Source organism: Neorhizobium alkalisoli (assembly GCF_002968635.1).
GTDB classification, from domain to species: Bacteria; Pseudomonadota; Alphaproteobacteria; order Rhizobiales; family Rhizobiaceae; genus Neorhizobium; species Neorhizobium alkalisoli.
The window spans coordinates 56,313-109,612 of the sequence record NZ_PVBN01000008.1; the positions used below are offsets into that span (position 1 = coordinate 56,313).

Here is a 53,300-nt window from a genome sequence, read left to right on the forward strand (position 1 = left end):
GATCTTCGCTTCGTCGCTGCTGCTTCTGCCGGCGACCGCGGCTGGCTTTGCCGGCAACAGCCAGCTCCCGAACTGGGCGACCATGATCATTTCGTCACTCGGTCACGGCCAGCCGCTGTTCATGCTGTTCTACGGCATGCTGATCGCCTTCTTCGCCTTCTTCTACACCGCGATCGTCTTCAATCCGAAGGATACGGCGGACAATCTGAAGAAGCATGGTGGCTTCATTCCGGGCATCCGTCCGGGCGAGCGTACCGCCGAATACATCGATTATGTGCTGACCCGTATCACGGTCGTCGGCGCGATCTACCTTGTCTTCGTCTGCATTCTGCCGGAATTCCTGGTGGCCCGCACGGGCGTGCCATTAGCCCTTGGTGGGACTTCGCTTTTGATCGTTGTCAGTGTAACCCTCGATACGGTTGCACAGATTCAGGGACATCTCATTGCGCAGCAGTATGAGGGTCTGATCAAGAAGTCGAAACTGCGCGGAGGAAAGAGGGGACGATGAGATTGATTCTTTTAGGGCCGCCGGGCGCGGGTAAGGGAACCCAGGCTCAGCGGATCGTGGAGAAGCACGGCATTCCGCAGCTTTCCACGGGGGACATGCTTCGTGCCGCGGTGGCCGCCGAGACGGAAGTCGGTAAGCGCGCCAAGGCGGTCATGGATGCAGGCAATCTTGTGTCCGACGACATCGTCAATGCGATCGTCTCCGAGCGAATCGACCAGGCGGATGCAGCCAATGGCTTCATCCTCGATGGTTTTCCCCGCACCCTGGTGCAGGCGGATGCGACCGAGGAAATGTTGCGGTCCAAGGGCCTCGATCTTTCGGTCGTCATCGAACTGCGTGTCGACGACAAGGAGCTCGTTCGCCGCGTGTCGGGCCGTTATTCCTGCGCCCAGTGCGGTACGGTCTATCACGACACGGACAAGAAGCCGGCGAGCGAGGGCGTCTGCGACAAGTGCGGCTCGACGCATTTCAAGCGTCGGCCGGACGACAACGCGGAGACGATGACCAAGCGCCTAGAGGTCTACTACAAGGAAACCTCGCCGCTGATCGGCTACTACCACGCCAAGGGCAAGCTGAAGGTGGTGGATGGCATGGCGGAGATCGACAAGGTCACGGCTGACATCGACGGTATCCTGGCGGCTCTCTAAGCATGTCTCCCAAAAGTGGAGACCGGTTTTGGGATAAAGACATGCTGCGAAAGCAGCGCCGTCATCTATCTGTTAAAGAATCTTGGGCGGAACGGTTGCATTTCAGCGCTGATTCCGCTAAACACCGCGCCAACTCGCGACAGCATTGAGCGATCGGCGCGGATTTCCCGCAAGGACATCCGGGACCGGTCGTTTTGACCTGTTGCGTATGGCGTTTGAACTGGCGGCCGCCAAGTGGCTGCTCTCATAGAAGAAGTACCACTTGCCGGATGGCAACTGGAACCAAGGAGAATAGGCGTGGCACGTATCGCTGGCGTCAACATCCCGACTGCGAAGCGCGTCGTTATCGCGCTGACCTACATTCACGGGATCGGCACGAAATTTGCGCAGGAAATCGTCGAAAAGGTCGGTATTCCGGCTGAAAAGCGCGTTCATCAGCTGACGGACTCGGAAGTCCTGCAGATCCGCGAAACCATCGACCGCGACTATCAGGTCGAGGGTGATCTTCGTCGCGAAACCTCGATGAACATCAAGCGCCTGATGGACCTCGGCTGCTACCGTGGCCTGCGTCATCGCCGTGGCCTTCCGGTTCGCGGTCAGCGCACGCACACCAACGCTCGTACCCGCAAGGGTCCGGCTAAGGCGATTGCTGGCAAGAAGAAATAATTTTGGGTGATCCGTCTTTGCGAGTGGGGCATTGCCGCCGCTTGCTGTGACGTCAATGGATCACTCCAAGGTGGAGCCGCTGGAATTACGGCGGTGCAGAGATCAACGAAAGGGATAATATGGCCAAGGAAGCCACCCGCGTTCGCCGCCGCGAGCGCAAGAATATCACGTCGGGCGTTGCCCACGTCAATTCAACCTTCAACAACACGATGATCACCATCACCGACGCGCAGGGCAATGCTATTGCCTGGTCGTCCGCCGGTGCCAAGGGCTTCAAGGGTTCGCGCAAGTCGACCCCGTTCGCGGCTCAGATCGCTGCCGAAGACTGCGCCAAGAAGGCTCAGGAGCATGGCATGAAGTCGCTGGAAGTCGAAGTTTGCGGTCCGGGTTCCGGCCGTGAATCGGCTCTGCGCGCTCTGCAGGCTGCCGGCTTCATGATCACCTCGATCCGCGACGTGACCCCGATCCCGCACAACGGCTGCCGTCCGCGCAAGAAGCGCCGCGTCTGATCGTCGGAATGGAAGGGGCTGCCGAAAGGCGGCCTCTCTTGTGAACTCGGGCATAGCCGCCTGATCCTCCCTCGGAGGTTCGGCGGCTTTACCCATGTAGCCGATGAACACAAAAGTTCTATTCGGTGTTCCTCATGCTCGGTTGCCACGATTGGATGGTGGCAACGAACGGAAGGTATTTAGTCATGATCCAGAAGAACTGGCAGGAACTGATCAAGCCGAACAAGGTGGAATTCACCTCTTCCGGCCGTACCAAGGCAACGCTTGTTGCCGAGCCCCTGGAGCGCGGCTTCGGTCTGACGCTCGGCAACGCGCTTCGCCGCGTGCTTCTGTCGTCTCTGCGCGGCGCGGCTGTTACCGCGGTGCAGATCGACGGCGTATTGCATGAGTTCTCCTCCATCCCGGGCGTCCGGGAGGATGTGACGGACATCGTGCTCAACATCAAGGAAATCGCCATCAAGATGGATGGCGACGATGCCAAGCGCATGGTCGTGCGCAAGCAGGGCCCGGGCTCTGTTACCGCCGGCGACATTCAGACGGTCGGCGATATCGAGATCCTGAACCCCGACCACGTGATCTGCACGCTCGACGAGGGCGCGGAAATCCGCATGGAATTCACGGTCAACAACGGCAAGGGTTACGTCCCGGCCGATCGCAACCGTGCGGAAGATGCTCCGATCGGCCTCATCCCGGTCGACAGCCTCTACTCCCCGGTCAAGAAGGTGTCCTACAAGGTGGAAAACACCCGCGAAGGACAGGTTCTCGACTATGACAAGCTGACCATGACGATCGAGACCGACGGCTCGGTCACCGGCGAGGACGCTGTAGCCTTCGCCGCCCGTATCCTTCAGGACCAGCTCGGCGTTTTCGTCAATTTCGACGAACCGCAGAAGGAAGCCGAAGAGGAATCCGTCACCGAGTTGGCGTTCAACCCGGCGCTCCTCAAGAAGGTGGACGAACTGGAACTGTCTGTCCGTTCGGCCAACTGCCTGAAGAACGACAACATCGTTTATATCGGCGACCTCATTCAGAAGACCGAGGCGGAAATGCTGCGCACTCCGAATTTCGGTCGCAAGTCGCTGAACGAGATCAAGGAAGTTCTGGCATCCATGGGGCTCCATCTTGGTATGGAAGTTCCCGCCTGGCCGCCGGAAAACATCGAAGATCTCGCCAAGCGCTACGAAGACCAGTACTGAAAATAGCAAAGGCAGGTTTTGACTGCCTTTCCCCGTCAAACAGCAGGCACCTTGTCCAAAGATCCGGATGTCTGTATGTGCCAGGAAACGGCAGGCCCCAAGAAGAGTGGGTACCTGCATTAAAGGAGAATAGCCATGCGCCACGGAGTAGCCGGCCGCAAGCTCAATCGTACCGCAAGCCACCGCAAGGCGATGTTCGCCAACATGGCGGCTTCGCTCATCACTCACGAGCAGATCGTGACGACCCTTCCGAAGGCGAAGGAAATCCGTCCGATCGTCGAAAAGCTCGTCACACTCGGCAAGCGCGGCGACCTGCACGCTCGTCGTCAGGCGATCTCGCAGATCCAGGACCAGGACGCCGTCAAGAAGCTGTTCGACGCCATTGCTTCGCGTTACGCAACCCGCAACGGCGGCTACCTGCGTATCATGAAGGCCGGCTTCCGCCAGGGCGACAACGCCGCCATGGCCGTCATCGAGTTCGTTGAACGCGATGTCGACGCCAAGGGCGCAGCCGACAAGGCTCGTGTTGCCGCCGAAGCAGAAGCTGCCGAAGCCGCATAATCCATTCCGCATCGTCGGAATTGAAGAAGCCGGGTGGAAACACCCGGCTTTTTTCGTGTCGCGAGGTTCCCTGGACCCTCGACAGGCCGGGTGTTTGATTTACGTCAACGACCGCCTTCGTCAAACGGACTCTTCTCGCCGTTGTTCCTGTCGCGGCTCGGCTGCGTCGACACTATCTGCGCTTCCTCCCCCAAGGGCGCAGGAGGACCGATTTCCCCCGGTCCGAAGAAAGGCCGGGTCTTTGCCCGGCCTTTGTTTTTCCAGATGCCGCTTAAGATCAACGTGCTGCTTGAGCGAACTTCGGCTTGCCGCGCTTCCAGTTGAGGAAGGGGCGGCGAAGCGGGCGATAGGCCAGCAGGAGGAAGATCAGCGCGATATGAATGAACGGCACCAGCGTAACCGATTTGACAGCCAGCAGGTAGTGGAATGCGCCACCGGCGGCGATCAGGTAGATGAGCTTGTGCAGCTTGTTCCACCCCTGCTGGAGCTTGCGGATCGACCAGTTGTTGGAGGTGATCGCGAGCGGAATAAGCAAAAGGAGGCAGGCAAATCCGATGGTGATGTAAGGCCGTTTTGCGATGTCGCCGCCAACCGCGCCGAGATCCAGCCTGAGATCGAGCAGTGCATAGACCGAGAAATGCATCAGCACGTAATAGAAGGCGAGTAGCCCGAGCGCTCGCCGGTAGCGGATCCAGTTGATCCCCGCGAGATCGCGCAGCGGCGTGATGGCGAGCGTCGCGATGATCAAGCGCAGCGCCCAGATGCCGAGGAGATGTTCGAATTCCTTGACCGGGTTGAAGCCCAGCCCGCCGGTGGCTGCCAGGTAGAAATACCAGGCGGCGGGACAGAGGCCGATCACATAGAGCGCCCAGATGCTGGCGGAGTGATATCGGCGGGGCAGGGTCGGGAGGGCCACCATTCTCAATAATTCGCCTTGAGGTCGAGGCCGGCATAGAGGCTCGCTACCTGCCCCGCATAACCGTTGAACGGCAGCGTCGGCCGGCGCCCCGCACCGAAGAAGCCGCCTTCGCCGATCCGCTGTTCGGTCGCCTGGCTCCACCGCGGGTGGTCGACGGCGGGATTGACGTTGGAATAGAAGCCGTATTCGCGGGCATTGGCATTCTTCCAGGTGGTCTGCGGCTGCTGTTCGACAAGTGAAATCTTGACGATCGATTTGATGCTCTTGAAGCCGTATTTCCACGGCACGACAAGGCGGATCGGCGCGCCGTTCTGGTTCGGCAGCGTTTCGCCATAGAGGCCGACCGCAAGAATGGTCAACGGGTGCCGGGCCTCGTCTAGCCGCAGGCCTTCGATATAAGGCCAGGGCAGCGGTTGAAAGAAGCCCTTCTGTCCGGGCATTTCCTCCGGCCGCACGACCGTTTCGAACGCGACGTATTTGGCGCTACCGAGCGGCTCCACCTGATCGAGCAGGGCCGAAAGCGGGAAGCCGATCCACGGAATGACCATCGACCAGCCTTCGACGCAGCGCAGCCGATAGGTGCGGTCCTCGAGCGGCATCTTCATGAGTTCTTCGAGACCGAATTGCTTCGGCTTGCCGACCATGCCCTCGACCTTGACGGTCCACGGTGTCGGCTTGAAGTCCCCGGCATTCTGCGACGGATCCTCCTTGTTGACGCCGAACTCGTAGAAATTGTTGTAGGTGGTCACGGCTTCCTTGGGTGTCAGTGGTTCGTCCACCTTGAAGGCGCTGGGCGAGGCTGTGAGGGGCGCCGCCAGCGCGCCGCCGGCGCCAGCGAAAACAAGGCCGGCAGCCGCTGTGGTCATGAAACCTCGACGGGACATATAGATCTCGCGCGGCGTGATCTCCGAAGCCGGAATATGCGGCGGATGATAGGTGGACATGGCGAAATCTCCTCTCAAGGCACGGGTGCCTTTTCTTTCTATACGTAACGCGGAACGGAAAGGTTTCACAGCATCGCGAAGATTGGGACGGACCACGTTTGCGTGAGGAAACGATCGCTTTTGGTATGGAAAAGGCACGGTGGGAACCCCATCTCGGGTTTACGGGTTCTCACCGTATGGTGACAACGCCGCAATAGGAGATGGTGGATGACGACACGCACCTGGGATGCCAGGACGGATGGCGAATTCATGGACCGCGCAGAACATCTGCGGCGCCTGCGCCGATTGGCGACGATCGCGCGGCTGATGGATACCGCGATCCGCATTCCCGGGACCGGAATTCGCTTCGGCGCGGATTCGGTTTTCGGCCTCGTTCCGCTCGTCGGCGATGCCGGCGGCGCCATGGTGGGTCTCTATATCGTCAACGAGGCCCGCAGGCTCGGCTTGCCGCCGGCAAAGCTCGCCCGGATGCTCGGCAATGTCGCAGCCGACTCCGTTCTCGGAAGCGTTCCATTGGCGGGCGATGTCTTCGACCTCTTCTTCAAGTCCCATCGCCGGAACCTGCAACTGATCCTCGATCACTTCGGCATGCATCCGGACGAGTTGAGAAAGGGGTAAAACTTTAGAACGCCTTGGGAAGGCCCGCTTGTTTCAATGTGGCATTGGCGGTGTGGCGGGATTTCACGCCGTGATCGACGATGAAATACCGGTTGGTAACGGGACTTACCAGATCTCGTGATCGCCCTTACCGGGTCGGTGATAGTGGCAGCCGGCCTTTTCCAGGAGCTCTTTGAGTTCGCGAAGATAGCTGGCATCAGTCAGGCGCGATGCGGATTGGGGATCCGTGAAAGCTGTTCGGACATGATGTAGATGGGAATTTCCGGCAATTGAGAGGATATGCCGTTCAACTCGATCAAATCAGCCAGCGCCGCCTTCACCTTCGGTTCCAGGGCCTCCATCGTTTCGGCCTCGACAGCCAGCCCATCGATGTCGTTGCTTGTCGCGACCCATACGGAGGCTTCCTCATCCCAGGTGGCATGAACGACGATGGACATGATCGAACTCATTGCTCGCTCCAAATTGGCCTTCCCAGAATATAGGGCCTGTAGCGCGCGAACACAATTTGGTGCTTTTGCATTTTGGTCCGTACCGCTTTGGCCTGTCGTGATAGTGACACCCATTGCCCTTTGCGGTAGGAAAGCCGCAAAACCAGGGGTTTTTGCGCGGTCGCCGAGAAAGCGGTAGACTGTCGCACACCCGAAAGACATCGAGGACAACGCCATGCCTGCTTATCGCTCCAGAACCACGACCCATGGCCGCAACATGGCCGGCGCGCGCGGCCTGTGGCGTGCCACGGGGATGAAAGACAGCGATTTCGGCAAGCCGATCATCGCCGTCGTCAACTCCTTCACCCAGTTCGTCCCGGGCCACGTGCACCTCAAGGATCTCGGCCAGCTTGTCGCCCGCGAGATCGAGGCGGCCGGCGGCGTGGCCAAGGAGTTCAATACGATCGCTGTCGATGACGGCATCGCCATGGGCCATGACGGCATGCTCTATTCGCTGCCGTCGCGCGAGATCATTGCGGATTCGGTGGAATACATGGTCAACGCCCACTGCGCCGACGCCATGGTCTGCATTTCCAACTGCGACAAGATCACCCCCGGCATGCTGAATGCCGCGATGCGCCTCAATATCCCGGCCGTCTTCGTCTCCGGCGGTCCGATGGAGGCCGGCAAAGTGGTCATGCATGGCAAGACTGTAGCGCTCGACCTGGTCGACGCGATGGTTGCTGCCGCCGACGACAAGATTTCCGATGAGGATGTGCAGGTCATCGAAAGGTCCGCCTGTCCGACCTGCGGCTCCTGCTCGGGCATGTTTACCGCCAACTCGATGAACTGCCTGACAGAAGCGCTCGGCCTGTCGCTGCCCGGCAACGGTTCGACGCTTGCCACCCATGCCGACCGTAAGCGCCTTTTTGTCGAGGCCGGCCATTTGATCGTCGATCTCGCGCGCCGCCATTACGAGCAGGAGGACTATTCGGTCCTGCCGCGTTCCATCGCTACCAAAGAGGCGTTCGAGAACGCCATGTCGCTCGATATCGCCATGGGCGGATCGACCAACACCGTGCTGCATATTCTCGCCGCTGCCTATGAAGGCGGCATCGACTTCGGCATGGAGGATATCGACAAGCTGTCGCGCAAGGTTCCGTGCCTCTCCAAGGTCGCTCCCGCCAAAAACGACGTCCATATGGAAGACGTCCATCGCGCCGGCGGCATCATGCGCATTCTGGGAGAACTGGACCGCGGCGGCCTGCTCAATCGCGACTGCGGCACGGTTCATGCCACGACCCTCGGAGATGCGATCGACCGCTGGGATATCACCCGCACCAACAGCGAAACCGTGCGTGAGTTTTTCAAGGCGGCCCCCGGCGGCGTTCCGACCCAGGTTGCTTTCAGCCAGTCTTCGCGCTGGGATGATCTCGATACCGACAGCGAGAAGGGCGTCATTCGCTCGGTCGAGCACCCGTTCTCCAAGGATGGCGGCTTGGCGGTGCTCTACGGCAACATCGCGCTCGACGGCTGCATCGTGAAGACCGCCGGTGTCGACGAGAGCATCTTGAAGTTCAGCGGCCCGGCCGTGGTTTTCGAGAGCCAGGACGCTGCGGTCAAAGGCATTCTCGGCAACGAGGTGAAGGCGGGCGACGTGGTCGTCATCCGCTACGAGGGGCCGAAGGGCGGGCCGGGCATGCAGGAAATGCTCTATCCGACCAGTTACCTGAAGTCGAAAGGCCTCGGCAAGGCTTGCGCGCTGATCACCGACGGCCGTTTTTCGGGCGGCACGTCAGGCCTTTCGATCGGTCATGCCTCGCCGGAAGCCGCCCAGGGCGGCGCGATCGGCCTGGTGCGCCAGGGCGACTTGATCGAGATCGACATCCCGAACCGCACGATCCATCTTGCGGTATCCGATGCCGAGCTCGTTGCACGCCGTCATGAGCAGGAAGCGCTTGGCTGGAAGCCGGCAGCACCCCGCAAGCGCAATGTCACGACGGCACTGAAAGCCTATGCCGCTTTCGCCGCCAGCGCCGACAAGGGTGCCGTGCGCATCCTGCCTGAATAGAACGCATGCGGCTCAGGTTGCAGTTCTTCGCTTGAGCCGCAAGCCGTCGCGAAAATTCAGTCCCATGAGCACGATGTTTATGGCGCCGGCGCAGAGTTCCAGTGCCTGAACGCCATAGAAGGCTGTGCCGAACTCGCCGGTCATGGCAAGCTGCCTCAGGATGAGAGCGCAAGGGACCAGCACCAGCAACCCGTTGAGGGCAATGAACGGCATGCGTTTTTTCTTGGCCGTGACGGCGGGATGCCGCCACTTGCCGCCCAGGCGAAAGCCGCTGAAGCCGGTGACGGCAAGCGCCGGCACGAGCACCAGGAAGCCCCAGGGGATGGCGAGTTTGACGGTGCGGATCGCCTCCGACGAGCCGGAGATCTCGGTCAATACGGTCGATAACCAGAAGGTGAGGATCGTCGCCAGCGCCAGCGTGCCGGCGACGGGGTGAAGCGTTTTCATCGATGTCGTCCTGGTAGAGGGCGGTCAGTCGGGTGGGCGTTTGGTGTCCAGCCCTGCGGAAAGCTGCTCGAGGCAGCCAATTGCGGTTTTCAGTCTTTCGGCGTCCATTGCCTCGGCGAGCTTGGCGGCGAGGGCATTCCATTGTTCCATGATCGCGGCATAGGCATCCTCGCCCTGGGCGGTGAGGCGGACGAGCTTGGCGCGCTTGTGATGCGGGTTGTCTTCGAAGCCGACGATACCCTGGCGTTCCAATTCATCGATCAACCGCTGCACGCCTTGGCGTGTGAGGCCCATGTTGCGGGCGATCTGTGCGACCGTCAGCGGCTGGCCGGCAAGTGCGACGGCGCCCATGACCTGCCAACGAGCGCTGGACAGGCTAAACGGAGCAGTCAGCGCGTCGCCGGCGGCGATCAGCGCGCCATTGGTGCGAAAGATCGTCAGTGTAAGAGACGTGAGAATATCGGCAGCATCGTTTGACATGACAGTATATTGTCATAATGACAGCATATTGTCAATTATCCATTTAGAGCGGCCGGCTGAGGTTCCTATAGGCCTCGTCGAGCTGCTTCATCCGTTCGGCATAGGCTGCTCGGATGCATTCGATGTCTTCGCCGCAGGCCTGACGTTTTTTCAGCCAGGCGCTCTGCTCCTCCTGGAGTTTGCCGCGGTTGCCCATGGGTAAGAGATTCACGAGAATGTCGAAGGTGGTCACCATCTTCACGTCCGCATCGTTGAGCGATCTCGTATCGCAGATCACCTTTTCATCCACCGCAAGATCGGCGCGGTCGCAGTCGAAGCTTGCCGCGGAAGCTATCGGCGCCGCCCCCCACAAGGCAAAGCCGATGAGAAGTCCGGCGGGCGCGGTTGCGATCGAAATATATCTCATGCATGCACTCCTGATGCTGACCTGGAGAAATTCAGGCACTTCCACAGGACCAAATGAGGCGGCAAAGCCAGATGACAAGGATGGAGGTCTCTCGCCGGACGCCATGGCCTCCGCTGCGGCAGGCCTTATATAGTACCGGTAACCTTACGGTTTCCGCGGATTTCTCCGTGATTCGGCCACCTTTCTTTTCCAGCCTTCCGCGCTACAAATCGAACGGGATTTTCATAAAGTGAGGAATCACATGCTGAGCGTTCTCAAACGCGTTTCGACCGGCCTTTTCGTCCTGGCGCTTCTGTGTCCCGTCTCTGCGATGGCGCAGGAACAGAAGACGGTTCCGCAAAGCCGTCAGGAGATGCAGCTTTCCTTCGCGCCTCTGGTCAAGCAGAGGGCCGGTGCCGTCGTGAACGTCTATGCCGAGCGCGTCGTGCAGCGCGTCAATCCCTTTGCGGGCGATCCCTTCTTCGAGCAGTTCTTCGGACAGCGCATGCCGAACCGCTCGGAGAAGCAGTCGTCTCTGGGTTCCGGCGTCATTCTTTCGGCAGATGGCCTGGTGGTGACCAACAACCATGTCATCGAAGGCGCCGACGACATCAAGATCGCGCTCGCCGACGGCCGCGAATTCGCCTGCGACGTGATGCTGAAGGACGAGAGGGTCGATCTGGCCGTGCTGCGCATCAAGGCGAAGGAGCAGTTTCCGGTTCTGCCGGTCGCCGATTCCGACCATGTGGAAGTCGGCGATCTGGTGCTGGCCATCGGCAATCCGTTCGGCGTCGGCCAGACCGTCACGAGCGGCATCGTGTCGGCGCTGGCGCGCAACCAAGTCACCACCGGCGATTTCGGCTTCTTCATCCAGACCGATGCGTCCATCAACCCCGGCAATTCCGGCGGTGCGCTGATGAACATGAACGGCGAGCTGATCGGCATCAATACGGCCATCTTCTCGCGCGGCGGCGGCTCGAACGGAGTCGGTTTTGCGATTCCCGCCAATCTCGTCAAGGTGTTCCTCGCTTCGGCCGCGGAAGGAAAGACGAGCTTCGACCGGCCCTATGTGGGTGCGACATTCGATGCCGTCACGTCAGACGTCGCTGAAGCCCTTGGGCTGAAGACGGCGCGCGGCGCCCTGGTGGTGCGCCTGGTGGAAGGCGGGCCGGCCGATCGGGCAGGTTTGAAACCGGGCGAGGTCGTGACCGCGGTCAACGGCATCGCAGTCGAACATCCCGATGCGCTTGGCTATCGTCTGACGACGGCAGGCCTCGGCAAGCAGGCGACGCTCGCCGTACAGACTGCGGAAGGCCAGCGTGAGGTGACGATCGCACTCAACACCGCTCCGGAGACCACGCCGCCCGATGATCGCCTGCTCGAAGGCCGCAATCCCTTCGCGGGCCTGCATGTGGCCAATCTCTCGCCGAAGCTCGCGACCGAACTGCGCATCCCGGCCGAGAAGGCGGGCGTCGTCGTCACGGATGTGGCGCGCGGATCGCCTGCCGCCCGGTACGGCTTCGAGCCCGGTGATATCGTGATCTCCCTGAATGGCACGACCGTCGCGTCGACCAAGGCCCTGGAAGGCATGCTGGATGACGATCCCGGCTTCTGGCGGGTCGAAATCGAGCGCAAGGGCCAGCGTATCCGGCAGTTTTTCAGATGAGTGGTGATCTTTTCGCGTCGCGGGTTCCCGAGGAGGTCGCCAACCGGCGACCTCTCGCAGACCGTCTGCGGCCGAAGACGCTCGATGAGGTGACGGGCCAGCCGCATCTGACGGGCGAGGATGGCGTTCTACGCCGGATGATCGCTTCGGGCTCGCTCGGGTCGATGATTTTCTGGGGGCCTCCGGGCACGGGCAAGACGACCGTGGCACGGCTGCTCTCGGGAGAAGCAGGGCTCGCCTTCGAGCAGATTTCCGCGATCTTTTCCGGCGTGGCGGATCTGAAGAAGGTCTTCGAGACGGCACGGATGCGCCGCATGGACGGTCGGCAGACGCTGCTCTTCGTCGACGAGATCCATCGCTTCAACCGCGCCCAGCAGGACAGCTTTCTGCCGGTCATGGAGGACGGCACGGTCATTCTTGTCGGCGCGACCACCGAAAACCCGAGCTTCGAGTTGAATGCCGCTCTCCTGTCGCGCGCCAGGGTTCTGACCTTCCGGCCGCATGACGAAGAGAGCCTGATCGAACTGCTGCAGCGCGCCGAGCAGGTGGAGGGACGGCCGCTGCCGCTCGATCCTGACGCGCGGGCAAGCCTGGTCCGCATGGCTGACGGAGACGGCCGAGCCGTGCTGACGCTCGCCGAAGAGGTCTGGCGCGCCGCGCGGGAAGGAGAGGTCTTCGATACCGAGAGCCTCATCCGGATCGTTCAGCGTCGTGCTCCCGTCTATGACAAGGCCCAGGACGGTCACTACAATCTCATCTCGGCACTGCATAAATCCGTGCGCGGTTCGGATCCCGATGCCGCGCTCTATTATCTGGCGCGCATGTTCGATGCCGGCGAGGACCCGCTTTATCTTGGACGCCGTCTGGTCAGGATGGCGGTGGAGGATATCGGCCTCGCCGATCCCCAGGCATTGGTCATCTGCAACGCTGCCAAGGATGCTTACGATTATCTGGGCTCGCCGGAAGGCGAGTTGGCGTTTGCCGAGGCCTGCGTCTATCTGGCGACCGCTCCGAAATCGAATGCGGTCTACACGGCCTTCAAGGCGGCAACCCGCGCCGCCAAGGAAAATGGCTCGCTTCTGCCGCCGAAACATATTCTCAATGCTCCGACCAAGCTCATGAAAGGTGAGGGATACGGAGACGGCTATCGTTACGATCACGACGAGCCGGACGCCTTTTCCGGCCAGGACTATTTTCCGGAAAAGATGGGACGGCAGACCTTCTACGATCCCCCGGAGCGCGGTTTCGAACGCGAGATCAGGAAGAGGCTCGATTGGTGGGCCAAACTTCGTAAAGAGCGGAACTCTGAGTGATCCTCGCCGAGGATGCGATCAGGACGCCTGCTTCTGACCGGGCGCGGCGACAAGTTTGACGGAGGAATCCGCCAGGCCGTGATGGCCTTCCATATCGACAATCAAATGCCAGTGCCCGTTTTCAGGAATGACCAGCCTGATCGGCGATTTCTTGGCGATGCCGCCCACATATTTGAAATCCAGCTTTTCCGTGAAGCGCTGGAAGTTGACCCCCGTCAGCAGACGCACGTTGTTGACCGCGTTCAGGGTCACTTCGATCACAGTGCCTGCGCGCTGCAGTTTCAGATCGTAGTGCGTAAAGCGGAAGCTCGGAGCGGTCATTACTGCCTCACGGATGCCAATATGAAAGTTTGATAATTCTAATGTACCGCCGTTAACGAATGATGGAACCTCGCGGTTACTTATGGGTTAGTCCCGTGAACTTCGAGCTCGCAGGCGATCCAGTAATATGCCGCCTGGAGTTCAACAAGGTGGCTTTCGTCCCCTGCAGCCGCCGTAAAACAATAATAATATTTGACCTCCAACTGGATATCCCGTCGTCTCCTCGCGACGGGATTTCTTTTTGCGCGAATTTTTTGCCGATGTCTGTCGGCTTTCTCCCCGGTTCCTCGTCCTTGGGGCATCATCAAGTAATCCTTAGAGGAGGAAGCCATGTCGAGCAGGATATTTGCCCTGGTTGTTGCTGCCATCGCCGCGTCGGTCACGCCCGCCGTTGTCAAAGCGGAACAACCCGCGCCCTCGGCGAACCAGCCGGTTGCGGTCGAGCCCTCGAAGAAGGGCCATATCGAAACGGGCGGCGTTCGCTACTATTATGAGATCCGGGGGCAGGGCGAGCCGCTTCTCCTTCTGCATGGCGGTCTCGGCTCGATCGATATGTTTGCGCCGGTCATGCCGATGTTGACCGAACACCGGCAGGTGATCGGCGTCGATCTTCAGGGCCATGGCCGCACGCCGCTCGGCAATCGGCCTATTTCGCTGGAGGCCATGGGCGCCGATATGGGTAAGCTCGTTTCAGAACTGGGTTACGACCAGGTCGACGTGCTGGGTTACTCTATGGGCGGCGGCATCGCGCTCCAGATGGCGGCCCAGTCACCGGACAAGGTGCGGCGGCTCGTTATTGCCTCGGCTCCTTTTGCGAGGAAAGGCTTCTTTCCAGAGATGATCCCGCAGCAGGAATCCGTCGGTGCCGGCATGGCCGAGATGATGAAGGACACGCCGATGTTCATCTCCTACAAGGCCGTTGCACCGGACGTTTCGGAGTTTCCGAGACTGCTCGACGCGATGGGCGAGCTGATGCGCCGCGACTACGATTACTCGGATGCGGTCGCCAGGCTGACGATGCCGGTCATGCTGGTTTTCGGCGACAGCGACATGGTTCGTCCGGAGCATATCGTCGAGTTTTATCAAAAGCTCGGCGGTGGCCTGAAGGATGCCGGCTGGATGCGGGAGAACATGTCGAAGAACCGACTGGCGATCCTGCCCGACCTCACCCACTACGAGGCCTTTGCATCTCCCGCCATGACTGCGACAGTGCTGCCTTTTCTCGACGGCAAGAGCAATGCGCCCAGCTGGGCTGCGCAGGTCAAGAATTGACGGTTTCTACTGAGAAGATGCCGGCGGGCGCCGGCATCTTCAATGGTTTCAGATGCTTCATGGCGTTTTCGGATTCCCGTCCTCAACAGGATGAATCAATCTCTGAGGTTCTCGCGGTCGAGCTGGGTGGTGAGTGCCAGGACCGTTTCACAGGTCGGCGTGGGGACGCCGGTGAGCTTGCCGAGGGCGACCACCATGCCGGTCAGCGGGCCGATTTCGAGAGGCTTGCCGGCGTTGAAATCCTGGAGCATCGAGGTTTTCACCGGGCCGAAACCGCCGGAACGGTTCAGCTGCTCGTCGACACTGCCGTTGAACACCGCGCCGAGCGCTTCGCCAACCGCTCTCGTTTCAGTCATGACCTTGCCGATCTGCTCGACCAGCGGCCCGTTCTCCATCATCCTGTCCATCCGGGCACGGGTCAGCGCGCTGATCGGGTTGTAGGCGGCGTTTCCCATCAGTTTCGTCCAGATCGCGTCGCGGATGCGCTGCGTCGGCACGATCGTGATGCTGGCACGGCCGAAAAGATCGGAAATGGACACGAGGTCTTGCGAGAGTTCTCCCGAGGGTTCGCCAAGGAAAAAGCGGCCGTCGCCATACAGTCGGACCATGCCGGGCTGCATCACTTCGCCGCCCTGGTAGGCGACGCAACCGATCACCCGCTCGGGCCCGACGAGCCGCCAGAGTTTGCCGTCGGGGTCGAGTTCGGGCAATTGGCGTTCCGGGTGGCCGCTTTCCTCGTCCCGGTGGAAGTACCACCAGGGAATACCGTTGACGACCGGCACGACGCGTGTCCCCTCCTTGAGGAGACCGGCAAGGCCTTCGGCCGCATCCGCAAGCTGATGGCCCTTGACGCCGGTGATGACGAGATCCTGTTTCGGCAATTCCCTTGGGTCGCTGGTGGCGAGAAGCCGTACGTTCAGCGAGCCTTCTTCACCGGTCTTGACGATGGTGAGACCCTTTTCGCGGATCGCCTCCAGATGCGCACCGCGGGCGATGACCGAAACATTGACCTCGTCGCCAAGCGTGCTGGCGATCTTCGCGGCAAATGCTCCGCCGAGAGCGCCCGCGCCATAGACACAGATATTCCTGATCGCCATGAGCTTTCGTCCCCGCTTGCGTGCAATGCGGTAGATTTAGGCCATCCTGGCGGAGCAGGCGAACGAGTTTTTGTGATGGGTCAATGCGTCCGGTTGCCGGGCAGCAGTTCTGTCCGCCTGAGTTCGTCGATCGCGGCGACCGCATCTTCGACCGACCATCCGGCCTTGACTGCGGCTGCGACCATCTTGACTTCGGCCTCTTCCTCGAGCGCCAGGAAGAGCGGCTCGAGCGCCTCCTGCACGGTCAGGATATGTTCATCGGGGGACGGGACGGACGCGCGTGCGGCAGACGTAGGCATGGTACGCGATGCTCCTCTCTCGCATTGTCTCATTTTTGTGATCAGACTCTTCACAATTATCGGATGCGCAAAATGTTCCGTGCGCATGTGGAAAATTCTCGGTTTTCCACCACTCTGCATCAGCGCTTGTTCTTTCGCCAAGCCTCTGCCTTGTTGCACAGCTAAAATACACGCTGATTCGGACGGCCGACGGGGCCGCTCGGGCGGCGGAGCCGATGCCAAGGAGATTGCGATGACGGACGGCAAGAAATATCAGATTACCGAGATGCGGCCGAAAATCACCGTGATCGGTGTCGGTGGCGGTGGCGGCAATGCCATCAACAACATGATTGCCGAAGAGCTCGAAGGGGTCGATTTCATCGCCGCAAATACCGATGCCCAGGTGCTCGCAACCTCCAAGGCCTCCCGCCGCATCCAGCTTGGCGCCCATGTGACGGAAGGGCTCGGGGCAGGGTCGCTGCCGGAGATCGGCCGCGCAGCCGCCGAAGAATCGATCGACGAGATCATGGATCATCTTTCCGGTTCGCATATGTGCTTCGTGACGGCCGGCATGGGCGGCGGAACGGGCACCGGCGCAGCCCCGGTGATTGCCCAGGCGGCACGTGCCGCCGGGATACTGACGGTCGGCGTCGTGACGAAGCCGTTCACCTTCGAAGGCAATCGTCGCATGAAGACGGCCGAAACCGGCATCGAGGAGTTGCGCCGGGCAGCCGATACGGTGATCGTCATCCCCAACCAGAACCTCTTCCGCATCGCTGACGCAAAGACGACCTTTGCGGACGCCTTCATGACCGCCGACCGGGTCCTGTTTGCAGGTGTCGGCTGCATCACCGACCTGATCGTCAAGGAAGGCCTGATCAACCTCGACTTCGCCGACGTGAAGTCGGTGATGAAGGGCATGGGCCGGGCGATGATGGGCACGGGCGAAGCTTCCGGCGACGGACGCGCGCTGCTTGCCGCGGAAGGCGCGATCGCCAACCCGTTGCTCGACGACATCTCCATGAAGGGCGCCAAGGGCGTGCTGATCTCGATCTCCGGCGGCTCCGACATGACGCTTTTCGAAGTGGACGAGGCTGCAAGCCGCATCCGCGACGAAGTCATGGATGACGCCGATATCGTCGTCGGCGCGATCTTCGACCGCAATCTGGACGGCAAGTTCCGCGTCTCGGTCGTGGCGACCGGCCTCGATGGCGATCAGGCGGGCGCAGCCGCAGGCGCTCCGGCCGACCTGCAGGCCATGCCCCGCACATTGCAGTAAATCTGTTCTCTTATTTCGAGAACAGCAGCTTGATATAGGAGCGGTAGGTGAGAATCTGCCGCTCCAGTTGGTTCGGGTCCTTGAGAGCCTTCGACATGATGATCGAGCCGTCGAAGATGCAGGACAGCATGTTGGCCACGTCTTCGAGGTTTATCGGGTCGCGCGGCGGATGAACGGCGGCGATCTCCTCGATATGGCCGAGGAACCGGGCGTTCCACGCTTTGACGGAATTGGCGTTGGTTTCGTGGATTTCGCGGTCGAAGAGCCGCTCCTGATAGCAGATGGAGGCGATCAGGCAGCCTGGATGCCCGCCCGGCAGGTCCCTTGCAAGTTCGCTCAGCAGTTTCAGCCCCAATAGGAAGGCCTGCAGCGGATCATCGTTAAGCTCGCGGGCACGGCCGAAAATCTCGTCGAAGATACGGTCGTTCTCTGCCACATAGCGGCGCAGCATCTCGCGCGCCAATTCGTTCTTGTCCCGGAAATGGTAGAAGAAGCCGCTTTTTGTGATGCCGGCTTCGGCGATCAGTTCGTCGATCGAGGTGGCCGCAAAACCCTTGGCAAGGACCGCAGCCTCCGCGATTTCCAGAAGGCGTTCGCGCGTGGCCGCTCCCTTGCGGGTGTCCCGTGGCTCTGAAAACTTGACCGCCGGTACAGTTTCGGCTCGTCCCGGAACGGGCTCCTGCAGCATCTCGTCTACCGGAGACATGCTAACCTCCCGATTTCGCTGGGCATTGCGGACGGGCCAGATGGCTGTACCACGCGCTCACTAGAGCGAATGCCCATTCTTCTGCGAAAAATCTGCCATTCCCCGAGCGGAACGGAGCGATATCCGACGTCCGCTCCCTATCTTTTACCACAGGAGAGAGACCATGGCCAAATATCGCAGCAACCTGCCGCAGCTCAAAGGCGCCGATTTTCTGACCGACGCGGGCCTTGAAACGACGCTCGTCTTCCATCGCGGTATCGATCTTCCCGCATTTGCCGCCTTTCCGCTTCTCGACGATGCAAAAGGCCGCGAGGAACTGACCGAATATTACGAGGCCTACCTTGCGATTGCCCGCGAGCGTCGTCTCGGTTTCATCCTCGATACGCCGACCTGGAGGGCGAATGCCGATTGGGGGCCGCAGCTCGGCTATGATCGCGAGGCGCTGAGGGCGCTTAACTTGCGTTCGGTCGAATATGTCGAGAGGTTGCGGCGGCTCTGGGAGAGGCCGGGCGCCCCGATCGTGCTGAACGGCGTCATCGGGCCGCGCGGCGACGGCTACAAGGACGGCAACATGGACCCCCTTGCGGCCGAGGACTATCACGCCTTCCAGACGGAAGCCTTTGCAGCAAGCGAAGCGGACATGGTCTCGGCCATCACCATGAACAATGTCGGCGAGGCGGTCGGCATCGTCCGGGCAGCCCGGCGCGCCGGCATGCCTTGTGTCGTCTCCTTCACCGTCGAGACGGACGGGAGGCTCGCCAACGGCAAGAGCTTGCAGGCGGCGATCGAGGAAACGGATGCGGAGACCGGGGCTTATTCCGCCTATTACATGGTCAACTGCGCCCATCCGAGCCATTTCGAGGATGCGCTTTCCCGAGGCGAGGCCTGGGTGCAGCGGATCTTAGGCATCCGTGCCAACGCCTCGACGAAGAGCCATCAGGAGCTCGACGATTCGACTGAACTCGATATCGGCGATCCGATCGATCTCGGCGCGCGCTACCGGTCGCTGCGCGGGAGCTATCCGTCGATGCGGGTGCTCGGCGGCTGCTGCGGCACGGATCATCGGCATATTCGGGCGATCTGCGACGCCTGCCTGCCGGCCGTCGCGGCGTAACGGGAGATCTGCCCAAATCGGTGACGACAACGCCCTCCGGATACCTTCCAGAGGGCGTTGTCGTCTTGCTTTCGCGGGATCAGAAGCGGGAGGTGACCAGCAGGTCTTCCTCCTCGTCGCGCTGCCGGCCGCCGAGTGCTGCTGCAGCCGAGGAGATGAAGGCGCCGACCAAGAGCGACAGCGATCCGACAAGCGCCGTCGTCGCGGCCGCCTTGCGGGCTTCGTCGGCTGCCCGCTGGGCGGCCACCTTGGCGTCCTCGATCCTTTTCAGGACCGCATCGACGCGGGCGCGGGCTTCCTCGGGAGAAAGGCCGGCGCGGGCGGAGACGATCGTGGCCAGATAGGCCTTGTCATCTTCCGGCACGCCGCCCTGCAGGGCCCCGTTCACCAGGATCCGCGAGACCTCGGCGGTGGCCGCCGCATTGTCGGTCTCCGCACGCTGCTGCGCCAGCTGCGGGCGCAGGAGCGCATCGGTGAAGTAGGAGGTCGCGGCATTGGTATCGGCATCATCCGAGGAGGACGCCGCCGCTGCCGAACCCGCAACACCTGCAGTCGCCGCCGCGGTTCCGACCGCCTGCGCACCGGCGCCCGCAAGCGAGGTCAGCGACGAGGCGAGGAAACCGGCCACGAAGATCGTTGCCAACGCCCAGGATACGAAGCCATGCGCGGTATCCCGGAAGAAGACTTCATCCGTATGGACCGCCGCCCATTTGGTTCTGAGCCTTCCGGTCAGATAGCCGCCGAGGGCCGCCGACAGCCATTGCACGACCACCAGCCAGATTGCGGCGGTGATGCCGACAGTTGCAGCCGAACTGCTTTCCCCCGACCAGGGCGAGACCATGGTCAGGCCGAGACCGGAGCCGAAAAGGATGAGGATGAGGCTGATGCCGGTAGCGGCAACCGCACCGCCGATGATCGGCCCCCAGGCAATCGCGGATTGTGACGACTCGACCGGAGTTAGCGCCGTGGAGCCTGTCGATGAGATTGGCATTTCCGTCTCCTCAGCGCATGAAGAGGACGAGAAGGATGACGATCGGCAGCGGAATGCCGAGTAGCCAGAGCAGAATACCGCGTCCCATGGTGAATCTCCTGTAAGATCATGGTTTGTCTATCGAAGTTCGCCCTTTCAACACGCCGGTGCCCCATTAGTTCCTAGGGGTAGGATATTTCCGGTTTCTGCTGCGTTCGTTTCTGTCCGGCCGGTCTATGCACCCAATTTTGGCCATGCCGACGAACCGGACCTGGCTTTGCCATTCCGGGGACGAAGAGTGGTCGGACGGGGCGCTGGGAGCTGCCTCGTAAGTTAGTTTTTAGGTGACACCTCTCAGCGCCCCGTTCGGCGGTTTTTATCCGCGACTGCGGTCCCTCTGCCTTGGCCTTTCGGGATGGTGTTCGTCTGGTTCCTGATACTCGTCCGGATCCTCGGGTTTAACCCGAGGACCAACCGGCAAGGGTGAACAGGAACCGCCGCCGGACTTTCCGCTTGAGGCGGACGGACTTCAAAGAGTCCGGCGAAACCATCCTTCGGGCCACCCTGTGTGCCGCACAGGCACATCCGGCGCGCGCTTTCGGGCATCAAGAGATGAGGGGCCGGTCCGCAACCCTTCATCTCTCCCCGTGTCGCCGGAGGGAGACCATTTTCCGCGGACCCCTGATGCAAGGACTTACGTCGTTTCCCTGCACCCGGCGCCGGTCCCGCCTCGCCAGAACGCCTTCCGGTGTATCCGATGCGGGACGGGGAGAGTGTAGGCATGGATGGGGAGGGCGGGGATGAACGGAGACGAAATTTTTTGCAATCAGGCAGCAACCGCCGCCAACCCGCCCGATCGTTCTCTGACAAGCTTGCACTTTTGATCAGTCTTGCTGACAAAGTCAAAAAGGATCAAAATTCATTTTTATACCTGTTCATCGGGATGTCGGATGACCAGAGCGGCGAAGCCGGCAACTTTCCACTTGGCGGAGAACACAAATTACCCGCTCCGTTGCCGGGCAAACATTGATGGTGAATGAACTGCGACAATTCTCAGGAGCTCACACAATGGCAGGCACCAAGCGGTCCTATGATGAGTCGCTTTTGCGGAAGGCCTTCGATGTGGCACGGCGTTCGCGCGAAGGCGGGGATCACCCATTTGGATCAATTCTCGCCGATCATGATGGCAATGTCTTGCTGGAACAGTGCAATGGCTACAGTTCGGAAGGCGGCGACCGCACGGCCCATGCCGAGAAGCTTCTCGCCACGCGCGCCGGCAAAGCCTATGACCTGAAGTTTCTTGCCGGATGCACGATGTACACATCCGCGGAACCATGCGCCATGTGTTCAGGCGCAATCTATTGGGCAGGCATAGGGCGCGTCGTGTTTGGCCTTTCCGAGAGAGAGATGAAACAGCAGATTGGCAATAGCCAGGAAAATCCGACGCTCGATCTCCCTTGCCACATCGTGTTCGCCGCGGGTCAGCGCCCAACGGAAGTCGTCGGCCCCATGCTTGCGGGCGAGGCGGCGAAACTCCACGAAGAATACTGGTCTCGCCGCTAATGGCCCTTCTACGACATGGCACCTAGCCGCTAATATCACTCCTCGCGACGATCCCGGGGAGTTCAAGGGATTGGAGTCGGGTGACAATTGCTGCCCAATTGCGGAAGTTTCCTGCAACCGATTGTTTTTGCCGATCTGGAAGGCGGCGTGTCCCCGAACTGCCGGCAGGACATGGAGTGGAGATGGAGAGGCGCGGTCGATCGAAGATCGGCCCTGACCGGCGGGTTTCCAGCCGCGTCTAGATCATCATGGCTACCACGAACTGATGAGCCTTTGGCGTTTCGATCATGCCGCCTGCCGTTTGTTTCGTCCGCAGGATGGGAGTAGGATTTCCGGTCCTCTGGCCTGCGCCGGAGTTTTGTGAGGAGGCAAAGATGGGACGCAAATTTATCGACTGCCGGGAGTTTCCGAGCGAGATGAAATGCACCGTAGCCATATCGGCAGACAACATGGACGAGCTCGTCAATGCCGCCGTCCAGCATGCGGTTGCCGTCCATGGTCACAGCGATACGCCGGAATTCCGCACTGAAATCCAGAAAGCTATCCACGACATGGAGCCCTCGCGCAGTGTTGCGTAACAGGGTTTGCTGTTTTTGACGAAATGCCGGGTTGAGGTCGAAACGCCGTCTTCTGCGAAAGAGGCGGCGTTCGATCTCATGCGGCGTCTTGTTATCCCGGAACGAGGCTGACCTTCCCGCGGCACTCGCTGATTTTCCTCATGCCGGAAACACGTGGGGACGACCGTTGCCGCTTCTTTTCGGAACCATCTGGGAGATGCCGCCAACGACCGCTTTCGGCCCGATGCGGGCATCAGACGATTGCAAAACTCGGTCGCTCGCACACGGGTTTTGCGACAGGAGTTCCTCATTTTTTGATGGCTGAGGTCAGTCGTTGAACCTAGGATTTCCGCAGCAAAAGAAAGCTGCCTCGAAATAGCTTGCGAATCGCATAAGTACGTGCTTATGTGTTCGCATGATCGAGAATGACTTCTTCCGAGCTTTGGCAGACCCGACCCGCCGTGCGATCTTTGAGAAGCTGGCGGCAGGGAGCATGAACGCCAGTGCCTTGCGCGAGGGCATGGAGATTAGCCAGCCGGCGATGTCGCAACACCTCGCAGTTCTGCGCAGTGCAAAGCTCGTGAGGGAAGAACGACAGGGGCGTTTCGTGAATTACGAAGTCGATCCCGATGGGCTGGCTCTCATCGCCCAGTGGCTCGCAAAATACCGCGCCTACTGGCCGGAGCGTATCGCAGCACTCAAAGTCTTGCTGAAGGACATGGATCAATGAACGAAGGGAAGACCAGGGAGCAGGATAGCGGCGTCGAGTTGGAATTTGACCTGGGCGATCCGCCGCAAAAGGTCTGGCGTGCTGTCACCATTCCCGAACTTCGGGAAAGGTGGTTGCCGAAGGAAGCATTGGCTGATCCCGAGGCGATCACCGTCACCCCCGGCCAGGAAGTTCGCTACAAGCTGCGTGATGATACCCCGCCTTTCCTTGAAAGCACCGTGACGTTCACGATCACCCCGAATGCCACTGGCGGCACCTGCCTTCGGATCGTCCACGAACTGACGGACGCAAGATTCGATGGAATGGCAAGAGCGCCGGCGAACAGCAACAGCCCGCCCCTCATGCTCGCCGCCTGATACGGCGAGCCTCCCCCCTTAAATTCTGAGAATCTGGAGGTCGCCGATGCGCGAAGCGATGCAACTCGTCCCCATGGTCGTAGAACAGTCCAGCCGGGGGGAGCGATCCTTTGATATTTATTCCCGGCTTCTGCGCGAGCGGATTATCTTCCTCAATGGCGAGGTGAACGATACCGTTTCGGCGCTCGTCTGCGCGCAACTGCTGTTTCTGGAAGCGGAAAACCCCAAAAAGCCAATCAACCTCTATATCAATTCGCCGGGCGGCGTCGTGACCAGCGGCCTAGCGATGTACGACACCATGCGCTTCATCCGTGCGCCGGTTCATACACTTTGCATGGGGACGGCCCGTTCAATGGGATCGTTCCTGCTGATGGCAGGCGAACCCGGCGAAAGAGCCGCATTGCCCAATGCCAGTATCCTCATTCACCAGCCCTCCGGCGGCTTTCAAGGGCAGGCTTCCGACATGCTGATTCATGCCGAGGAAATTTTAAAGACCAAGCAACGCATGACGCGGCTCTACGCCGAGCATTGCGGACGTTCCTACGAAGACTTTGAGCGCGGGATGGATCGCGACCGCTTCATGACGGCGGAGGAAGCGCTTGAATGGGGTCTTATCGACAGTATTCTGAAGGTTCGGGAAGATACGAGCAGCCTATAAGCCTTGCCGCAAAAATCCCGATTAAAGCGACACTTGTTTTCTCAATTTCTGCGATGCCACAGAAGGGGAGGCGGCCGTAGTGGCCGCGTCTGGCCCAAAACTGGCAACGCCGCATCGTTAACGGTAGCTGGCATTCGCTTCACAATTCCGTTTCTTTTTTCAATCCGCGTCCCTTGGGTCTCGAGGTTAAGGGAGTGTTTATAAATTCGTGAAAGTTAATGGAAACTTGCCGGTGGTGCGGCCCCGAGGGCCTGGTGGGATGGCTCGGACCGCCGTGCAGTTTGTAACCTGAGTAATTGCCTGCGTATCTTCCTATGCAGGCGCTGTACGGAGTAACCATGACCATGAAAGCAAAGCCTTTCGCCCTGGCGATCGTCGCCGCAGTCTCCACCACGTCTTTCTCTTCAACGGCTGTCCTCGCGGCCGACCTGACCAGCTATTCCGAACCGCCGACCTACAATGAGCCGGCTGCCGGCCCGAAGGCCGGCTGGGGTGGCGCCTATGTCGGTGCCGATCTCGGCTTGGCGTCCCGCAAGCTGAACCCCTTCGACGGCGACAAGGGCCTCGTTGTCGGCGGCCATGCCGGCTACAACATGGACCTGGATTCCGGCGTGGTCGGCGCAGAAATCGAAGCCTCGCATCTCGGCAACGTCAAGAGCCGCGTACCGGGCGGCAATATCAAGGAACAGGGCCGCGTGGCTGCCAAGGCCAAGGCCGGCGTCGGCTTTAACGATACGCTCGTTTACGGCACTGCCGGTGTTGCGCTCACCAGCTTCAAGGACAAGGGCGGCACCTCCGGCCCGGATGGCTGGAAACCCGGTTGGGTCGTAGGCGCAGGCGTCGAGCAGAAACTCTCCGACAATCTCTCCGCCCGTGTCGAATACAACTACACCATGACCAACGACGTGCGCAGCACCACGGCCGGCGTCACCTCACGCACCGACGTGCGCGACCAGGTGCTCAAGGCCGGCGTGAATTACCGCTTCTGATCCACACCCTTTGAATCCGTCGGATTCCAAGGGTGGTATTCGCAGATCGACAGTCGACAGCCCCGTATGCTCTGAAGGCATACGGGGCTGTCGCTTTTCGGGCGGGGGGTTATCCTTTGGTCCTGGCCTGTTACGGCAGAACGTCGCCATTTTCAGTGAGGGGAACAGGCTCCTTTCCCGCTGTCGAAGCGTTGACAATATCCATATATCGAGTAATATCGATATATGGATCAGGAAAACGCTATTCTCGCTCTTGCGGCACTGGCGCAGCCGACCCGGCTGCAGGCCTTCAATCTACTCGCAAAGCACGAGCCTGAGGGACTTCCCGCAGGCGACGTCGCGAAGTTGCTCGCCGTTCCCCAGAACACCATGTCGTCGCATCTGAGCGTGCTGGCGCGAGCCGGGCTGATCCGGGCGGAGCGACGGAGCCGTCTGATCGTATACAGGTCAGACATTGCTGTACTGCGGGACCTTACGCTCTATCTCGTCAAGGATTGCTGCGGCGGCAGGGCGGAGCTCTGCGAGCCGCTTGTCGCCGAACTTACCCCATGCTGCTGCCCACCACAGAAGGTGTCATCATGACAAAGACCACGTTTAACGTACTGTTTCTCTGCACGGGAAATTCCGCCCGTTCCATCATCGCCGAAAGCGTTCTGAAGAAAAGCGGCGCCGGCAAGTTCAACGCCTATTCTGCAGGGAGCTACCCGAAGGGCGAGGTCCATCCGCTGGCGGTCGAGGCGCTTCAGGGGCATGGCTACCCGGTGGAGGGCCTTCGGTCCAAGAGCTGGGACGAGTTCGCGGCGGAAGGAGCCCCCGAGCTCGACTTCGTGTTCACCGTCTGTGACAACGCTGCCGGCGAGGCCTGCCCGGTGTGGCCGGGACAGCCGATGACCGCCCATTGGGGGCTTGAGGATCCGGCTGCCGTGGAGGGCACGGATGCGGACCGGCGCGTCGCCTTCGGCCAGACGCTGCGTTACATGAAGCTCCGCCTCGCCGCGTTCGCCGCGCTGCCGGTGGAAAGTCTCGAGCGTTTGAGCCTCACCGCCAAACTGCATGAGATCGGACAGATGGAAGGTTCCTCCGTGCAGAGGTCCGACGTAGCATGAGCGAAGCAATCGATATCGTCATCTATCACAATCCCGACTGCGGCACGTCGCGGAACACCCTTTCGATGATCCGCAACGCCGGGATCGAACCGCATGTCATCGAGTACCTGAAGACCCCGCCATCGAGGACGCTGATCGTCCAGCTGGCGGGCCGCATGGGTATCGGCTTGCGCGAACTGCTCCGCGAGAAGGGCACTCCATACGCCGAACTCGGCCTTCAGGACGAAAGCCTGAGCGATGATCAGTTGCTGGATGCGATGATGGAGCATCCCATTCTGATCAACCGCCCGATCGTCGTATCGCCAATGGGCGTCAAGCTTTGCCGTCCTTCCGAGGCCGTTCTCGACATTCTTCCGGCTCCCCAAAAGGGTGCCTTCGCCAAGGAGGACGGGGAGATCGTCATCGACGCCGAGGGGCGGCGGATCGCCTGACGCCGCCGCCGGTCCGCCACGCTGCCGCACCGGCTCCGGGCGGAGCATCACATTTTAAAGGAACGCTTCAATGCAGCCCGCCAAGCCTGCCATCCGCCTCTCATTTCTGGATCGCTACCTCACGGTATGGATCTTCGCCGCCATGGCGCTGGGCCTGATCCTCGGCACGGTCTTTAAGGGCTTGCCGGATGTGCTCAACAGCATGTCGATCGGCACCACCAACATCCCGATCGCGATCGGCCTCATCCTGATGATGTATCCGCCGCTTGCCAAGGTTCGCTACGAGGAACTGCACCTGGTCTTTGCCGACAGGCGCGTGCTCTTGCTTTCGCTCGTCCAGAACTGGATCATCGGCCCGACGCTGATGTTTGCGCTGGCCGTGATCTTCCTGCGCGGCTACCCGGAATATATGACCGGCCTGATCCTCATCGGTCTTGCGCGCTGCATCGCAATGGTCCTCGTGTGGAACCAGCTCGCCCGCGGCGACAATCAGTATGTGGCCGGGCTGGTGGCGTTCAACTCGATCTTCCAGATCCTTTTCTTCAGCGTCTATGCCTGGATCTTCCTGACGCTTCTGCCGCCGCTGTTCGGCCTGGAGGGGAGCGTCGTCGACGTCTCGTTCTGGACGATTGCAGAAGCGGTCCTCATCTATCTCGGCATCCCTTTCCTCGCCGGCTACCTGTCCCGGACCATCCTGACAAGGACCAGGGGCAGGGACTGGTACGAGACGGTCTTCCTGCCGAAAATCAGCCCGATCACGCTGGCGGCGCTGCTTTTTACCATCGTCGCGATGTTCAGCCTCAAGGGTGGCGATGTCGTCAGGCTGCCGTTCGACGTGGTCCTGATCGCGATCCCGCTGACCATCTACTTCCTGATCATGTTCACGGTCAGCTTCGTCATGGCGAAGATGATCGACACCGACTATCCGCGCACGACCGCGGTGGCCTTCACGGCTGCAGGAAACAATTTCGAGCTCGCCATCGCCGTGGCGATCGCCGCGTTCGGCCTTGCTTCACCCGTCGCGTTTGCCGCGGTCATCGGTCCGCTCGTCGAGGTGCCGGTGCTCATCATCCTGGTGCAGTTCGCGCTCTGGATGGGGCGCCGCTACTACGGCGCCGAGATGGAGCGCGCGCCGGCCGAGTGATCGAGGGCCGGCGGATATCTCAGCTGCGGTCCTTGCCGATCAGCCGCGACCGCAGCGCGTTGGAAATCCCGTCGAAGATGAACACCACCAGGAGGATCAGCAGCACCATATAGGCTACGTTCTCCCAGTCGGAATTGGTGCGCATGGCTTCCCAGAGTTTCAGCCCGATGCCGCCGGCACCGACGGCGCCGATGATCGTGGCCGAGCGGGTGTTCGATTCCCAGAAGTAGAGCGCCTGCGACAGGAACACCGGCATCACCTGCGGTACGGTGCCGTAGCGTTGCACCGCGACCGGTGAGGCGCCGACGGATCGCACACCCTCGCGCTGCTTTTCGTCGATGTTTTCCAGCGCCTCCGAATAGAGCTTGCCGAGCGTTCCGGTATCCGTGAGGAAGATGGCGGAAATCCCGGCGAGAGGGCCAGGGCCGAAGGCGCGGGTGAAGAAGAGCGCCCAGATCAGCATGTCGACCGACCGGAGAAAGTCGAAGAGCCGCTTGGCGATCTGGTTTGCGGGGCGGTTTGCGAAAATGTTCCGCGCCGCGATGAACGACAGCGGGAAGGCGACGAGCATCGCAAACAGGGTTCCGATGAAGGCCATCACGACCGTCTGCAGGAGTTTCTCCCAGACGTCGAGATGCTGCCATTCCGAATTGTAGAGGATGTTGTTCCAGGCGAGCGAAAGGTTCGACCTGTCGGGCTGGATGCGGTCGCCCGAGACGATCAGCGTCGCGATCTCCGAGGCCGGTTTCCCGAAGAACGGCGAGCTCGTGTCGAAAAGGAAATTCGCCCAGCCGAGGAAGCGTTTGCGGATGCGGACCCGCTCCGCGCTGATTTCCGCCCAGCCTGAAGTTCCGAAATAGGCGACCGCGCGGCCGCCCGGCAGCCTTTGTTCGACCCACGAGGGCAGGGCCCCGTCCGGCCGGACCTCGCCGGATCTTCTGTTGAGGCGGAGGGTGACGCTTTCCGAGCCCCTGGTGAGCACCACCCGATCGGGATGAACCTCGATCGTCCTGGACCTGCCGATCGAGACCACGGCCTCGGTCACGATCTCCTCCGTGCGGGTTTCATGGCTCGGGCTCTGCGGAGCGGCCTGCTGCGCCTGGGGCGCCGGCGCCATGAAGCTGGAGGAGGGCTTGGCAGCCCCCGCATTCCCGGAGGCGGACGCGGGGATTTCGATCGTTCGCGTCACCGTCTCGCGCCGGGTTTCCAGCCACTCGGGGTTCGGGTTCGGGCCGATCGGATCGAAGCGAGGGTATTCGATCCTCATCGCGCCGTCGGATTCGATCTCGATCTGGGGCCGGATCTCGTAGGAGACCCAGTCTGCGAGGTAGTTTCCGGCGATGCTCCAGTTCGCTTCGCCCATGACCTTGCCGACGGCGAAATACCACCAGGCGAAAAGGAAGTAGAGGGTGCACGCGACGGCGATGATCGGCACCCTGAAGCGCTGCCAGAAGCTTGGCCGCAGGAGATGGGGATGGCGTGCCGCGATGGCTTCCATTTCGGACGTGTTGAGGATCGTCATGGTGCCTCCGGTCAGATCGCGTTGAATGCCTGGTCGCCCGAAAGCTTCTGGCGAAGCCATGCGGAAAACTGGTCGACGGCCACGATGGTCAGCAGCAGAAGGAGGACGATGGCGAGCGTCTTGGCTTCGTGACCCTGGCCGATCGAGAGGCGCAGGAGTTCGCCGATACCGCCGCCGCCGACGGCGCCGATGATCGTCGAGGCGCGGACATTGATTTCGAGGCGCAGCAGGAAGTAGCTCATGAAGTTCGGCATCACCTGGGGCACGATGCCGAACCAGATCCGTTCGAGCCAGTTGGCGCCGACGGCGCGCAGCCCTTCCTCCGCCTTCATGTCGGCGTTCTCGATGACCTCGTAGAACAGCTTTCCAAGCGCGCCCACGGTGTGGATCGACACGGCGACGACGGCCGGGATCGGGCCGAGCGAGAGGATCGCGAGGAAGAAGCCGGCGATGACCACTTCCGGAAAGGCGCGGAGAATTTCCATGATGCGGCGCACGAACCCCCGCACCCAGGGATTGGGCATGGTGTTCCGCGCCGCGAGGAATGCCAACACGAAGCCGAAAAGCAGGCCGATGCCGGTCGATACGAGCGCGATGTTCAGCGTCTCGACCATCTTGTGGAAATATTCGGGGATATAGAAGGTATCGCCGAGATAGGCCCGCCCTTCCGGATAGTTGTACTTGAAGCTGCCGTCGTCATAGGGGGACGGGAGGTCGAACAGCGCCCGCCAGATCTCCATTCCGTCTCGTGGAATGAGATCCTCGACGAAGTCGAAGAGATGGGGAAGCCGCTCGAAGAATTTGCCGGAATTCGTTTCGTTGGCGAACCAGAGCGAGCCGGACACCACGCAAAGCAGCAGCACGACGCTCAAAAGCGTATAGAAGCCCCGCTGGGCGGCCAGCTGCCGCGAGTGGCGCTCTATCATCCGGCCGCTCTCGCCGAGGACAGGCCTGACGGTAGAAATGGACATCGCTGGCCCCCGGGTTGCGACGGTCGAGAAAAAGGCCGCCGGAGAAGTCTCCAGGCGGCCGTCGTGTGTGAGGCTGCGATCAGCCGCCGATGGTTGCCTTGCGGGCATCGATGATCGGCTTGTAGAAATCGACGTTGACCTCGGCGAAGCCCTTGAAGTCGCCGCCCTGGATGGCGGAGAAGCAGGCGGGATCGGCCTTCGGGAGGTTCAGCATGAACTGCTTGAACTTCGCCTTCATGTCGGTGTTCATCGACGTGCGGACGACGACCGGGCCGTTCGGGATGAGCGGCGATTTCCACAGCTCGACGAGGTCGTCCATGTTGAGGATGCCCTTGTCGACCATCTTGCGCAGGTTGCCGGAGGTGTAGCCGTCCTTGAAGTTGCCAACGCCCGAACCGAAGGTGGTGCCGGCATCGAAATTGCCCTTCAGCACTTCGAGCACGAGGTTTTCGTGACCGCCGCCGAAGCCGGTGGAGCCGAAATAGCCCTTGACCGGAGCGCCGATCGCTTCAGGAAGCGTCACGAGCGGTACCAGATAGCCGGAGGTCGAATCCGGATCGGCGAAGCCGAGCTTCTTGCCCTTCAGGTCGGCGAGCTTGGCGATGCCGCTGTCCTTGCGGGCGACCATGATCGAATGATAGCCCATCGAGCCGTCGGTCTGAACGGTCGTCAGGATCGGTTCGACCGCATCCGGCTTGGTCAGATACACCTTGGCATAACCGGACGCGCCGAGCTCGGCATAGTCGAGCGTGCCGCCGAGCAGACCCTGGATGACGCCGTCATAGTCGGAAGCCGGGAAGAGCGAGACCTTTTCGACGCCGAGTACGGCGGGAAGCTTCTCGGTCATGCACTGGTAGTTGCGCAGACGATCGGCCTCGTTTTCTCCGCCCAGGATGCCGATGCGGAATACCTTGAGGTCCTCCGCGGCCGCCGAGGTGGCAAGTGCTGCGAGTGCGACTGCAGCAAGCAAAGCTTTCTTCAACATGAGATCATCTCCTGTCTGTCCGGTTTTCGGAACATGTGTTGAGGCTGGCCCTTCACGCGGGCGTACATACGATCTTGGTCCGGCTCACGCCCTTGCGGGGGCGAGGATCCTGGAACCCGCCGACCTGGAGGCTTCGTGCTCCAGGTCTGCGCTGCGGACGTTGATGCTGGTGGACGTCATGGATTCGTCGATGCCCGCGCCTTCCTTGTCGGACCCGTAGATTTCCCGGACTGCCGTCACCGTCAGTTCCGAAGGAGGTCCGTCGAAGACCACGCGCCCGCCCGCCATGCCGACGATGCGTTCGCAATAGGAGCGCGCGGTATCGAGGGTGTGCAGGTTGGTGACAACAGTGATGCCGTCGCGCTCGTTGATGTCGCGGAGCGCATCCATCACGATCTTGGCGTTCAGGGGGTCGAGCGACGCAATCGGCTCGTCGGCGAGCACGACCCTTGGCTTCTGCATCAGCGCACGGGCGATCGCCACGCGCTGCTGCTGGCCGCCCGAAAGCGTGCCCGCCCTCTGCAGCGCCGTCTGTTCGATGCCGAGCCGCTCGAGAGCCGCAATCGCCGCGATCCGTTCCTCGCGCGTGAAGATGCTGAGCAGGCTCATCGTCGTGGAGCGGTGGTTGAGCCGCCCGAGCAGGACGTTGGTGAGCACGTCGAGGCGCGGCACGAGATTGAATTGCTGGAAGATCATGGCGCAGTCGCGCTGCCAGCTGCGGAGTGCCGCTCCCCGCAGGGAGGAAATTTCCAGATCGCCGAAGTGGATGGTTCCCGAGGACGGCGTCGTCAGACGGTTGATCATCCGCAGAAGCGTGGACTTGCCCGCGCCCGACCGCCCGATGACGCCGACCATCTGTCCGTGGGGAATTTCCAAGCTTACGGAATCCACGGCAGCACGATTGCCGAAAGTCTTCGTCAGTTTTTCCAGACGCATGCCATGCCCCCTGTTTTTATGGGGGCCTCATTAGCGACGGCGCATGAAGGGGCGATGTCGGTTGGATGTAGGTTTTATGAAGATTGCGACAAACGCGGACAATTTGAGTGGAGCCGCTGCGCGCCTTCGTTGTTCTCGAAAACCTTTCGATGGGGATCCGGCAGGCGGAAGGCTTGTAAAACCGGCCGCCGGGTTCCCGATGTCGGACCAAATTCCGCTCGCTCGGGACCTCTGTCCGATATCGCTCAGGCCCAAGGTCGTATCAGCCATCCGACTGAAGTCTCTGGGACGGAACATCGCAGCATCTCGTCTGTTCAGTCCCCAGCTTCGACACTGCGATTGGGTTGGAAGCATAGAGGAAAATCAAGGAGATAGAGATGAAGATCGTCAAATGCGCGGCCCTTGCCGCGGCCCTTCTGGCTGGCACCACGTTGTCTGCCTATGCGCAGTCCAGCAGCACTGTCGGAACCGGTGGAACGAGTGCCGGAGGCGGCACCTCCAGCAGCACCGTTGGCACCGGCGGCTCGTCGGCGGGCACCAACTGTACCCCGGGCGCTACCAACTGCGACGGCGGCTCGGCCTCCACGCTCGGAACCGGTGGTTCCTCGGCGGGCGGCGGCACCTCCAGCAGTTCGGTCGGCACGGGTGGGTCGGCAGCCGGTTCCGGTAGCGGATCGGGTTCTGCGTCGACGCTTGGAACCGGCGGCACGAGCGCAGGTGGCGGCACGTCCAGCAGTTCGGTCGGCACGGGCGGATCGGCGGCCGGCTCCGGTAGCGGATCGGGCTCAGCCTCGACGCTCGGCACCGGCGGCACGAGTGCCGGTGGTGGCACCTCCAGCAGCTCGGTCGGCACAGGCGGCAGTGCGGCAGGCGCGGCTCAGGACGATGTCAGCAACAAGGAATGTCCTCCGGGCCAGACCAAGAAGAGCGGCGGCAAGTGCTAAAAACTAACATGGGCCGGTTGCCGATAGGCGACCGGCCTTCTTCAGGAGGACAGGATATGAACTCGGCATCTTTGATGACCAAAAGCGCGTTCGCCCTGCCGCTGATCATGGCCCTCTGCATCGCATGCGAGGCATTGTCGGCGGAGACGATCAAGCTCGACGACGGCACCACCTGCACCGTGATCGAAAGCACCAGTTCGGCGGGAGGCAGTACCTCCTCCTCGGTGACCGCCGGCGGAGGCAGTGTGACCTCATCGACCACGATCGATGGAAAGACAACCACGATGCATTCGGGAGGCGGTTCGGCTTCGTCGAGTGCCGGATCGTCCGTCTCGGGCACGGCAGGCGCCCAAGCATTCTCGACCGCGAGCGTCACCCGTCCCGACGGTTCGGTCGTGACGCGCCGATCGGACGGCACCTGCGACATCACCAAACCTAACAAATGAGGAGCAAGACCATGTCGAAACTGGTTCCCTTAGCCGCGGCCGTCGCAATCGTTGCGGCGATGGCCGGCACACAATCCCTGGCGCAGGACTGCAACGCGGCCGGGACAGTCGGTTCGGCAGGCAGCGCATCTGCCGGCGGCACTTCGGCGAGCACCCTCGGAACGGCGGGCACCTGCGCGACCGATGACGGCACGACCTCGTCCATCGGTTCGGGAGGAAGTGCGGCCACCGTCGACGGCAAGGCCCAGAGCCGCACCAAGGTCAACGAAAACGACAATCAGCTCAAGGCACAATCCAAGGCCCAGGCCATGGACCAGGGCACGTTCAGCAAATCGCAGACCAAGACCCGCGTGAAAGGCGACGAACTGGAGAGCAAGACGCGTTCGATGTCGCACGTGCCGGGGCAGAAACCGCTCAAGAGCACCACCGACAGCAACGTGGTCCTGCCGCCTCAGTGAGGTGGGGCAGAGTGGCTGTCATGGCCCCTCATGAACAGGATCTACGACTTACCTAACGCCAAGATCGTGATTTTGTACCTCTCCCACAAGGGGAGAGGTACGCGCCGAACGTGCGGCGCCGGCTTCTCTCCCCCCGCGGGAGAGGGCAATTTCGAGGATGCAAAGCTAAGTTTCGAAATTCCCAGTTAGTACCAGTACTATACCGGATTGCAGCTCATGCCGTTGCGTCTGGCGTTCGCAATGCAATCGTTTTTGTTGGTGTAAGATTCGGTCGAAGCGCCGACAGTCTTCCCGTTTGATGCTATGCGTCGCCACCGCCATTGAGTGCCGCTCTGATAGATTTCCCAAGTATCTCCATTGCTGTCCCTGCAGATGCCATCTCCTTCCTCCGTTGGTTCGACCGGACCAAGCTAGGAAGATTCGCTGTATCCTTCCACGAACTTAATGCACCCTTAGGTGGTGCAATATCACCAAGTTGCGTGTGGGTGCGATGCGGGCTTTCTAACGTTCAAGAGCCTGAACCGTCGACGTAGGGAGCGAAGGGCACTATTGGAATAGGTCGATCGTATTGGTCTTAGGCTGGGGATGCCTCAAGGATGGAGATTGGTCCTTGGGTCTGAATCACCTGTTCAAGACGGAGCCCCGCGGCGGCGAACAGGCTTGCATAATGTTCCTCCGTCCGCTCAAGGCCCCCGGTGATGGCGAGCATGACCACGTCGATACCTTTGATCTGGTTCGGTTCGTCACCCGGCGGCACGAGCGTCTCCGCTACAAGCACCTTCCCGTCCGGTTGCATGGCCCTACGGCAGTTTCGCAGGATCGCCGCGGCACGCTCATCGTCCCAATCGTGAACGACCTTCTTGATGACGTAGACGTCGCCGCGGGGGACGCTCTCAAAGAAGTCACCGGCGATGAATTCGGTACGCGGCAGATCGCCTCCGGCACCTTGCCGTGCTGCCGCCACCCCCGAGGGCAAATCGAAAAGCACGCCGCTCAGATGCGGGTTGCGGGAAAGGATCGCCGAGAGAAGCTGACCATGTCCGCCGCCAACGTCGACGACCCGGGTGAAGGGGCTGAAATCATAGGCTTCGGCCACTGCCTCGTTGCTGCCTTGGCTGAGCGCGACCATGGCACGCTGAAACAAGTCAGCCTGTTCCGGGTGCTTCGACAGCCAGTCAAACCGGGGGCTGCCGAACAGCTTGTCGAAAGCTGGCTTTCCCGTGCGAACGGAATACAGCAGTTGCTCGAAGGCAAGGTAAGCCTCGCTGTTGATCATGCGGACGAAGTCACCGGGACCCGGCCGATCGGAACGAAGCGCGGCACCAAGCTCCGTCAACTCAAAATGACGCGGCGACACTTCTCTAAAGACCCCTTCGGCCGCGAGAAGGCGCATCACGCGATAAAGCGCGTCGGCATTCGTCCGAGTGGCAGCCGCCAGGTCGTCCACCGCCCGTTCGCCGGCGGTCAGGAGATCGGGAACGCGCAGTTCGATGACCACCCGCATCGCCTGTGACACGGCGAACCCCAGTCCTAGCCTCATGATCTGCTGCGACGGCATGGGCATGGCTTTCCTCGACTGTCTGCAGAAATTTAGCAGAACGGGGCGAGCGCGGCACTTCCACCAATTGGAGGATCGCCGAGGTGTTCCATGAGGAGTTTTTCCAGGCGCCTCGCGTTCGATAAAAATCGTTGTTCGGACCGTCGCCGCTATCATGTCTCGTCGGGGGGAGAGGCGTAAGCCTTTCCGGCCACGAACCATTCATGCGGCGGCACCTCGGTGATCAGCACCGTGGTGGCCTCCGGCGGCACGCCGGCGACGCGTTGCAGGGTCTCGGTCAACTCGCGCGCCAACTGGGCTTTCACCTCCGCCCTGCGACCCGGGAAAAGCTCAACTCGGATGATCGGCATTTTCAACTCCTACTTAATCGCGGGCCAGGTGTCGGAAAGTTTGTAACCGCCCGGCCATGGGTCGGCGGGATCGAGCATTAGTTGGGACGTCCCGGTTATCCAGGCGCGACCGGAAATCGACGGAACGATCGCCTTCCGTCCGGCCACGGTCGTTTCATCGACGATGGTTCCCACGAATTCGGAACCGATTATCGAAACCGCCGTCAGCGTGTCTCCCTTGGCGAGAACTCCACGGGCATTGAGGAGCGCCAACCGAGCCGAAAGAGCGGTTCCCGTCGGCGAACGGTCGAGTTTGCCAGGCTGGATCGCGACAACGGAGCGGGCTTTCAAACGCTCTTCCTCTCGATACAACGGTCCGGCGAACAGGCAGAAAGATATATGGTTCCAGCCAGTGTCTTCGGGATGCAGGAACCCCAGTTGTTCGTTCGCCGCGTTTGTGATCCTGATCCCTGTTTCGGCTATGGTGCGTGCGTTCTCCGGGATGAGGGCCAGGCCAAGGTGATCGGGGTCAACCACGACGAAACTGTCGCCGCCATATGCCGTGTCGACGGTGACCTTGCCGAGCCCGGGAACGTCCACGGTCGCGTCGAGTTGTGCGGCGAAACTCTTCACGTTGGTGACCGTGATGCGCTCGGCCTTGCCGTTCCGGCATTCGGCGACGACTTCGACCAGTCCGGCGGGAGCCTCGAGTATCATCCGCGTGATTGGCTCGGTCATGGGGATGATACCGCTGTCGAGAAGGACAGTCGAAACGCAGATCGAGTTCGAGCCCGACATCGGTGGAGTATCCTCGGGCTCCATAATGATCCAACCCATCTGGGCCTTCGGGTTCTTGGGAGGCACCAACAGGTTGACGTGCCGGAAGACGCCGCCACGGGGTTCATTCAAGACGAATTTCCGTAACGTTTGATCACGCGCGATCCATCTCGATTGTTCCCAGATCGTATCGCCAGGGGGAGGCGACACACCTCCCACGATAACATCTCCGACTTCGCCCTCAGCGTGGCAGTTGACGACGTGAACAATTTTAGACGATCGCATTGGACACCCGTTGAAAAGTTACGACCCGCACCGCGATGCACCAGGCCCTTTGTGTTTGCGTATACGGTATTCTATTGTGGTCCACGTGGAATTATCTGCGCGAACCCTGCAAAGGCCCGAACGCCTTTGCATTGTTGATCGGCTGCGATAGGTCCGGTGGTTTTCTCGACGCGAAAGTGGAATTCGATGCCATTCAAGGCCGACCATGCGATCAATCTCGGTGCTGCTCCTTCCGCATCGGAAGTGATCATGAAGTTCGTGCGCGACTCGATCATCGACGGGACGCTGGACGAGGGCGAGCCGATCCGTCAGGATGACGTGGCCCGGATGTTCAACGTGTCGAAGATCCCGGTGCGTGAAGCATTGAAGCGGCTGGAGGCAGAAGGCTTCGTTGTCTTTCACAGAAATCGCGGTGCCGTAGTCACGTCGTTGTCGGAGCCTGAGATCGTCCAGGTGTTCGAGGTTCGAGCGCTTCTCGAAGCGGGGGCCATTCGGTACTCCATTCCACATATGACCGAGCAGACTTTTGAAAAGGCGCAAGGCTATTGCGACGCATTTGCCAACGAGAACAATGTTGCGCGGTGGGCTGAACTCAATTGGAGGTTCCATTCGAGCCTCTATGAAGATGCCAAGCGGCCCTATCTTTTGAACACGATCAGGTCGGTGAACGACCGTATCGAGCGTTATCTCCGTGTGCAGCTTTCCCTATCGAAAGGTCAGCGCACCGCCGATGTGGAGCACCGCCAGATTCTCGCTCTTTGCCGAAAGGGCGACATCGACGGTGCGGCCAGTCTCGTTCATGATCACATCATGGGAGCCTGCAGGTCTCTCCTGATGCATCTACCGCAAGGTACCGTTCGTGGACCGAAGGTCTAACCTTACGCCCCGGTCTAACCTTACGCCCAGGTGTCTCCGACCGTGAACCCTTCGGTAAACGGGTCATCATGGTCCAGAACGATTGTGTTCAGCCCGTAAATCCAACTCGTGCCCGAGAGAGTGGGGACGACCGCCTTGTGTCCGCCCATCTCAACCTCTTCCACCAGGCGACCCGTGTACACGTTTCCTAGAATACCCTGATGGCGGAAGTCGTGATCCAGCTTCAACTCGCCTTTCGCATGAAGCGTGGCCATCTTCGCACAGGTTCCGGTGCCGCAGGGGCAACGGTCCAGCGCGCCCGTCCAGGTTGACGGCTTATCCCAGGAGAAGTCGCCCGAGGCCATGGTAACGGCGTTCTTCCAGTCGGCATTCGGGTCCTCGGTTGGCCCGGATAGCTGCGAGATGGTGATGCCGATCCCCGGATAGTGGGGATGCGCCACGGGAAGCTGCTCGATGGCGGCCTGCCTGATCATGGCGGAAACGCGCGCGATCTCCTTGCCGTGTTCCGGGATCAGTTCGAGACCCTTGAACTGGCGGACATCGGCGATCACGTAAAACATCCCGCCCCAGCCGACGTCTACGGTCACTTTGCCAAGGTGCGGGACGTCGATGACGGCATCCAGGTGAGCTGCGAATGCCGGGACGTTCTTGAAAGTGACCCGTTTGACCTTACCGTTTTGGCAATCCGCCTTCACCCTGATGAGGCCGGCAGGCGCCTCGAGTACGAGTTCCGTCACAGGTTCCTTCATGGGCAGAATTCCCATTTCAAGCAGGACCGTCACCACGGAAATGGTATTCCCGCCCGACATGACAGGATACTCGATCTGCTCGAGGATGATGTAACCAGCGTCGGCTTCAGGATGGTTCGGCGGGACAAGAATGTTGCAGCAGTGAGCGGAATAGCCGCGAGGCTCACGAAGAAGCAGCTTTCGCAGCCCGTCGTCGTTAGCCTCAAGCCATTTCATCTTCTCGTAAACACTGGTGCCGGGGATATGCGGAACACCGCCGGTGATGACGCGCATCGGAGTCCCGGCGTGCGTGTCTACTGCGTTGAGGGTCCGTTTGAAGGCCATGAATGCACCTCTAGGCTAACCGGTTTCAGATTGGTGATCACGCAATCGCCAGCGACATATGCGTCGAAGGGAAATCGTATACGATCTTCAATATCTGAAAAGTGGCCAGTGTCAATCCAAAATGTACTGCAAGGTCATTTTTGATGACACGCATGTACATTTTGCTTGTAACATCGGTTTTCATTTGCTACGGACTTTCTGGAGCGAAGGCTGCCACATCCCAGCGAAGGGCCACCTGATAGCCCGGCATAAGTAGCCTTCGATTGCATATCGGTGACCAGCGGAGCTGGAACGGACTGTTAGTGGGCGGATAAAAAGCGGCGTTCCTGCCTTTCCTCATGCCGCATACAAAGGGAACGATAATGAAACATATGCTTGCTTCCACGTGTCTGCTGGCGGGTCTCGTCGGCCTCGCGATGCCGGGTCTGGCAATGGCCGACTGTGGTACTGTGACGCTGACAGTCCATAACGTTCAGAGCGCGGAGGTTCTCACCTTCGTCGACAAGTTCATTCTCGAAAACGGCTATGGCTGCACTGTCGAAACCGTCCCGGGGGACACCGTCCCGACGACCACATCCATGGTCGAAAAGGGCGACCCCGACGTCTCTTCAGAAACTTGGGTGGACCTCTTGCCCGAAGTCGTTCCGCGCGGCATCAAGGAAGGCAAGATCGTATTCGCTGCCAAGGCGTTGCCCGACGGGGGCGTCCAGGGCTGGTGGATCCCAAAATATTTGGCCGACGCGCATCCCGACATCAAAACTGTCGACGATGCACTCAAGCATCCCGAACTTTTCCCGGATCCGGAAGATTCGAGCAAGGGGGTGATCTTCAACGGCGCGCAAGGATGGGGCGCGACGGTCGTCACCGCACAGCTCTTCAAGGCCTATAAAGCGAGCGAAAAAGGTTTCAACCTGCTCGACCCCGGCTCTGCTGCGGGTCTTGATGGCGCGATCGCCAAGGCATACGAGCGGAAGGAAGGCTTTATCAGCTACTATTGGGCTCCGACGGCTCTGCTTGGGAAATACGAGATGGTCATGCTCGGCGCCGCCGTGCCGCACGACGCTGCGGAATGGAAACGCTGCATCACCAGCCTGGAATGCCCTGACCCGAAGGTGAACAGTTGGCCCGTTGACAATGTCTATACGGTCCTGACCAAGAAGTTCGCCGATAGCGCTAGTCCGGAAGTTCGCGAATATTTCAACAAGCGCGGCTGGAGTAACGCTACGGTCGGCAAACTCATGGCCTGGCAGACAGAAAACCAGGCAGCAGGTGAAGAAGGCGCAAAGCACTTCCTCGAGGAGAACAAGGACCTCTGGACGAAGTGGGTTCCGGCAGCGGTCGCCGAGAAGGTCGAAGCAGCCCTCTAATCAAGGCCTGAGCTTATCGAGGTGCGCGGGGAAACCCGCGCGCCTTTTTCTTTCATCGAAGGTCATCTATCTGACCGGAAAGGTTTCACCGATCTCACTTCGACGGCGTCGCAGGTATCGATCTGTGATGAGGGCAGGGCGCGCGCCGTTCATCTTCTGCCAGTCGCCGTATCCAGTCACGAAACACGATGGCCGCGGGAGACAGTTCTCGATTGCTGTTCCAGGTCTGGTAATACGCTCCAGGCGCGGGAATGACGAAGTCCGTAAAACGCACCAGTTGGCCTTGTGCCACCAGGGGACCGACGAGGCGATGCCAGCCTGCCACCAGACCTTGGTCGGCGATCGCCGCTTGGAGTGCCACACTGAATTTGCCGAAACGGCGTCCCTCGATGTGGGGTCGAGCGACGCCACCACGGGACAGGATTTCGTCCCATCCCATCCAGTCGGGTTTTACCCATTCCACATGCAGAAGCGGGAGGCGCCCGAGGTCGGATGCGGTCGCGCCCCTGTGCATCTCAGCAAAACCGGGACTGCAAACCGGGTACAAGCACTCGTCGAACAGGAATTCTGCGGTCTCATCGACCCAGGCTCCCATCCCATAGCGTATTCGCAGCTCGACCTCCGCGCGCCGGAAATTCTTGACGTCGTCGGAGATCAAATGGTCGACGGTTATGTCGCTGGAGTTTCTCCAGAAGTCGGGCATCCTCGGAATAAGCCACATCGTTCCGAAAACGTCGCTGCACGCGATCGTGACGTTGCGGGAACTGGCTCCACGCTTGAGGGACCGAACAACTTCCGAAAACCGCGAGAAACCACCGGCCAGGACGCTGTAAAGCTCCTCTCCGGCGGCAGTAAGCGCAACCCCCTTGGACTTCCGTACGAAGAGCGGAATGCCGATTTCTTCCTCGAGCGCTTTGATCTGGCGGCTAACCGCTCCGGGTGTGACGTTCAATTCCGTCGAGGCAAGGGTGAAACTCAGGTGGCGCGCCGATGCTTCGAATACCGCGAGGGCCGTCAGAGACGGCAAATCGTAGTAGCGACGAACCAAGAAACCATTCCCCCTTTGCCTGACGCCACCTTCTTATAAGCCTGACTTGAGCTAAACTCAAAGCATGGCTGATTTTTTATCCCGTTGTCAGCGGACTGGAGGCCGATACACCTGTTGTTACGAGGTTTTCGAATGATACGGTCGCCCTCAACGCAGCGGGTGCCGAACGTCTCTGACATGATCTATCTGACGAGGTACCGCCAACATGAACGACACACCATCGACATCTAACGGTCATGGCAATCCGGGGCTGCCCACCACGATGAAGGGCGCGTTGCTTACAGGACATGGAGGTTTCGAGAAGCTGGAATTCCGGACCGATATACCTCTCCCCAAGCCGGAGGCAGGAGAGGTCCTCATCCGTGTGGCGGCCGCAGGTGTCAACAATACCGATATCAACACACGCATCGGCTGGTACTCGAAGAGCATTTCGACCCCGACGGATAGCGGAGCTGCTGCTGGTTTCGATTCCCTCCAGGATGACGATGCAAGCTGGTCCGGCGTGCCTCTCGCGTTCCCGCGGATTCAGGGCGCCGACTGCTGTGGCAGGATCGTAGCCGTCGGCGAGGGCGTTGATCCCGCGCGCGTCGGCGAACGGGTGTTGGTCCGAAACATGTTGCGTTCGTATGTGGACTATCGTCCCTTCGAGTGCTGGACATTCGGTTCTGAGTGCGACGGCGGATTTGCACAATTTGCCAAGGCTCCGTCGCGGGAGACGTATAAAGTCGACTGCGACTGGACCGACATCGAGCTCGCCTCGGTTCCCTGCGCCTATTCCACTGCGGAAGGCATGGTTCATCGCGCGCAGGTCCGCTCCGGTGAGCGGGTCGTCGTCACGGGAGCGTCCGGCGGTGTCGGTTCGGCAGCGATCCAGCTTGCCAAGCGCCGTGGCGCACATGTCACGGCGGTCGCAGGTCGTGACAAGCTCGAGCTTCTCCGTGCCCTCGGGGCTGACGAAGTTGTCGCGCGCGACGAAAACCTCATTGCCAGGGTCGGCAAGGAATCTATGGATGTGGCCATCGACGTCGCGGCCGGGCCCGGTTTCCTGGCGCTGTTGGATGTGCTCAAAAAGGGCGGCCGATACGCGGTTGCCGGCGCAATAGCCGGACCGATCGTCGAACTCGACGTCCGCTCGCTCTATCTCAAGGACCTGAGCTTCTTCGGCTGCACCTTCCAGGAGGACGAGGTTTTCGAGAACCTCGTCTCCTACATCGAGCGCGGTGAAATCCGGCCGCTCGTCGCGAAAACCTTCCCGCTCGAAGAGATCGCCGAAGCGCAGAAAGCGTTCCTGTCGAAATCCATCGTCGGCAAGATCGTACTCGAAATCCCAGCGTGAGAGAGACCATGCCTGATCTCAAGATCGAACGTATCGACGTTTTCAAAGTCGATTTGCCCTATTCCGGCGGCGTCTATCTGCTCTCTGGCGGACGAGAATATCGGAGCTTCGATGCGACCTTCGTGCGGATCACCACGAATGACGGTCTCGAGGGCTGGGGCGAAAGCACGCCGTTCGGGTCCACCTACATCGCCTCGCACGCCTTGGGTGTAAGAGCCGGTATCGCGGAAATCGCCCCGAGCCTCATCGGACTGGACCCCCGCCATGTGGACCGCGTCAACGAAGCGATGGACAACGCGCTCGTAGGGCACCTTCACGCGAAGACCGCCCTAGATGTCGCCTGTTGGGACGTCTTCGGCAAATCTGTCGGGATGCCCGTGTGCGACCTCCTTGGCGGACGCACCGATAATGGGCTCCCCGTGATCTCCTCAATCTACGTCGGTGATCCGGAGGATATGCGCAAACGTGTCGCGGAACACCGGGCGATGGGTTACCTGGCGCATTCGGTGAAAGTCGGCGACGATCCGCAGACCGACGCAGCACGAATTGCCGCATCGCTCGCCGACAAGAAGCCGGGCGAGTTCTTCATCGTCGACGCAAACGGCGGCATGACGGTCGAAAGCGCACTTCGGATGCTGCGTCTTCTTCCGCCGGGTCTTGATTTCGTACTCGAAGCGCCCTGTGCGACCTACCGCGAGTGCGTTTCCCTCCGACGCCGTACCGACGTTCCGATCATTTTCGACGAACTGGCGACGGACGACGCATCGGTATCGCAACTGATTGCAGATGACGCCGCCGAAGGTATCGGCCTCAAGATATCGAAGAACGGCGGCCTGACGCGAGGACGACGCCATCGCGACATCTGCTTGGCGGCCGGCTACACCGTGAGCGTTCAGGAAACGACGGGTTCGGATATCGCATTCGCGGCGATCGTACACCTTGGGCAGACGGTTCCGGAACGCAACCTGCGCAGCGTTCTCGAATGTCGCGACATGGTGACTTTGAAAACGGCTGACGGTCCGTTCGAGGTCGTGGACGGGCTTGTCAGGGCTCCGAAGCTGCCCGGCCTTGGAATCGAGCCTCGTCTTGACGTGCTCGGTGAACCAGTCGCCACCTATTCCTGAGATACATTGGCTGGGCCCTCCTCGGGGCTCAGCCGATCATGCCCGGGGTCGATGTGACCGAAGCCGTGGAGTTGATCGTCTTGCCCAGCCAGTTGAGGAACAGCTGCGCCGCTTCGCTCTGACGACGCCTTTTGGGGATGACGGAGAAGTATGCATTCCTGGTTTTTACGGTCGCATCCGTAAGCTTCACGAGCCTTCCTTGTACAAGCAGGTCTTCTACCAGATGCCGCCAACCGAGTGCGATGCCCTGGCCGTTCAATGCCGAGTAGATGGCGTCGGTATAGAAGCTGCACCTCAGCCCGGGTTGCTTCTTGGGAAGTTCGACCGAAAAAGCCGCCAGCCATTCGCTCCAGCCGGTCCATGTGGGATCGTCCACCATATTGGAGATCAGCGGATATCCCAGAAGATCTCTCGGGGACGTGATCGAGCCGGCGTTTGCCGCGAACTTAGGGCTGCAAATCGGAAAAATTTCGTCCTCGAACAACAATTCTGCCTGGCCGTCTGGCCACATTCCATTCCCGAAGCGGATAGCCACGTCGAGGTCGCCCGACTCGATGTTGGGCATGTTGTCCTGCGTGATGATGCGCAGGCTGATCTCCGGATGCTGGCTGGAAAACTCGGAAATCCTGGGAAGCAGCCAGAAATGCGAGAACGCGACGGTTGCCGAAATGGTCAATTCGGCGTCGTGATCGCCCTTGCTGATTTCGGCTACGCTGGCCGCAAGGAGATCGAACGCATCCTGCGCAGCCGACGCCAGCGTCTTGGCTTTTTCGGTTAACTTTATCTTCCGGTGGAGCCTGACGAAGAGCGGAAAGCCGAACTGTTCCTCCAACAGGTGAATCTGGCGACTAACCGCGGCCTGTGTCACGCCAAGCTCGTCGGCGGCTTTGGTAAAACTCCCAAGACGCGCAGCGGCTTCGAAAGCCGTGAGGGCGGTCAACGGAGGGAGTCTTCGCCTTATGGACATAGCGTTTTACCGGGTGGGCGCGTCTTCTGCTTAGCATTACATTTCGTTATGGGAAATCGAATTTTTTATGACGTTGAGCAAGTCTGCTTTTGGGATCAGTGTGGCATGATCAACAATGGGTGATCCAGATGCTCAACAAGCTAGCTTCCTCGTTTACGCACCTTCTCGACGCTCGGCGCGAGGGCCACTCACTGCCCGCAGGACTCTACACCCGCGAAGATGTGTTCCAAGCCGATCTGGAGGTTTTCTTCTCCAATCACTGGATTTACGTCGGTCTGGAATGCGACGTACCGGAACCGGGCGATGCGACCGTCATCGACATCGGCAACACGAGCCTAATCCTGCTTCGTGACGACGACAACGAAATCCGCGTCGTCCGCAACGTCTGTCGTCACCGCGGATCACGAATTCTCGATGCGGGCCAGACGGTTATCTCGAAGCTGGTCTGCCCGTATCATCAGTGGACTTACGAGCTCAGCGGCGACCTGAGCTATGCGCCTCACATGGGCAAGGATTTCGACAAGAGCTGTAAAAGCCTCAAGGCCGTGAACTTCAAGTCGATCGGTGGACTGATCTACGTCTGCCTTTCCGACAATCCGCCCGAAGACATCGCCGACCTCGAGAATGCCATGCTGGAGAGGCTGGCCCCCTACGACATTCGCAACGCTAGGGTGGCTCATCAGGTCGACGTGATCGAGAAGGGCAACTGGAAGCTCACGATGGAGAACAATCGCGAGTGCTACCATTGCTCGGCGAACCATCCGGAGCTGTGCGTTTCCTTCATCGATCTCGATTTCGGTTACGACCCGGAAAGCCTGAGCCCGGAAGATCGGCAGGAAGCGGAAGAGCATTTCGCGATGTACCAGGCACGCACCGCCGCCTGGGAAGCCGACGGGTTCCCGTCCGCGACGATCGAACACACCCGCAATGTCGAGACCAACTTCCGCAGTCAGCGTTTGATCATCGCGGGAGCCGGCGAATCGCAGACGGAAGATGCGACGGCCGCTTCGTCAAAGCTGCTTGGCCACATGACCCGCAAGGACCTTGGGGACATGCATCTCTGGGGCCACAACAGCTGGAACCACTTCATGGGCGACCATGCGGTGACTTCGATTGTCATCCCGCTGTCGCCCGATACGACGCTGGTGCGCACCAAGTGGCTCGTGCATAAGGACGCGGTTGAAGGTGTCGACTACGATCTCGACAAACTGACCCACGTCTGGATCGAAACCACCGAACAGGACGCGGAACTGGTCGCTCGCTCCCACGCCGGCATCCTCGATTCCGCCTACGAGCCCGGGCCGTATTCCAAGTTCACCGAAGGCGCACTCGACGATTTCGCAACCTGGTATGTCGAACGGATGCGGGCAAATGGCTACTGAGCTCCTGACCCCGTCCGGCAGCACGAACAATGTCGGTCTCTGGAACCCGGAGACCGACGACAAGCTGCTCTGCGTTGATGCTCATGCCGAAACGCACGACGTCAAGAGCTTCACGTTCGTGTCGCCGGACCACAAGCGGATCAATTTTAACGCCGGGCAATACTTCATGTTCGAGCTCGGCATCGACAACGAGGTCGATGGGCGTTGCTACAGCATCTCGTCGTCTCCCCACCGCAACAATGCGATCACCGTCACGGTGAAGCGGGTTCCCGGCGGCCGCGTATCCAACTGGCTTCACGACAATCTCGTCCCCGGTACGGTCGTTCGGGCCTCCGGGCCACTTGGAAGGTTCATTCGGCCGGAAGCGAAGAAGTACCTGTTCATGTCGGGTGGATCGGGTATCACTCCGGTCATGTCGATGGTCCGCGAATTGGCGGATGCGGCGCAACCCGTGGACATCATTTTTCTCCACGCCGGAAGAACCCCGAAGGACTTCGTATTTCGGGGAGAGCTTGTAAACCTCGCAGAGCGTGTGAAGGGGCTGCGGTTGCTACTCCTGCCGGAGGATATCTCAAACGAACGGTCCTGGCCGGGCCTCACGGGCCGCATTTCGAAGGAACTCCTGCAGCTTACCATTCCGGACATCGCGGAACGCGTGATCATGTGCTGCGGTCCTGCCCCCTTCATGCGCGCTGCCAGAACCCTCAGCGGCGAGCTCGGGGTTCTTAGCCAGAACTACCACGAGGAGAGCTTCGACGCCGCGGTCATCGAAGACGCTCCGGCCCCGGTCGCAGATGCGGTCGAGGAACAGTCGTTCAACGTTCAGTTCGCCAAACAGGGGAAGGCAATCGAGGTTCGTGCGGACCAAACCGTGCTTTCCTGCGCGAAGAAGGCCGGCGTTCGGATCCCGTCGTCATGTGCGAACGGCATCTGCGGTACATGCAAGTCGAAACTTGTCAGCGGAAGTGTCGACATGAAGCATGACGGCGGTATTCGTCAGCGCGAGATCGACGCTGGTTTCTTCCTGCCTTGCTGTTCCAAGCCCCTCAGCGACCTTGTGGTCGAACGCTAGGCGGTCAAGCGCGGGAATGACCCGCGCTTGAAACGTTTTCCGATTGCAACTGGCTGCTGTGTTTTGACGACGCACGCTTGCTCTCGAACATTCTCGGCAAAGATCAGAAGGGATCCGGCGATGGATAGCGCTGCGAGCACGGCGATACTTTACGATTCAACGGATGTCTTCAAAGACGAGCGGAAGAAGGCTTATCTCAACCCTTTCGGTGCGGATCGCCCCTTGATCAGCCCAATTTCCGCAACAACGCTGGACCGGGCTCGCCGCTACCGGATGGAACGCATCCGCAAGCAAATGGTCAAAGAAGACTGCGCAGCCCTTCTCCTCTACGATCCCGTGAATATCCGCTACGCCCTCGACTCTTCCAACATGAGCGTCTGGACGATGCACAATCCGTCCAGGTATGCGCTGGTCCTGGCCGACGGCCCGGCGATCATGTTCGAGTTCGAGGGCTGCGACCATCTCAACGAGGGTCTGCCTTGCGTGGACGAGGTTCGTCCCTCACGCTCGTGGATTTTCTTTACCGCGGGCAACCTTATCGAAACCCGCGTCAACCTGTGGGCGGACGAAATCGCCGACATCATGAAAGAGAAGGCGCGAAACAATCGCCTTGCGGTAGACCGCCTCGAGCCGGCGGGCGCATTGGCACTTCAGGCGCGCGGCATCCAACTGCATGACGGTCAGGGGCTCGCCGAGCGTGCGAGGTCCATCAAGAGCGCGGAAGAAATCGAATTGATGCGCTGGACCATCCGGGTCTGCGAAGCCGGAATGGCGAGGATGTACGAGGTCTCGGAACCCGGCCGCACCGAACGGGAAATCTGGGCAGAGCTTCATTTCGAGAACGCACGCAGCGGCGGCGAATGGCTTGAGACGAAGCTTTTGACAGCCGGGCCACGCACCAATCCATGGTATCAGGAATGCTCCGACTACGTCGTTCAGAAGGGAGACGTGATCTCCTTCGACACCGACATGATCGGACCCTACGGCTACTGCGCAGACCTGTCTCGCTCCTGGACCTGCGGCCATGTCGCCATGAATCCCAAGCAGCAAGAACTCTACGCCGCGGCACTGGAGCAGATCGAACACAATCTTTCGATCATCCGGCCCGGCATGAGCTTCTCGGAGTTCAACGATCGGTCGTGGCGAATTCCCGAAAAATACATTCCGTACCGATACACGCTCGCGGCACACGGAACCGGAATGGCCGACGAGTGGCCGGGCATCGCCCTGCATCCCGACTTCGATCCCGCCTTCACCGGGCACATCGAGGAGGGCATGGTCCTGAACATCGAGAGCCTGATTGCCGAAGAGGGTTCCGAAAGCATCAAGCTCGAAACCCAGGCTCTCATCACTGCTGATGGTGCCGAGCGACTTGATACGTTTCCTTGGGAAAACGCTGAGATAGATCATGGCAACTGACGGACGCGGTACAGGCGCTATAAGCCGCATTTAAAGGCGTGAAAGAGGCCTCGCGTTAATCTCCAGGCCGGCCGGGCAGCGCTTCCACATCGCCCAGCCAGGGCAGGGCGGATGAACACCAGATCTGGGAGCGCGGCGCGAGTTCCAAAAACTGCCTTATTGTGCCAGCCCTGACCCCGACAATGTTGGCTGCTTCGCCTTCGCCAACGGTGTAGATCGGCGATCCACATGTGCCGCAGAAATACTGGAGACGTTTCCGGCCGTTATCGGCGGTTTTCACATAGAGGGTAGGGTCGCCCGTGACGTGGAAATCACCGACCGGAACACTGACCGTCACCCGGTAGACCGTGCCGGTGAGCTTCTGGCAGTCGGTACAGTGGCAGACGGAGACCTCGGCGGGATCGATATCCGCGGTGTAGGCGATTGCCCCGCAGTGGCAGCTTCCGTCGATCCTCATTCAGTCTACCTCAACGCCATTCGCCTATGAAAGGAAGATGATGCCGACCTTCGCCGTATCGGTTACCCCGAGTGGAGGCGACGTTGCGTCGAAAGCCGGCATTGCGGAGTGCCTAGCTGCTCGCAGCCAGTGCAATCTAAACCTTACGCAGGCAGTGCGCCGGTCTTTCTCGCAGTCCACGTGGCGATATAGTCCATGAGGCCGGGCGAGAGGCAATCGTAAGGCTCGAGGCCCAACTCTTTGAGGTGTGAACGGACTTCGTCCATCTTTTCGGGATTGAAGCCGCTTTCGATGATGGAGGAGACGAATGCGGCAAAGCCTGGCTCGGCCCAACCACCTTCTTCGAAACGTTCCGGATGGATGAACGAGAGGCCCTGGAAGGGATGGTCGCGTTCGACGGGACCATACATGTGAACGCCGCAGTCTTTGCAGGCGTAGCGCTGGATAAGTGCCGATCGATCGACGACAGCGAGCTTGTCGCCATTTTCGAGGACTTCGACCTTTTCCGTCGCCGCAACCGCGACGATGGAGAAGGCGGCGTCCTCAGGCTTCCAGCATTTCGTGCATCCGCAGGCGTGGTTGTGCGCGATGTCGCCGTTGACCTTTACCTTGACCGGGCTGGTCGAGCACGCGCAAACCAGAACGCCTCCAGCAAACTGCTGTCCGCTCCCGCGCGATCCGCCATCCAGGTGTGGATGTAAATGTAGATTTCCCATTTCTTTCCTCCTTTTGCGCCGAACCCAGTGTCCGGCGTTTCCCAAGATGCGTTTTCGTTAAGTCAGCCTCTCCGTGTGCCACCGGAGGTGATCTTCCATGAAGGTCGAGATGAAGTAGTAGGAATGGCCGTAGCCCTCCTGCATCCGCAGCTTCAGGGGAATACCGGCTTCCGCACAGGCCTTCTCAAGCGCACCGGGCCTCAGGCCGTCCTCAAGGAATGTGTCGGAAGTACCCTGGTCGACCAACAGTTCCGGGAACCGATGACCGTCTTCGATCAAGGCGCAGGAATCATATTCCCTCCAAGGGGTTTCGTCGCGGCCGAGATACTTTTCAAACGCGGGTTTCGACCAGCCGGCCTCCATTGGTCTGGCGATCGGTGCGAAGGCGGAGCAGCTTTGGTAGACAGTCGGGTTTTTGAGGGCGATCGTGATCGCGCCGTGGCCGCCCATGGAGTGCCCAAAAATACCTTGACGAGTCATGTCAGCCGGGAAGTGCGAGGCGATAACCTCGGGAAGCTCCTTGGTGACGTATGAGTACATGCGGTAGTGTTCGTCGTAGGGACGCTCCGTTGCATCCAGATAAAACCCTGCGCCGCTTCCGAACTGCCAGTTGTCAGGTTCGTTCGGAACATGTTCGCCCCGCGGACTTGTGTCGGGGCAAACGACGATGAGGCCGAGAGACGCCGCCGCTCTCCGGTATTCGCCCTTTTCCATGACGTTTGCATGCGTGCAGGTCAGGCCTGAGAGATACCAGACAACGGGGCAAGGGCGTTCGGCGGCTTGGGGAGGCGTGTAGACGGCGAACGTCATGGTGGATTTGCAGACCGCCGACGCGTGGGAGTAGACGCCCTGCGTTCCACCGAACGACTTGTCGAGACCGATTGTCTTCATGGCTCAATAAACCACGACACCGCGGATGCTTTCGCCGGAATGCATCAGCTCGAAGCCCTTGTTGATGTCGTCGAGCGGCATGGTGTGGGTGATCATCGGGTCGATCTGGATCTTGCCCTGCATGTACCAGTCGACGATCTTGGGAACGTCGGTGCGGCCGCGGGCGCCACCGAAGGCGGTGCCCATCCACTGGCGGCCGGTAACGAGCTGGAAGGGACGGGTGGAGATTTCCTGCCCCGCACCCGCGACGCCGATGATCACCGACTTGCCCCAGCCGCGATGGGCCGATTCGAGCGCCTGACGCATCACCCTGGTATTGCCCGTGCAGTCGAAGGTGTAGTCGGCGCCGCCGATCAGGTCGCCGTTGCGCTTGGTCATGTTGACCAGGTAGGGCACGATGTCGTCGCCCACCTCCTTGGGGTTGACGAAATGGGTCATGCCGAACTTCTCGCCCCATTCCTTGCGGTCGGGGTTGATGTCGACGCCGATGATCATGTCCGCACCGGCAAGCCTGAGACCCTGAAGCACGTTAAGGCCGATGCCGCCGAGACCGAAGACGATCGCCGTCGAACCGATCTCGACCTTGGCCGTGTTGATGACCGCGCCGACGCCGGTGGTGACGCCGCAGCCGATGTAGCAGATCTTGTCGAAGGGGGCGTCCGGGTTGACCTTGGCAAGCGCGATCTCCGGCAGAACCGTGTAATTGGCGAAGGTCGAGCAGCCCATGTAGTGGTGGATCTTGTCCTTGCCGATCGAGAAGCGCGAGGTGCCGTCGGGCATCAGGCCCTGTCCCTGGGTGGCGCGGATCGAGGTGCAGAGGTTCGTCTTGCGGCTGAGGCACGAGTAGCATTCGCGGCATTCCGGGGTGTAGAGCGGGATGACGTGATCGCCCTTCTTCACCGAGGTGACGCCCGGACCGACATCGACGACGATGCCGGCACCCTCATGGCCGAGGATCGCCGGAAACAGGCCTTCGGGATCGGCGCCCGAGAGAGTGAAGTCATCGGTGTGGCAGATGCCGGTCGCCTTGACCTCGACCAGCACTTCGCCAGCCCGCGGGCCTTCCAGCTGCACGGTCATGACCTCAAGCGGTTTTCCTGCCTGAACGGCAACAGCGGCGCGTACGTCCATGTGATTTCCTTTCAGAGTACAATTTTCGGTTCACATATTCGGATAAACCGGCCGCAGCTCCATGCCGCGGCGGGTCGGGCTCACCGGTCCGCTCGATGCCCATCTCGCCGGTGGCAACCCCGATCACGGCGTCCTCGCCATTGTAGAGAACCTGCCAGCCGGACCCGCACCGACGATCACAACGTCGAACTCCATCGGCTCCCGTTGGGGAAGCTCCATCTCTTCTGTTATCAGCCTCACAGCGCCTTTTCGAGCTTTGGGAGGATTTCGAAGAGGTCTCCGACGAGGCCGTAGTCGGCGAACTGGAAGATCGGTGCCTCCTCGTCCTTGTTGATGGCGACGATGACCTTCGAATCCTTCATGCCGGCGAGATGCTGGATGGCGCCGGAAATGCCGGCCGCGATATAGAGGTCGGGCGCGACCACCTTGCCGGTCTGGCCGACCTGCCAGTCGTTCGGGGCATAACCGGCATCGACGGCGGCGCGGGACGCGCCGACGGCGGCCCCCAGCTTGTCGGCCACCGGCAGGATCACCTCCTTGAACTTTTCCGCCGAGCCGAGCGCCCGGCCGCCGGAAATGATGATCTTGGCGGAGGTCAGTTCCGGACGTTCCGACGACGACAGCGCATCCGATACGAAGGACGAGACCCCCGGGTTGGCAGCGGCGGAAACGGTCTCGACCGACGCCGAACCGCCGTCACCGGCCGCCTGGAAGGAGGCGGTGCGCACCGTGACGACCTTTTTTGCGTCGGTCGCCTGCACCGTCTGGAGCGCATTGCCGGCATAGATCGGCCGCTTGAAGGTGTCGGCGGAGATCACCTCGATGATTTCCGAGACCTGGGCGACGTCGAGCAGGGCCGCAACCCGCGGCATGACGTTCTTGGCGGAAGCCGTGGCCGGGGCGATGAGCGTGTCATAGGAGCCGGCCAGCGAGACGATCAGGTCGGCCAGCGGTTCGGCGAGATTGTTGGCAAGGCTCGCATCGTCGGCGAGCAGCACCCTGGAAACCCCGGCAAGCTTGGAGGCCTGCTCGGCCGCAGCCCCGGCACCGGAGCCGGCGACCAGCACATGCACGTCGCTTCCCTGATCCCTGGCGATCTGGGACGCCGCCGTCAGCGCCTTGGCGGTCTGGTCGTTGAGGCTGTTGTTGTCGTGTTCTGCGAGAAGAAGAATAGCCATTGTCGTAAAATCCTTGTCCTACGCTTAGAGCACGCCGGCGGTCTTCAAGCTGGCGACCAGCTCCTCGACCGACTTCACCTTGACGCCCGCCTTGCGGCCACCCGGTTCTTCGGTCTTCAGGAC

62 protein-coding genes and 1 pseudogene (2 of these 63 cut by a window edge) are annotated in these 53,300 nt (G+C 60.6%); 34 read left to right on the forward strand and 29 right to left on the reverse strand.

The window, feature by feature from the left end; translation table 11 throughout:
- The 6 genes from secY to rplQ all read left to right on the forward strand — a co-directional run.
- Positions 1-508 carry the final stretch of a preprotein translocase subunit SecY gene (gene secY, locus C5L13_RS17780; RefSeq protein ID WP_105384616.1) on the forward strand. It extends 833 nt beyond the left edge of the window, so 508 of the gene's 1,341 nt are visible here — the last part of the coding sequence; the start codon falls outside the window, past its left edge; the stop codon is at positions 506-508.
- Positions 505-1,155 (forward strand): adenylate kinase, encoded by a 651-nt coding sequence (locus C5L13_RS17785; protein WP_105384617.1) that lies wholly within the window; start codon positions 505-507, stop codon positions 1,153-1,155. The genes secY and C5L13_RS17785 overlap by 4 nt, the downstream gene beginning before the upstream one ends.
- 297 nt (positions 1,156-1,452) lie before the next feature.
- Positions 1,453-1,821: a 30S ribosomal protein S13 gene (gene rpsM / locus C5L13_RS17790; RefSeq protein WP_105374416.1), complete on the forward strand. Its 369-nt coding sequence runs from the start codon at positions 1,453-1,455 to the stop codon at positions 1,819-1,821.
- Between the two features lie 119 nt (positions 1,822-1,940).
- Entirely contained in the window at positions 1,941-2,330 is a 390-nt protein-coding gene (gene rpsK, locus C5L13_RS17795; RefSeq protein ID WP_007766864.1) for a 30S ribosomal protein S11, read from the forward strand.
- 185 nt (positions 2,331-2,515) lie between these two features.
- On the forward strand, positions 2,516-3,526 hold the full coding sequence (locus C5L13_RS17800; RefSeq protein ID WP_105384618.1) for a DNA-directed RNA polymerase subunit alpha: 1,011 nt from the start codon (positions 2,516-2,518) through the stop codon (positions 3,524-3,526).
- A gap of 135 nt (positions 3,527-3,661) precedes the next feature.
- Positions 3,662-4,087 carry a 50S ribosomal protein L17 gene (gene rplQ / locus C5L13_RS17805; protein ID WP_038585860.1) on the forward strand — a complete coding sequence of 142 codons (426 nt, stop codon included), beginning with the start codon at positions 3,662-3,664 and terminating at the stop codon, positions 4,085-4,087.
- Positions 4,088-4,364: 277 nt separating this feature from the next.
- On the opposite strand, the gene msrQ is transcribed toward rplQ, so the two are convergent.
- Together msrQ and msrP are read right to left on the reverse strand one after the other, a co-directional pair.
- On the reverse strand, positions 4,365-5,006 hold the full coding sequence (msrQ, locus tag C5L13_RS17810; protein ID WP_105384619.1) for a protein-methionine-sulfoxide reductase heme-binding subunit MsrQ: 642 nt from the start codon (positions 5,004-5,006) through the stop codon (positions 4,365-4,367).
- Between the two features lie 2 nt (positions 5,007-5,008).
- Positions 5,009-5,950, reverse strand: a complete 942-nt coding sequence (msrP, locus tag C5L13_RS17815; protein WP_105384620.1) for a protein-methionine-sulfoxide reductase catalytic subunit MsrP — start codon at positions 5,948-5,950, stop codon at positions 5,009-5,011.
- A 207-nt stretch (positions 5,951-6,157) separates the two neighbouring features.
- On the opposite strand from msrP, the gene C5L13_RS17820 reads away from it, so the two are divergent.
- On the forward strand, positions 6,158-6,568 hold the full coding sequence (locus tag C5L13_RS17820; RefSeq protein ID WP_105384621.1) for a DUF4112 domain-containing protein: 411 nt from the start codon (positions 6,158-6,160) through the stop codon (positions 6,566-6,568).
- A 4-nt stretch (positions 6,569-6,572) separates the two neighbouring features.
- Here C5L13_RS17820 and C5L13_RS29295 read toward each other — a convergent pair.
- A pseudogene (locus tag C5L13_RS29295) lies at positions 6,573-6,772 on the reverse strand (type II toxin-antitoxin system HicA family toxin).
- Positions 6,769-7,017 (reverse strand): DUF1902 domain-containing protein, encoded by a 249-nt coding sequence (locus tag C5L13_RS17830; RefSeq protein ID WP_105384622.1) that lies wholly within the window; start codon positions 7,015-7,017, stop codon positions 6,769-6,771. Before C5L13_RS17830 ends, C5L13_RS29295 begins: the two are co-directional and overlap by 4 nt.
- A 214-nt stretch (positions 7,018-7,231) precedes the next feature.
- Between C5L13_RS17830 and ilvD the strand changes: the two genes are divergently transcribed.
- Positions 7,232-9,067: a dihydroxy-acid dehydratase gene (gene ilvD, locus C5L13_RS17835; RefSeq protein WP_105384623.1), complete on the forward strand. Its 1,836-nt coding sequence runs from the start codon at positions 7,232-7,234 to the stop codon at positions 9,065-9,067.
- Positions 9,068-9,079: 12 nt separating this feature from the next.
- On the opposite strand, the gene C5L13_RS17840 is transcribed toward ilvD, so the two are convergent.
- The 3 genes from C5L13_RS17840 to C5L13_RS17850 are packed head-to-tail and all read right to left on the reverse strand — an operon-like array spanning position 9,080 to position 10,400.
- Complete coding sequence (locus C5L13_RS17840) at positions 9,080-9,514, reverse strand: hypothetical protein (protein ID WP_105384624.1); 435 nt, start codon at positions 9,512-9,514, stop codon at positions 9,080-9,082.
- Positions 9,515-9,538: 24 nt separating this feature from the next.
- The gene (locus C5L13_RS17845) at positions 9,539-9,994 is read right to left on the reverse strand and encodes a MarR family winged helix-turn-helix transcriptional regulator (RefSeq protein WP_105384625.1); all 456 of its coding nucleotides are present in this window, start codon (positions 9,992-9,994) and stop codon (positions 9,539-9,541) included.
- Positions 9,995-10,037: 43 nt separating this feature from the next.
- Complete coding sequence (locus tag C5L13_RS17850) at positions 10,038-10,400, reverse strand: lysozyme inhibitor LprI family protein (protein WP_105384626.1); 363 nt, start codon at positions 10,398-10,400, stop codon at positions 10,038-10,040.
- A gap of 241 nt (positions 10,401-10,641) precedes the next feature.
- On the opposite strand from C5L13_RS17850, the gene C5L13_RS17855 reads away from it, so the two are divergent.
- A complete protein-coding gene (locus C5L13_RS17855; protein ID WP_105384627.1) occupies positions 10,642-12,045 on the forward strand; it encodes a DegQ family serine endoprotease in 1,404 nt (467 codons plus the stop codon).
- On the forward strand, positions 12,042-13,358 hold the full coding sequence (locus tag C5L13_RS17860) for a replication-associated recombination protein A (protein ID WP_105384628.1): 1,317 nt from the start codon (positions 12,042-12,044) through the stop codon (positions 13,356-13,358). Before C5L13_RS17855 ends, C5L13_RS17860 begins: the two co-directional genes overlap by 4 nt.
- Positions 13,359-13,376: 18 nt before the next feature.
- On the opposite strand, the gene C5L13_RS17865 is transcribed toward C5L13_RS17860, so the two are convergent.
- Positions 13,377-13,679 carry a DUF1883 domain-containing protein gene (locus C5L13_RS17865; protein WP_105384629.1) on the reverse strand — a complete coding sequence of 101 codons (303 nt, stop codon included), beginning with the start codon at positions 13,677-13,679 and terminating at the stop codon, positions 13,377-13,379.
- 330 nt (positions 13,680-14,009) lie between these two features.
- Between C5L13_RS17865 and C5L13_RS17875 the strand changes: the two genes are divergently transcribed.
- The gene (locus tag C5L13_RS17875) at positions 14,010-14,951 is read left to right on the forward strand and encodes an alpha/beta fold hydrolase (protein ID WP_105384631.1); all 942 of its coding nucleotides are present in this window, start codon (positions 14,010-14,012) and stop codon (positions 14,949-14,951) included.
- 95 nt (positions 14,952-15,046) lie between these two features.
- Here the strand turns inward: C5L13_RS17875 and C5L13_RS17880 are convergent, their stop codons facing one another.
- Both C5L13_RS17880 and C5L13_RS17885 read right to left on the reverse strand, forming a co-directional pair.
- Positions 15,047-16,048: a ketopantoate reductase family protein gene (locus C5L13_RS17880; protein WP_105384632.1), complete on the reverse strand. Its 1,002-nt coding sequence runs from the start codon at positions 16,046-16,048 to the stop codon at positions 15,047-15,049.
- A gap of 80 nt (positions 16,049-16,128) precedes the next feature.
- Positions 16,129-16,347, reverse strand: coding sequence for a hypothetical protein (locus C5L13_RS17885; protein ID WP_105384799.1), 219 nt, complete (start codon positions 16,345-16,347; stop codon positions 16,129-16,131).
- Positions 16,348-16,579: 232 nt separating this feature from the next.
- Here C5L13_RS17885 and ftsZ point away from each other — a divergent pair, with 232 nt between their 5' ends.
- Positions 16,580-17,605: a cell division protein FtsZ gene (gene ftsZ, locus C5L13_RS17890; protein WP_105384633.1), complete on the forward strand. Its 1,026-nt coding sequence runs from the start codon at positions 16,580-16,582 to the stop codon at positions 17,603-17,605.
- A gap of 10 nt (positions 17,606-17,615) precedes the next feature.
- On the opposite strand, the gene C5L13_RS17895 is transcribed toward ftsZ, so the two are convergent.
- Complete coding sequence (locus C5L13_RS17895) at positions 17,616-18,311, reverse strand: TetR/AcrR family transcriptional regulator (RefSeq protein WP_245571328.1); 696 nt, start codon at positions 18,309-18,311, stop codon at positions 17,616-17,618.
- 163 nt (positions 18,312-18,474) lie between these two features.
- Between C5L13_RS17895 and C5L13_RS17900 the strand changes: the two genes are divergently transcribed.
- Positions 18,475-19,425: a homocysteine S-methyltransferase family protein gene (locus tag C5L13_RS17900; RefSeq protein ID WP_105384634.1), complete on the forward strand. Its 951-nt coding sequence runs from the start codon at positions 18,475-18,477 to the stop codon at positions 19,423-19,425.
- A 79-nt stretch (positions 19,426-19,504) separates the two neighbouring features.
- On the opposite strand, the gene C5L13_RS17905 is transcribed toward C5L13_RS17900, so the two are convergent.
- On the reverse strand, positions 19,505-20,416 hold the full coding sequence (locus C5L13_RS17905) for a hypothetical protein (protein WP_105384635.1): 912 nt from the start codon (positions 20,414-20,416) through the stop codon (positions 19,505-19,507).
- Positions 20,417-21,176: 760 nt separating this feature from the next.
- Between C5L13_RS17905 and C5L13_RS17910 the strand changes: the two genes are divergently transcribed.
- The 11 genes from C5L13_RS17910 (at position 21,177) to arsB (ending at position 27,929) form a co-directional block, all read left to right on the forward strand.
- Positions 21,177-21,425 (forward strand): hypothetical protein, encoded by a 249-nt coding sequence (locus tag C5L13_RS17910; RefSeq protein ID WP_105384636.1) that lies wholly within the window; start codon positions 21,177-21,179, stop codon positions 21,423-21,425.
- Positions 21,426-21,463: 38 nt separating this feature from the next.
- Positions 21,464-21,958, forward strand: a complete 495-nt coding sequence (locus C5L13_RS17915; RefSeq protein WP_105384637.1) for a nucleoside deaminase — start codon at positions 21,464-21,466, stop codon at positions 21,956-21,958.
- A 374-nt stretch (positions 21,959-22,332) separates the two neighbouring features.
- Entirely contained in the window at positions 22,333-22,536 is a 204-nt protein-coding gene (locus C5L13_RS17920) for a DUF1059 domain-containing protein (RefSeq protein WP_105384638.1), read from the forward strand.
- A gap of 394 nt (positions 22,537-22,930) precedes the next feature.
- A complete protein-coding gene (locus C5L13_RS17925) occupies positions 22,931-23,245 on the forward strand; it encodes an ArsR/SmtB family transcription factor (protein ID WP_007628095.1) in 315 nt (104 codons plus the stop codon).
- Entirely contained in the window at positions 23,242-23,601 is a 360-nt protein-coding gene (locus C5L13_RS17930) for an SRPBCC family protein (RefSeq protein ID WP_105384639.1), read from the forward strand. Before C5L13_RS17925 ends, C5L13_RS17930 begins: the two co-directional genes overlap by 4 nt.
- 46 nt (positions 23,602-23,647) lie before the next feature.
- On the forward strand, positions 23,648-24,259 hold the full coding sequence (locus C5L13_RS17935) for an ATP-dependent Clp protease proteolytic subunit (protein WP_105384640.1): 612 nt from the start codon (positions 23,648-23,650) through the stop codon (positions 24,257-24,259).
- A gap of 338 nt (positions 24,260-24,597) precedes the next feature.
- A complete protein-coding gene (locus tag C5L13_RS17940; protein WP_407070442.1) occupies positions 24,598-25,248 on the forward strand; it encodes an outer membrane protein in 651 nt (216 codons plus the stop codon).
- A gap of 225 nt (positions 25,249-25,473) precedes the next feature.
- The gene (locus C5L13_RS17945; RefSeq protein WP_105384641.1) at positions 25,474-25,830 is read left to right on the forward strand and encodes an ArsR/SmtB family transcription factor; all 357 of its coding nucleotides are present in this window, start codon (positions 25,474-25,476) and stop codon (positions 25,828-25,830) included.
- Positions 25,827-26,354 (forward strand): arsenate reductase ArsC, encoded by a 528-nt coding sequence (locus C5L13_RS17950; protein ID WP_105384802.1) that lies wholly within the window; start codon positions 25,827-25,829, stop codon positions 26,352-26,354. The genes C5L13_RS17945 and C5L13_RS17950 overlap by 4 nt, the downstream gene beginning before the upstream one ends.
- Entirely contained in the window at positions 26,351-26,785 is a 435-nt protein-coding gene (gene arsC, locus C5L13_RS17955) for an arsenate reductase (glutaredoxin) (protein ID WP_105384642.1), read from the forward strand. Before C5L13_RS17950 ends, arsC begins: the two co-directional genes overlap by 4 nt.
- 70 nt (positions 26,786-26,855) lie before the next feature.
- On the forward strand, positions 26,856-27,929 hold the full coding sequence (gene arsB / locus C5L13_RS17960) for an ACR3 family arsenite efflux transporter (protein WP_105384643.1): 1,074 nt from the start codon (positions 26,856-26,858) through the stop codon (positions 27,927-27,929).
- Positions 27,930-27,948: 19 nt separating this feature from the next.
- Here arsB and phnE (C5L13_RS17965) read toward each other — a convergent pair whose 3' ends face one another.
- The 4 genes from phnE (C5L13_RS17965) to phnC form a co-directional block, all read right to left on the reverse strand.
- Positions 27,949-29,451 (reverse strand): phosphonate ABC transporter, permease protein PhnE, encoded by a 1,503-nt coding sequence (gene phnE, locus C5L13_RS17965; protein WP_105384644.1) that lies wholly within the window; start codon positions 29,449-29,451, stop codon positions 27,949-27,951.
- Positions 29,452-29,462: 11 nt separating this feature from the next.
- Entirely contained in the window at positions 29,463-30,422 is a 960-nt protein-coding gene (phnE, locus tag C5L13_RS17970; RefSeq protein ID WP_105384803.1) for a phosphonate ABC transporter, permease protein PhnE, read from the reverse strand.
- Between the two features lie 79 nt (positions 30,423-30,501).
- Complete coding sequence (gene phnD / locus C5L13_RS17975; protein WP_105384645.1) at positions 30,502-31,407, reverse strand: phosphonate ABC transporter substrate-binding protein; 906 nt, start codon at positions 31,405-31,407, stop codon at positions 30,502-30,504.
- Between the two features lie 84 nt (positions 31,408-31,491).
- Positions 31,492-32,343 carry a phosphonate ABC transporter ATP-binding protein gene (gene phnC, locus C5L13_RS17980; RefSeq protein WP_105384646.1) on the reverse strand — a complete coding sequence of 284 codons (852 nt, stop codon included), beginning with the start codon at positions 32,341-32,343 and terminating at the stop codon, positions 31,492-31,494.
- 377 nt (positions 32,344-32,720) lie between these two features.
- Here phnC and C5L13_RS17985 point away from each other — a divergent pair, with 377 nt between their 5' ends.
- The 3 genes from C5L13_RS17985 (at position 32,721) to C5L13_RS17995 (ending at position 34,191) form a co-directional block, all read left to right on the forward strand.
- Complete coding sequence (locus tag C5L13_RS17985) at positions 32,721-33,287, forward strand: hypothetical protein (protein WP_105384647.1); 567 nt, start codon at positions 32,721-32,723, stop codon at positions 33,285-33,287.
- A gap of 74 nt (positions 33,288-33,361) precedes the next feature.
- Entirely contained in the window at positions 33,362-33,733 is a 372-nt protein-coding gene (locus C5L13_RS17990; RefSeq protein WP_105384804.1) for a hypothetical protein, read from the forward strand.
- Positions 33,734-33,744: 11 nt separating this feature from the next.
- Positions 33,745-34,191 carry a hypothetical protein gene (locus C5L13_RS17995; RefSeq protein ID WP_105384648.1) on the forward strand — a complete coding sequence of 149 codons (447 nt, stop codon included), beginning with the start codon at positions 33,745-33,747 and terminating at the stop codon, positions 34,189-34,191.
- A gap of 197 nt (positions 34,192-34,388) precedes the next feature.
- Here the strand turns inward: C5L13_RS17995 and C5L13_RS29300 are convergent, their stop codons facing one another.
- From C5L13_RS29300 to C5L13_RS18015, 4 genes are all read right to left on the reverse strand, one after another.
- Entirely contained in the window at positions 34,389-34,565 is a 177-nt protein-coding gene (locus tag C5L13_RS29300; RefSeq protein WP_105384805.1) for a DUF1508 domain-containing protein, read from the reverse strand.
- Between the two features lie 200 nt (positions 34,566-34,765).
- On the reverse strand, positions 34,766-35,755 hold the full coding sequence (locus tag C5L13_RS18005; RefSeq protein ID WP_105384649.1) for a methyltransferase: 990 nt from the start codon (positions 35,753-35,755) through the stop codon (positions 34,766-34,768).
- Positions 35,756-35,901: 146 nt separating this feature from the next.
- Positions 35,902-36,099 carry a tautomerase family protein gene (locus C5L13_RS18010; RefSeq protein ID WP_105384650.1) on the reverse strand — a complete coding sequence of 66 codons (198 nt, stop codon included), beginning with the start codon at positions 36,097-36,099 and terminating at the stop codon, positions 35,902-35,904.
- A gap of 9 nt (positions 36,100-36,108) precedes the next feature.
- The gene (locus tag C5L13_RS18015; protein WP_105384651.1) at positions 36,109-37,140 is read right to left on the reverse strand and encodes a trans-3-hydroxy-L-proline dehydratase; all 1,032 of its coding nucleotides are present in this window, start codon (positions 37,138-37,140) and stop codon (positions 36,109-36,111) included.
- Between the two features lie 186 nt (positions 37,141-37,326).
- Between C5L13_RS18015 and C5L13_RS18020 the strand changes: the two genes are divergently transcribed.
- Positions 37,327-38,016 (forward strand): GntR family transcriptional regulator, encoded by a 690-nt coding sequence (locus tag C5L13_RS18020; RefSeq protein ID WP_105384652.1) that lies wholly within the window; start codon positions 37,327-37,329, stop codon positions 38,014-38,016.
- A 20-nt stretch (positions 38,017-38,036) separates the two neighbouring features.
- Here C5L13_RS18020 and C5L13_RS18025 read toward each other — a convergent pair whose 3' ends face one another.
- The gene (locus C5L13_RS18025; RefSeq protein WP_105384653.1) at positions 38,037-39,089 is read right to left on the reverse strand and encodes a proline racemase family protein; all 1,053 of its coding nucleotides are present in this window, start codon (positions 39,087-39,089) and stop codon (positions 38,037-38,039) included.
- 362 nt (positions 39,090-39,451) lie between these two features.
- On the opposite strand from C5L13_RS18025, the gene C5L13_RS18030 reads away from it, so the two are divergent.
- Positions 39,452-40,456, forward strand: a complete 1,005-nt coding sequence (locus C5L13_RS18030) for a glycine betaine ABC transporter substrate-binding protein (protein WP_105384654.1) — start codon at positions 39,452-39,454, stop codon at positions 40,454-40,456.
- A gap of 94 nt (positions 40,457-40,550) precedes the next feature.
- On the opposite strand, the gene C5L13_RS18035 is transcribed toward C5L13_RS18030, so the two are convergent.
- Positions 40,551-41,504, reverse strand: coding sequence for a LysR family transcriptional regulator (locus tag C5L13_RS18035; protein WP_105384655.1), 954 nt, complete (start codon positions 41,502-41,504; stop codon positions 40,551-40,553).
- Between the two features lie 205 nt (positions 41,505-41,709).
- Here C5L13_RS18035 and C5L13_RS18040 point away from each other — a divergent pair, with 205 nt between their 5' ends.
- Both C5L13_RS18040 and C5L13_RS18045 read left to right on the forward strand, forming a co-directional pair.
- Positions 41,710-42,840: an alcohol dehydrogenase family protein gene (locus tag C5L13_RS18040; protein ID WP_105384656.1), complete on the forward strand. Its 1,131-nt coding sequence runs from the start codon at positions 41,710-41,712 to the stop codon at positions 42,838-42,840.
- 8 nt (positions 42,841-42,848) lie between these two features.
- A complete protein-coding gene (locus tag C5L13_RS18045; protein WP_105384657.1) occupies positions 42,849-43,964 on the forward strand; it encodes a mandelate racemase/muconate lactonizing enzyme family protein in 1,116 nt (371 codons plus the stop codon).
- Between the two features lie 28 nt (positions 43,965-43,992).
- Here the strand turns inward: C5L13_RS18045 and C5L13_RS18050 are convergent, their stop codons facing one another.
- A complete protein-coding gene (locus tag C5L13_RS18050) occupies positions 43,993-44,904 on the reverse strand; it encodes a LysR substrate-binding domain-containing protein (RefSeq protein WP_245571330.1) in 912 nt (303 codons plus the stop codon).
- A 155-nt stretch (positions 44,905-45,059) separates the two neighbouring features.
- Between C5L13_RS18050 and C5L13_RS18055 the strand changes: the two genes are divergently transcribed.
- The 3 genes from C5L13_RS18055 to C5L13_RS18065 all read left to right on the forward strand — a co-directional run bounded on the left by C5L13_RS18055 (position 45,060) and on the right by C5L13_RS18065 (position 48,804).
- Positions 45,060-46,313, forward strand: a complete 1,254-nt coding sequence (locus C5L13_RS18055; RefSeq protein WP_105384659.1) for an aromatic ring-hydroxylating oxygenase subunit alpha — start codon at positions 45,060-45,062, stop codon at positions 46,311-46,313.
- Positions 46,303-47,385, forward strand: a complete 1,083-nt coding sequence (locus C5L13_RS18060) for a hybrid-cluster NAD(P)-dependent oxidoreductase (RefSeq protein WP_105384660.1) — start codon at positions 46,303-46,305, stop codon at positions 47,383-47,385. The genes C5L13_RS18055 and C5L13_RS18060 overlap by 11 nt, the downstream gene beginning before the upstream one ends.
- Before the next feature lie 120 nt (positions 47,386-47,505).
- Positions 47,506-48,804 carry a M24 family metallopeptidase gene (locus C5L13_RS18065; protein ID WP_105384661.1) on the forward strand — a complete coding sequence of 433 codons (1,299 nt, stop codon included), beginning with the start codon at positions 47,506-47,508 and terminating at the stop codon, positions 48,802-48,804.
- Between the two features lie 55 nt (positions 48,805-48,859).
- Here the strand turns inward: C5L13_RS18065 and C5L13_RS18070 are convergent, their stop codons facing one another.
- The 6 genes from C5L13_RS18070 to C5L13_RS18095 all read right to left on the reverse strand — a co-directional run.
- Positions 48,860-49,261 (reverse strand): GFA family protein, encoded by a 402-nt coding sequence (locus C5L13_RS18070; RefSeq protein ID WP_105384662.1) that lies wholly within the window; start codon positions 49,259-49,261, stop codon positions 48,860-48,862.
- 143 nt (positions 49,262-49,404) lie between these two features.
- Entirely contained in the window at positions 49,405-49,977 is a 573-nt protein-coding gene (gfa, locus tag C5L13_RS18075) for an S-(hydroxymethyl)glutathione synthase (protein WP_105384663.1), read from the reverse strand.
- Positions 49,978-50,034: 57 nt separating this feature from the next.
- Positions 50,035-50,868, reverse strand: a complete 834-nt coding sequence (gene fghA, locus C5L13_RS18080; protein ID WP_105384664.1) for an S-formylglutathione hydrolase — start codon at positions 50,866-50,868, stop codon at positions 50,035-50,037.
- 3 nt (positions 50,869-50,871) lie between these two features.
- Positions 50,872-51,999 carry an S-(hydroxymethyl)glutathione dehydrogenase/class III alcohol dehydrogenase gene (locus tag C5L13_RS18085; RefSeq protein ID WP_105384665.1) on the reverse strand — a complete coding sequence of 376 codons (1,128 nt, stop codon included), beginning with the start codon at positions 51,997-51,999 and terminating at the stop codon, positions 50,872-50,874.
- 236 nt (positions 52,000-52,235) lie between these two features.
- Positions 52,236-53,177, reverse strand: a complete 942-nt coding sequence (locus C5L13_RS18090) for an electron transfer flavoprotein subunit alpha/FixB family protein (RefSeq protein WP_105384666.1) — start codon at positions 53,175-53,177, stop codon at positions 52,236-52,238.
- 24 nt (positions 53,178-53,201) lie between these two features.
- Positions 53,202-53,300 carry the final stretch of an electron transfer flavoprotein subunit beta/FixA family protein gene (locus C5L13_RS18095; protein ID WP_105384667.1) on the reverse strand. 648 nt of this gene lie beyond the right edge of the window, so the window shows 99 of its 747 coding nt (coding positions 649-747); its start codon lies off the right edge, out of view; the stop codon is at positions 53,202-53,204.

What these genes read in the sequence shown, in the direction of transcription:
- C5L13_RS17855 (WP_105384627.1), top strand. Translation starts at nt 10,642, where the DNA reads ATGCTGAGCGTTCTCAAACGCGTTTCGACCGGCCTTTTCGTCCTGGCG.
- C5L13_RS18045 (WP_105384657.1), top strand. Translation starts at nt 42,849, where the DNA reads ATGCCTGATCTCAAGATCGAACGTATCGACGTTTTCAAAGTCGATTTG.
- C5L13_RS17840 (WP_105384624.1), bottom strand. Translation starts at nt 9,514, where the DNA reads ATGAAAACGCTTCACCCCGTCGCCGGCACGCTGGCGCTGGCGACGATC.
- phnE (WP_105384644.1), bottom strand. Translation starts at nt 29,451, where the DNA reads ATGACGATCCTCAACACGTCCGAAATGGAAGCCATCGCGGCACGCCAT.
- C5L13_RS17830 (WP_105384622.1), bottom strand. Translation starts at nt 7,017, where the DNA reads ATGAGTTCGATCATGTCCATCGTCGTTCATGCCACCTGGGATGAGGAA.
- C5L13_RS17935 (WP_105384640.1), top strand. Translation starts at nt 23,648, where the DNA reads ATGCGCGAAGCGATGCAACTCGTCCCCATGGTCGTAGAACAGTCCAGC.
- C5L13_RS18015 (WP_105384651.1), bottom strand. Translation starts at nt 37,140, where the DNA reads ATGCGATCGTCTAAAATTGTTCACGTCGTCAACTGCCACGCTGAGGGC.
- C5L13_RS18060 (WP_105384660.1), top strand. Translation starts at nt 46,303, where the DNA reads ATGGCTACTGAGCTCCTGACCCCGTCCGGCAGCACGAACAATGTCGGT.
- C5L13_RS18090 (WP_105384666.1), bottom strand. Translation starts at nt 53,177, where the DNA reads ATGGCTATTCTTCTTCTCGCAGAACACGACAACAACAGCCTCAACGAC.
- C5L13_RS18070 (WP_105384662.1), bottom strand. Translation starts at nt 49,261, where the DNA reads ATGAGGATCGACGGAAGCTGCCACTGCGGGGCAATCGCCTACACCGCG.
- C5L13_RS17990 (WP_105384804.1), top strand. Translation starts at nt 33,362, where the DNA reads ATGACCAAAAGCGCGTTCGCCCTGCCGCTGATCATGGCCCTCTGCATC.
- rplQ (WP_038585860.1), top strand. Translation starts at nt 3,662, where the DNA reads ATGCGCCACGGAGTAGCCGGCCGCAAGCTCAATCGTACCGCAAGCCAC.
- ilvD (WP_105384623.1), top strand. Translation starts at nt 7,232, where the DNA reads ATGCCTGCTTATCGCTCCAGAACCACGACCCATGGCCGCAACATGGCC.
- C5L13_RS18020 (WP_105384652.1), top strand. Translation starts at nt 37,327, where the DNA reads ATGCCATTCAAGGCCGACCATGCGATCAATCTCGGTGCTGCTCCTTCC.
- C5L13_RS18065 (WP_105384661.1), top strand. Translation starts at nt 47,506, where the DNA reads ATGGATAGCGCTGCGAGCACGGCGATACTTTACGATTCAACGGATGTC.
- arsC (WP_105384642.1), top strand. Translation starts at nt 26,351, where the DNA reads ATGAGCGAAGCAATCGATATCGTCATCTATCACAATCCCGACTGCGGC.
- C5L13_RS17930 (WP_105384639.1), top strand. Translation starts at nt 23,242, where the DNA reads ATGAACGAAGGGAAGACCAGGGAGCAGGATAGCGGCGTCGAGTTGGAA.
- msrP (WP_105384620.1), bottom strand. Translation starts at nt 5,950, where the DNA reads ATGTCCACCTATCATCCGCCGCATATTCCGGCTTCGGAGATCACGCCG.
- C5L13_RS17895 (WP_245571328.1), bottom strand. Translation starts at nt 18,311, where the DNA reads ATGTCTCCGGTAGACGAGATGCTGCAGGAGCCCGTTCCGGGACGAGCC.
- phnE (WP_105384803.1), bottom strand. Translation starts at nt 30,422, where the DNA reads ATGTCCATTTCTACCGTCAGGCCTGTCCTCGGCGAGAGCGGCCGGATG.
- msrQ (WP_105384619.1), bottom strand. Translation starts at nt 5,006, where the DNA reads ATGGTGGCCCTCCCGACCCTGCCCCGCCGATATCACTCCGCCAGCATC.
- C5L13_RS18005 (WP_105384649.1), bottom strand. Translation starts at nt 35,755, where the DNA reads ATGCCCATGCCGTCGCAGCAGATCATGAGGCTAGGACTGGGGTTCGCC.
- fghA (WP_105384664.1), bottom strand. Translation starts at nt 50,868, where the DNA reads ATGAAGACAATCGGTCTCGACAAGTCGTTCGGTGGAACGCAGGGCGTC.
- C5L13_RS17860 (WP_105384628.1), top strand. Translation starts at nt 12,042, where the DNA reads ATGAGTGGTGATCTTTTCGCGTCGCGGGTTCCCGAGGAGGTCGCCAAC.
- phnD (WP_105384645.1), bottom strand. Translation starts at nt 31,407, where the DNA reads ATGTTGAAGAAAGCTTTGCTTGCTGCAGTCGCACTCGCAGCACTTGCC.
- C5L13_RS17995 (WP_105384648.1), top strand. Translation starts at nt 33,745, where the DNA reads ATGTCGAAACTGGTTCCCTTAGCCGCGGCCGTCGCAATCGTTGCGGCG.
- C5L13_RS17875 (WP_105384631.1), top strand. Translation starts at nt 14,010, where the DNA reads ATGTCGAGCAGGATATTTGCCCTGGTTGTTGCTGCCATCGCCGCGTCG.
- C5L13_RS17940 (WP_407070442.1), top strand. Translation starts at nt 24,598, where the DNA reads ATGACCATGAAAGCAAAGCCTTTCGCCCTGGCGATCGTCGCCGCAGTC.
- C5L13_RS17925 (WP_007628095.1), top strand. Translation starts at nt 22,931, where the DNA reads ATGATCGAGAATGACTTCTTCCGAGCTTTGGCAGACCCGACCCGCCGT.
- C5L13_RS18030 (WP_105384654.1), top strand. Translation starts at nt 39,452, where the DNA reads ATGAAACATATGCTTGCTTCCACGTGTCTGCTGGCGGGTCTCGTCGGC.
- C5L13_RS17905 (WP_105384635.1), bottom strand. Translation starts at nt 20,416, where the DNA reads ATGCCAATCTCATCGACAGGCTCCACGGCGCTAACTCCGGTCGAGTCG.
- rpsK (WP_007766864.1), top strand. Translation starts at nt 1,941, where the DNA reads ATGGCCAAGGAAGCCACCCGCGTTCGCCGCCGCGAGCGCAAGAATATC.
- C5L13_RS17850 (WP_105384626.1), bottom strand. Translation starts at nt 10,400, where the DNA reads ATGAGATATATTTCGATCGCAACCGCGCCCGCCGGACTTCTCATCGGC.
- C5L13_RS18010 (WP_105384650.1), bottom strand. Translation starts at nt 36,099, where the DNA reads ATGCCGATCATCCGAGTTGAGCTTTTCCCGGGTCGCAGGGCGGAGGTG.
- C5L13_RS18055 (WP_105384659.1), top strand. Translation starts at nt 45,060, where the DNA reads ATGCTCAACAAGCTAGCTTCCTCGTTTACGCACCTTCTCGACGCTCGG.
- C5L13_RS17820 (WP_105384621.1), top strand. Translation starts at nt 6,158, where the DNA reads ATGACGACACGCACCTGGGATGCCAGGACGGATGGCGAATTCATGGAC.
- arsB (WP_105384643.1), top strand. Translation starts at nt 26,856, where the DNA reads ATGCAGCCCGCCAAGCCTGCCATCCGCCTCTCATTTCTGGATCGCTAC.
- C5L13_RS18025 (WP_105384653.1), bottom strand. Translation starts at nt 39,089, where the DNA reads ATGGCCTTCAAACGGACCCTCAACGCAGTAGACACGCACGCCGGGACT.
- C5L13_RS17910 (WP_105384636.1), top strand. Translation starts at nt 21,177, where the DNA reads ATGGATGGGGAGGGCGGGGATGAACGGAGACGAAATTTTTTGCAATCA.
- gfa (WP_105384663.1), bottom strand. Translation starts at nt 49,977, where the DNA reads ATGGGAAATCTACATTTACATCCACACCTGGATGGCGGATCGCGCGGG.
- C5L13_RS17800 (WP_105384618.1), top strand. Translation starts at nt 2,516, where the DNA reads ATGATCCAGAAGAACTGGCAGGAACTGATCAAGCCGAACAAGGTGGAA.
- C5L13_RS17950 (WP_105384802.1), top strand. Translation starts at nt 25,827, where the DNA reads ATGACAAAGACCACGTTTAACGTACTGTTTCTCTGCACGGGAAATTCC.
- C5L13_RS17985 (WP_105384647.1), top strand. Translation starts at nt 32,721, where the DNA reads ATGAAGATCGTCAAATGCGCGGCCCTTGCCGCGGCCCTTCTGGCTGGC.
- C5L13_RS17885 (WP_105384799.1), bottom strand. Translation starts at nt 16,347, where the DNA reads ATGCCTACGTCTGCCGCACGCGCGTCCGTCCCGTCCCCCGATGAACAT.
- C5L13_RS17945 (WP_105384641.1), top strand. Translation starts at nt 25,474, where the DNA reads ATGGATCAGGAAAACGCTATTCTCGCTCTTGCGGCACTGGCGCAGCCG.
- C5L13_RS17900 (WP_105384634.1), top strand. Translation starts at nt 18,475, where the DNA reads ATGGCCAAATATCGCAGCAACCTGCCGCAGCTCAAAGGCGCCGATTTT.
- C5L13_RS17915 (WP_105384637.1), top strand. Translation starts at nt 21,464, where the DNA reads ATGGCAGGCACCAAGCGGTCCTATGATGAGTCGCTTTTGCGGAAGGCC.
- C5L13_RS17880 (WP_105384632.1), bottom strand. Translation starts at nt 16,048, where the DNA reads ATGGCGATCAGGAATATCTGTGTCTATGGCGCGGGCGCTCTCGGCGGA.
- C5L13_RS18085 (WP_105384665.1), bottom strand. Translation starts at nt 51,999, where the DNA reads ATGGACGTACGCGCCGCTGTTGCCGTTCAGGCAGGAAAACCGCTTGAG.
- C5L13_RS18040 (WP_105384656.1), top strand. Translation starts at nt 41,710, where the DNA reads ATGAACGACACACCATCGACATCTAACGGTCATGGCAATCCGGGGCTG.
- phnC (WP_105384646.1), bottom strand. Translation starts at nt 32,343, where the DNA reads ATGCGTCTGGAAAAACTGACGAAGACTTTCGGCAATCGTGCTGCCGTG.
- C5L13_RS17920 (WP_105384638.1), top strand. Translation starts at nt 22,333, where the DNA reads ATGGGACGCAAATTTATCGACTGCCGGGAGTTTCCGAGCGAGATGAAA.
- C5L13_RS17845 (WP_105384625.1), bottom strand. Translation starts at nt 9,994, where the DNA reads ATGTCAAACGATGCTGCCGATATTCTCACGTCTCTTACACTGACGATC.
- C5L13_RS17865 (WP_105384629.1), bottom strand. Translation starts at nt 13,679, where the DNA reads ATGACCGCTCCGAGCTTCCGCTTTACGCACTACGATCTGAAACTGCAG.
- C5L13_RS17785 (WP_105384617.1), top strand. Translation starts at nt 505, where the DNA reads ATGAGATTGATTCTTTTAGGGCCGCCGGGCGCGGGTAAGGGAACCCAG.
- ftsZ (WP_105384633.1), top strand. Translation starts at nt 16,580, where the DNA reads ATGACGGACGGCAAGAAATATCAGATTACCGAGATGCGGCCGAAAATC.